Source organism: Conexibacter sp. JCM 18997 (genome assembly GCF_055391915.1).
This window is the reverse complement of record NZ_AP043885.1, coordinates 4,693,663-4,751,053: the sequence shown is the minus strand read 5'-3', so window position 1 is coordinate 4,751,053 and position 57,391 is coordinate 4,693,663. Positions and strand designations below refer to the sequence as shown.

Annotated in this window: 49 protein-coding genes and 3 tRNA genes (2 of these 52 running past the window's edge); 37 read left to right on the top strand and 15 right to left on the bottom strand. The window is 72.6% G+C overall.

The genetic code is table 11. The features are described from left to right. Positions 1-1,718: the 5' portion of a N,N-dimethylformamidase beta subunit family domain-containing protein gene (locus tag ACZ5UI_RS23845; RefSeq protein WP_464191804.1), read on the bottom strand. 478 nt of this gene lie to the left of the window's left edge; the window shows 1,718 of its 2,196 coding nt (coding positions 1-1,718); its start codon is at positions 1,716-1,718; its stop codon lies off the left edge, out of view. Further along, positions 1,715-2,947, bottom strand: coding sequence for a PucR family transcriptional regulator (locus tag ACZ5UI_RS23840; protein ID WP_464191802.1), 1,233 nt, complete (start codon positions 2,945-2,947; stop codon positions 1,715-1,717). The genes ACZ5UI_RS23845 and ACZ5UI_RS23840 overlap by 4 nt, the downstream gene beginning before the upstream one ends. Positions 2,948-3,074: 127 nt before the next feature. Between ACZ5UI_RS23840 and ACZ5UI_RS23835 the strand changes: the two genes are divergently transcribed. From ACZ5UI_RS23835 to ACZ5UI_RS23815, 5 genes are all read left to right on the top strand, one after another. Continuing rightward, positions 3,075-3,662 carry a helix-turn-helix domain-containing protein gene (locus tag ACZ5UI_RS23835; RefSeq protein ID WP_464191800.1) on the top strand — a complete coding sequence of 196 codons (588 nt, stop codon included), beginning with the start codon at positions 3,075-3,077 and terminating at the stop codon, positions 3,660-3,662. An 89-nt stretch (positions 3,663-3,751) separates the two neighbouring features. After that, entirely contained in the window at positions 3,752-5,599 is a 1,848-nt protein-coding gene (locus ACZ5UI_RS23830) for a hydantoinase B/oxoprolinase family protein (RefSeq protein ID WP_464191798.1), read from the top strand. Then, positions 5,596-7,677, top strand: a complete 2,082-nt coding sequence (locus ACZ5UI_RS23825) for a hydantoinase/oxoprolinase family protein (protein ID WP_464191796.1) — start codon at positions 5,596-5,598, stop codon at positions 7,675-7,677. The genes ACZ5UI_RS23830 and ACZ5UI_RS23825 overlap by 4 nt, the downstream gene beginning before the upstream one ends. Next, on the top strand, positions 7,674-8,564 hold the full coding sequence (locus ACZ5UI_RS23820; RefSeq protein WP_464191794.1) for an MBL fold metallo-hydrolase: 891 nt from the start codon (positions 7,674-7,676) through the stop codon (positions 8,562-8,564). The genes ACZ5UI_RS23825 and ACZ5UI_RS23820 overlap by 4 nt, the downstream gene beginning before the upstream one ends. After that, positions 8,557-9,480: a beta-keto acid cleavage family enzyme gene (locus ACZ5UI_RS23815; protein ID WP_464191791.1), complete on the top strand. Its 924-nt coding sequence runs from the start codon at positions 8,557-8,559 to the stop codon at positions 9,478-9,480. Before ACZ5UI_RS23820 ends, ACZ5UI_RS23815 begins: the two co-directional genes overlap by 8 nt. 4 nt (positions 9,481-9,484) lie before the next feature. On the opposite strand, the gene ACZ5UI_RS23810 is transcribed toward ACZ5UI_RS23815, so the two are convergent. After that, positions 9,485-10,159 (bottom strand): uracil-DNA glycosylase, encoded by a 675-nt coding sequence (locus ACZ5UI_RS23810; protein ID WP_464191789.1) that lies wholly within the window; start codon positions 10,157-10,159, stop codon positions 9,485-9,487. 99 nt (positions 10,160-10,258) lie between these two features. On the opposite strand from ACZ5UI_RS23810, the gene ACZ5UI_RS23805 reads away from it, so the two are divergent. From ACZ5UI_RS23805 to ACZ5UI_RS23795, 3 genes are all read left to right on the top strand, one after another. Beyond that, positions 10,259-13,138, top strand: a complete 2,880-nt coding sequence (locus tag ACZ5UI_RS23805; RefSeq protein WP_464191786.1) for an alpha/beta fold hydrolase — start codon at positions 10,259-10,261, stop codon at positions 13,136-13,138. Between the two features lie 81 nt (positions 13,139-13,219). Next, positions 13,220-14,599 carry a hypothetical protein gene (locus ACZ5UI_RS23800; protein WP_464191784.1) on the top strand — a complete coding sequence of 460 codons (1,380 nt, stop codon included), beginning with the start codon at positions 13,220-13,222 and terminating at the stop codon, positions 14,597-14,599. A 30-nt stretch (positions 14,600-14,629) separates the two neighbouring features. Continuing rightward, entirely contained in the window at positions 14,630-15,091 is a 462-nt protein-coding gene (locus ACZ5UI_RS23795) for a hypothetical protein (protein ID WP_464191782.1), read from the top strand. Here the strand turns inward: ACZ5UI_RS23795 and ACZ5UI_RS23790 are convergent, their stop codons facing one another. The 6 genes from ACZ5UI_RS23790 to ACZ5UI_RS23765 all read right to left on the bottom strand — a co-directional run bounded on the left by ACZ5UI_RS23790 (position 15,092) and on the right by ACZ5UI_RS23765 (position 21,139). Then, on the bottom strand, positions 15,092-17,326 hold the full coding sequence (locus ACZ5UI_RS23790; RefSeq protein WP_464191780.1) for a CehA/McbA family metallohydrolase: 2,235 nt from the start codon (positions 17,324-17,326) through the stop codon (positions 15,092-15,094). It abuts the gene before it with no gap. A gap of 51 nt (positions 17,327-17,377) precedes the next feature. Next, positions 17,378-18,313 carry a Gfo/Idh/MocA family protein gene (locus ACZ5UI_RS23785; protein WP_464191778.1) on the bottom strand — a complete coding sequence of 312 codons (936 nt, stop codon included), beginning with the start codon at positions 18,311-18,313 and terminating at the stop codon, positions 17,378-17,380. Positions 18,314-18,354: 41 nt separating this feature from the next. Beyond that, positions 18,355-18,428: transfer RNA gene (locus ACZ5UI_RS23780), tRNA-Arg, on the bottom strand. 40 nt (positions 18,429-18,468) lie between these two features. Next, positions 18,469-19,695 (bottom strand): hypothetical protein, encoded by a 1,227-nt coding sequence (locus ACZ5UI_RS23775; protein ID WP_464191775.1) that lies wholly within the window; start codon positions 19,693-19,695, stop codon positions 18,469-18,471. A gap of 55 nt (positions 19,696-19,750) precedes the next feature. Then, positions 19,751-20,989 carry a hypothetical protein gene (locus ACZ5UI_RS23770; protein ID WP_464191773.1) on the bottom strand — a complete coding sequence of 413 codons (1,239 nt, stop codon included), beginning with the start codon at positions 20,987-20,989 and terminating at the stop codon, positions 19,751-19,753. Between the two features lie 61 nt (positions 20,990-21,050). Continuing rightward, positions 21,051-21,139 (bottom strand) — tRNA-Ser (locus tag ACZ5UI_RS23765). 136 nt (positions 21,140-21,275) lie between these two features. Between ACZ5UI_RS23765 and ACZ5UI_RS23760 the strand changes: the two genes are divergently transcribed. From ACZ5UI_RS23760 to ACZ5UI_RS23735, 6 genes are read left to right on the top strand one after another with little or no spacing between them, the layout of a single operon-like run. Further along, on the top strand, positions 21,276-23,114 hold the full coding sequence (locus tag ACZ5UI_RS23760; RefSeq protein WP_464191771.1) for a PEP-utilizing enzyme: 1,839 nt from the start codon (positions 21,276-21,278) through the stop codon (positions 23,112-23,114). Next, on the top strand, positions 23,114-24,133 hold the full coding sequence (locus ACZ5UI_RS23755) for a PEP/pyruvate-binding domain-containing protein (RefSeq protein WP_464191769.1): 1,020 nt from the start codon (positions 23,114-23,116) through the stop codon (positions 24,131-24,133). The genes ACZ5UI_RS23760 and ACZ5UI_RS23755 overlap by 1 nt, the downstream gene beginning before the upstream one ends. Next, a complete protein-coding gene (accB, locus tag ACZ5UI_RS23750; protein WP_464191767.1) occupies positions 24,133-24,570 on the top strand; it encodes an acetyl-CoA carboxylase biotin carboxyl carrier protein in 438 nt (145 codons plus the stop codon). The genes ACZ5UI_RS23755 and accB overlap by 1 nt, the downstream gene beginning before the upstream one ends. Continuing rightward, positions 24,567-26,027 carry a biotin carboxyl carrier protein gene (locus ACZ5UI_RS23745; protein ID WP_464191765.1) on the top strand — a complete coding sequence of 487 codons (1,461 nt, stop codon included), beginning with the start codon at positions 24,567-24,569 and terminating at the stop codon, positions 26,025-26,027. Before accB ends, ACZ5UI_RS23745 begins: the two co-directional genes overlap by 4 nt. Further along, positions 26,017-26,835, top strand: coding sequence for an HAD-IIA family hydrolase (locus ACZ5UI_RS23740; protein ID WP_464191763.1), 819 nt, complete (start codon positions 26,017-26,019; stop codon positions 26,833-26,835). Before ACZ5UI_RS23745 ends, ACZ5UI_RS23740 begins: the two co-directional genes overlap by 11 nt. An 18-nt stretch (positions 26,836-26,853) precedes the next feature. Continuing rightward, entirely contained in the window at positions 26,854-27,051 is a 198-nt protein-coding gene (locus ACZ5UI_RS23735) for a hypothetical protein (protein ID WP_464191760.1), read from the top strand. A gap of 4 nt (positions 27,052-27,055) precedes the next feature. Here the strand turns inward: ACZ5UI_RS23735 and ACZ5UI_RS23730 are convergent, their stop codons facing one another. After that, positions 27,056-27,397: a hypothetical protein gene (locus ACZ5UI_RS23730; protein WP_464191758.1), complete on the bottom strand. Its 342-nt coding sequence runs from the start codon at positions 27,395-27,397 to the stop codon at positions 27,056-27,058. 56 nt (positions 27,398-27,453) lie between these two features. Further along, the gene (locus ACZ5UI_RS23725; RefSeq protein WP_464191756.1) at positions 27,454-27,798 is read right to left on the bottom strand and encodes a hypothetical protein; all 345 of its coding nucleotides are present in this window, start codon (positions 27,796-27,798) and stop codon (positions 27,454-27,456) included. Positions 27,799-27,914: 116 nt separating this feature from the next. On the opposite strand from ACZ5UI_RS23725, the gene ACZ5UI_RS23720 reads away from it, so the two are divergent. From ACZ5UI_RS23720 to ACZ5UI_RS23695, 6 genes are all read left to right on the top strand, one after another. Next, positions 27,915-28,001 (top strand) — tRNA-Ser (locus tag ACZ5UI_RS23720). A 40-nt stretch (positions 28,002-28,041) separates the two neighbouring features. Continuing rightward, on the top strand, positions 28,042-30,849 hold the full coding sequence (locus tag ACZ5UI_RS23715) for a helix-turn-helix transcriptional regulator (protein WP_464191754.1): 2,808 nt from the start codon (positions 28,042-28,044) through the stop codon (positions 30,847-30,849). 36 nt (positions 30,850-30,885) lie between these two features. Further along, positions 30,886-34,479, top strand: a complete 3,594-nt coding sequence (locus ACZ5UI_RS23710; RefSeq protein WP_464191752.1) for a choice-of-anchor Q domain-containing protein — start codon at positions 30,886-30,888, stop codon at positions 34,477-34,479. Between the two features lie 10 nt (positions 34,480-34,489). Beyond that, positions 34,490-35,098: a hypothetical protein gene (locus ACZ5UI_RS23705; protein WP_464191750.1), complete on the top strand. Its 609-nt coding sequence runs from the start codon at positions 34,490-34,492 to the stop codon at positions 35,096-35,098. A gap of 143 nt (positions 35,099-35,241) precedes the next feature. Then, complete coding sequence (locus ACZ5UI_RS23700; protein ID WP_464191748.1) at positions 35,242-37,404, top strand: transglycosylase domain-containing protein; 2,163 nt, start codon at positions 35,242-35,244, stop codon at positions 37,402-37,404. A gap of 88 nt (positions 37,405-37,492) precedes the next feature. After that, positions 37,493-38,149, top strand: a complete 657-nt coding sequence (locus ACZ5UI_RS23695; protein WP_464191746.1) for a TetR/AcrR family transcriptional regulator — start codon at positions 37,493-37,495, stop codon at positions 38,147-38,149. Here ACZ5UI_RS23695 and ACZ5UI_RS23690 read toward each other — a convergent pair. Then, positions 38,139-39,458 (bottom strand): glycosyltransferase family 4 protein, encoded by a 1,320-nt coding sequence (locus ACZ5UI_RS23690; protein WP_464191744.1) that lies wholly within the window; start codon positions 39,456-39,458, stop codon positions 38,139-38,141. The two genes, ACZ5UI_RS23695 and ACZ5UI_RS23690, sit on opposite strands and share 11 nt — an antisense overlap. 43 nt (positions 39,459-39,501) lie before the next feature. On the opposite strand from ACZ5UI_RS23690, the gene ACZ5UI_RS23685 reads away from it, so the two are divergent. Genes ACZ5UI_RS23685 through ACZ5UI_RS23675 form a run of 3 tightly spaced genes read left to right on the top strand, consistent with a single transcriptional unit; the run spans position 39,502 to position 41,334 of the window. Beyond that, on the top strand, positions 39,502-40,641 hold the full coding sequence (locus ACZ5UI_RS23685) for a glycosyltransferase family 2 protein (protein WP_464191742.1): 1,140 nt from the start codon (positions 39,502-39,504) through the stop codon (positions 40,639-40,641). Between the two features lie 55 nt (positions 40,642-40,696). Continuing rightward, positions 40,697-40,903, top strand: a complete 207-nt coding sequence (locus ACZ5UI_RS23680) for a hypothetical protein (protein WP_464191740.1) — start codon at positions 40,697-40,699, stop codon at positions 40,901-40,903. A gap of 53 nt (positions 40,904-40,956) precedes the next feature. Further along, positions 40,957-41,334 carry an STAS domain-containing protein gene (locus ACZ5UI_RS23675; RefSeq protein ID WP_464191738.1) on the top strand — a complete coding sequence of 126 codons (378 nt, stop codon included), beginning with the start codon at positions 40,957-40,959 and terminating at the stop codon, positions 41,332-41,334. A 1-nt stretch (position 41,335) separates the two neighbouring features. Here ACZ5UI_RS23675 and serS read toward each other — a convergent pair whose 3' ends face one another. Then, complete coding sequence (gene serS, locus ACZ5UI_RS23670) at positions 41,336-42,583, bottom strand: serine--tRNA ligase (RefSeq protein WP_464191736.1); 1,248 nt, start codon at positions 42,581-42,583, stop codon at positions 41,336-41,338. A gap of 14 nt (positions 42,584-42,597) precedes the next feature. Beyond that, entirely contained in the window at positions 42,598-42,996 is a 399-nt protein-coding gene (locus tag ACZ5UI_RS23665) for a c-type cytochrome (RefSeq protein ID WP_464191734.1), read from the bottom strand. A 207-nt stretch (positions 42,997-43,203) separates the two neighbouring features. On the opposite strand from ACZ5UI_RS23665, the gene ACZ5UI_RS23660 reads away from it, so the two are divergent. Beyond that, positions 43,204-43,704 carry a flavin reductase family protein gene (locus tag ACZ5UI_RS23660; RefSeq protein ID WP_464191732.1) on the top strand — a complete coding sequence of 167 codons (501 nt, stop codon included), beginning with the start codon at positions 43,204-43,206 and terminating at the stop codon, positions 43,702-43,704. A 186-nt stretch (positions 43,705-43,890) separates the two neighbouring features. Here the strand turns inward: ACZ5UI_RS23660 and ACZ5UI_RS23655 are convergent, their stop codons facing one another. Next, positions 43,891-44,343, bottom strand: coding sequence for a hypothetical protein (locus ACZ5UI_RS23655; protein WP_464191730.1), 453 nt, complete (start codon positions 44,341-44,343; stop codon positions 43,891-43,893). Positions 44,344-44,404: 61 nt separating this feature from the next. On the opposite strand from ACZ5UI_RS23655, the gene ACZ5UI_RS23650 reads away from it, so the two are divergent. From ACZ5UI_RS23650 to ACZ5UI_RS23590, 13 genes are all read left to right on the top strand, one after another. Next, on the top strand, positions 44,405-44,767 hold the full coding sequence (locus ACZ5UI_RS23650) for an NADH-quinone oxidoreductase subunit A (RefSeq protein ID WP_464191728.1): 363 nt from the start codon (positions 44,405-44,407) through the stop codon (positions 44,765-44,767). Then, entirely contained in the window at positions 44,758-45,414 is a 657-nt protein-coding gene (locus ACZ5UI_RS23645; RefSeq protein ID WP_464191726.1) for an NADH-quinone oxidoreductase subunit B, read from the top strand. Before ACZ5UI_RS23650 ends, ACZ5UI_RS23645 begins: the two co-directional genes overlap by 10 nt. Continuing rightward, positions 45,407-45,955, top strand: coding sequence for an NADH-quinone oxidoreductase subunit C (locus ACZ5UI_RS23640; protein ID WP_464191723.1), 549 nt, complete (start codon positions 45,407-45,409; stop codon positions 45,953-45,955). The genes ACZ5UI_RS23645 and ACZ5UI_RS23640 overlap by 8 nt, the downstream gene beginning before the upstream one ends. After that, positions 45,952-47,220 (top strand): NADH dehydrogenase (quinone) subunit D, encoded by a 1,269-nt coding sequence (nuoD, locus tag ACZ5UI_RS23635; protein WP_464191721.1) that lies wholly within the window; start codon positions 45,952-45,954, stop codon positions 47,218-47,220. Before ACZ5UI_RS23640 ends, nuoD begins: the two co-directional genes overlap by 4 nt. A gap of 6 nt (positions 47,221-47,226) precedes the next feature. Further along, positions 47,227-47,856 carry an NADH-quinone oxidoreductase subunit NuoE family protein gene (locus tag ACZ5UI_RS23630; protein ID WP_464191719.1) on the top strand — a complete coding sequence of 210 codons (630 nt, stop codon included), beginning with the start codon at positions 47,227-47,229 and terminating at the stop codon, positions 47,854-47,856. After that, a complete protein-coding gene (gene nuoF, locus ACZ5UI_RS23625) occupies positions 47,856-49,166 on the top strand; it encodes an NADH-quinone oxidoreductase subunit NuoF (RefSeq protein WP_464191717.1) in 1,311 nt (436 codons plus the stop codon). Before ACZ5UI_RS23630 ends, nuoF begins: the two co-directional genes overlap by 1 nt. A gap of 2 nt (positions 49,167-49,168) precedes the next feature. Further along, a complete protein-coding gene (gene nuoG / locus ACZ5UI_RS23620) occupies positions 49,169-51,595 on the top strand; it encodes an NADH-quinone oxidoreductase subunit NuoG (RefSeq protein WP_464191715.1) in 2,427 nt (808 codons plus the stop codon). Continuing rightward, the gene (nuoH, locus tag ACZ5UI_RS23615; RefSeq protein WP_464191713.1) at positions 51,595-52,623 is read left to right on the top strand and encodes an NADH-quinone oxidoreductase subunit NuoH; all 1,029 of its coding nucleotides are present in this window, start codon (positions 51,595-51,597) and stop codon (positions 52,621-52,623) included. The genes nuoG and nuoH overlap by 1 nt, the downstream gene beginning before the upstream one ends. A 92-nt stretch (positions 52,624-52,715) precedes the next feature. Beyond that, positions 52,716-53,156 (top strand): NADH-quinone oxidoreductase subunit NuoI, encoded by a 441-nt coding sequence (gene nuoI / locus ACZ5UI_RS23610; RefSeq protein WP_464197866.1) that lies wholly within the window; start codon positions 52,716-52,718, stop codon positions 53,154-53,156. A 16-nt stretch (positions 53,157-53,172) separates the two neighbouring features. Continuing rightward, positions 53,173-53,847, top strand: coding sequence for an NADH-quinone oxidoreductase subunit J family protein (locus ACZ5UI_RS23605; protein WP_464191711.1), 675 nt, complete (start codon positions 53,173-53,175; stop codon positions 53,845-53,847). Further along, the gene (gene nuoK, locus ACZ5UI_RS23600) at positions 53,844-54,143 is read left to right on the top strand and encodes an NADH-quinone oxidoreductase subunit NuoK (protein ID WP_464191709.1); all 300 of its coding nucleotides are present in this window, start codon (positions 53,844-53,846) and stop codon (positions 54,141-54,143) included. Before ACZ5UI_RS23605 ends, nuoK begins: the two co-directional genes overlap by 4 nt. Next, the gene (gene nuoL, locus ACZ5UI_RS23595; protein ID WP_464191707.1) at positions 54,140-56,149 is read left to right on the top strand and encodes an NADH-quinone oxidoreductase subunit L; all 2,010 of its coding nucleotides are present in this window, start codon (positions 54,140-54,142) and stop codon (positions 56,147-56,149) included. The genes nuoK and nuoL overlap by 4 nt, the downstream gene beginning before the upstream one ends. A 7-nt stretch (positions 56,150-56,156) precedes the next feature. Further along, on the top strand, positions 56,157-57,391 hold the 5' portion of the coding sequence (locus tag ACZ5UI_RS23590) for a complex I subunit 4 family protein (protein ID WP_464191705.1). Its footprint extends 238 nt past the window's final position; 1,235 of the gene's 1,473 nt are visible here — the first part of the coding sequence; the start codon lies at positions 56,157-56,159; its stop codon lies off the right edge, out of view.

Genomic DNA, 57,391 nt, shown 5'->3' with positions numbered 1-57,391 from the left:
GGCGCCCGGCCGCGGTGGCGCCACAGGCCGCCCGGCTCGCCGGTGCTGCTGTGGTGCACCTCGCCCGGAGCGCTCTCCCAGGTGCGCGTGCCCGCGTGGCCGCGCCGGATCTCGATCACGTGCGGGCGGTCCGGCAGGACCGTCGTCACCCAGTAGAAGCCGTTGCCGCCGAGGTACATGATCCGCCCGCCGTGCTGCGCGTAGTGCTCGTAGGCGTCGAGCATCTGCACGGTCGTGTACTCCGGGTGGGCGCCGGTGAGCACGGCTCGATAACGGCCCAGCAGCGCCGCGCCCTCGGCGTGGACGTCGTCGTCGGTGAGCAGGTCGTAGGAGATCCCGGACGCCTCGAGCCAGTCGATCAGGTACATGTCGCTGCTCAGCGCCCACCCGCCGCCCCGGCTGAGCCAGAAGCCGTGATCGGGCCGGATGTCGAGCATCGGACGCAACCGCGACCCGTAGGCGATGCCGGAGCCGTCGGTGTGTGCGTTGTACATCGAGAAGCCGAGCTCCGGGTGCGACCAGATGTAGGCGTCGACGTCGTCGTAGACGGCCGCGCCGCCGGTCATCCAGTCGGCGTCGGCCGGGTCGTAGAGGAAGTTCGCGTAGGCCATGTAGGTGAACGTCGGCAGCACGACGGCGACGGCGGCGCCGGAGGTTCCGGGCGCCGGGCGGACGGCGAACGGGATCAGGTCCTCGTCGGCGCCGGCGGTCACGCGCAGGGCGTACAGCCCGCTCGGCCAGTCGTCGGCGATCGTCAGCTCACAGGTCGGCTCCCACCCGGCGTCCTCGAGGTCGTCGTCGTGGAAGTGGATCGCGCCGTACTGCTGGGGCGCCAGCCGGTGGTCGAGGAACTCCCCCGTCCAGTCGTGCCCGGTGACGGCGCGCATCGGGGCGTTGACCAGCCGGCCGTGACGGCCGCCGCCCCCGGTGTCGGTGATCGTGGCCAGGCCGAAGTCGCGCGCGAAGTCCCAGGCTGCGACCACCCCGGCTTCGGTCTCGATCACCGGCGCGTCGAGCTTGCCGTTGAAGCAATCGTCCGCGTGGCCGCCGGGCGCAACGCTGCCCGCGGCGATCAGCCACGGCGCGCCGCAGTCCAGGCGGGCGTCGCCGCCGATCGCCGCCGACACCCGCGCCGTCGCCGGGTCGGGCTCCAGGCGCCGGCGCAGCTCCTGGTGGAGGTCGATCGTGCCGGCGTCGAGATCGACGCGGACCCCGACGTGGTGCCAGTGCGCGGACAGCAGGGGCCGGTCCACGCGCGCCTGCACGACCGCGCCGGCGGCGTCGTGATGGCGGAAGGTCAGGTGGCCGTGCCCGTCGACGGCCAACTGCCAGCCGCGGCCGGCGACGCCGTCCCACTTGGCCAGCAGACCCTGGGTGCGACCGTTGGCCACCGCGGTCGGATACACCCAGACCCGTAGGTCCAGGATGCGCGCGGCGGGCAGCGCGGGGTCGTGGGCGACCGCGCCGTAGGAGCCCGGATGCAGCGCCTGCCGGCGCCCGCTGTGCTCACCGTCGACCGCCGACGCCATCACGTCGTAGGCCAGCGCCGACGGCCGGCCCGGCCGGGGACCGCCGCGGCGGAGCCGCACGACCTCGGCCCGGAAGGCCGGCGCCGCGCTGCTGACCATGAAGCGGATCGCCTCGCCGGGCGCCACGCTCCAGCGATCGGCGTAGCCCATCAACGCCACGTCGGGCGCCGCCGGTCCGGTGGCGCTCATGCCGCTTCGCCGAGGGGCGCCTGCGCGACCGAGCTGCCGTCGTACAGGCCGACGAGGCGCGCGATCTTCAGGCCCAGGTGCAACAGCAGGCGGTCTCCCCCGCTGCGCAGGTTGACCCCGGCCAGCTCCTCGATGCGGTGCAGCCGGTAGTACAGGCTGCCGCGCGCGAGGTACAGCCGCGACGCCGTCGCCTGCGCGTCGCCCCCCTCGTCGAGGTAGACCTCGAGCGTCTGGATCAGCATGTCGGAGTTGGGGCTGTCGAACAGCGCCATCAGACCGCCCGGCAGCGCGTCGCGGCCGCCGCGCACGGCGCTCAGCAGCTGGAACACCCCCAGATCGCACCAGCTGGCGACCGGGCCGTACTCGGGCATCTTGGCCGCGACGTTGGCGGCCCAGCAGGCCTGGTCGTAGGAGGCCCGCGCGCCGGTCAGCGCATCGCTGACCGAGCCGATGCCCACCGCGATCGCGACGTCGTCGCCCAGCGCCCGCCCGAGCGCCTCGCGCAGCTCTGCGGCGGCGGCCTGTGCGCGGCGCTCCAGCGCATCGCCTTCGCGGTGGCTGATCAGGCAGATCGCGCGATCGCCCCAGAACCCGCCCAACGCGGCCCGCTGCGTGCGCGCGCCCAGGAAGCTGCGCACGCCCACGTTGGCCAGCACCCGCGAGACCTCGTCCAGCGGCCGGCCGTCCGCGCACTGCGCGGCCACGACGACGACGCGATCGTTGGCGTCCAGCGCGCCGGCGGCCACCAGGTGGGCAGCGGCGTCGTAGGCGCCGATCGGCTCGTCGGTCAGCAGGTCGCGCAGCGCCTGGCGTCGGGCCTTGCGCTCGGCGCCGTCGTGATCCTGCTCGATGACCGTGGCGACGCCACCGGCGAAGGCGAGCAGGCGGTCGCGCTCGCTGTCGGCCAGCTCGCCGTCGGCGATCACCCACACGAACCCCAGCAGCCGGCCGCCTCCGCGGATCGGCGCGCACCAGCGCGGGCTGAGGCCGAGGTCGTGGTCGCCGGGAATGCGCATCGGGCGGTCCGCCTCGGCGACGCCGGCGCTGCGCAGCCGATCGATCACCTCGGGGCGTGCGTGGCGCCCGACGATCGATGCGGTGCGCACCGCATCGAGGTCACGTTCGCCGTGCGCGCTGTACGCGAGCGGCCGAAAGGCTGCATCATCTACGAGCACCGGCTGGTCGAGCGTGATGCTCAGACGGTCCACGAGCTGTTGAAGGGCCGGCATCTGCTTAGTCATAGTAAGCGCAGGCCGCGCTTGCTGGCAAGCCGTGCCGGAAATGCACCCGCTGGGCGCTTTCCACTGCTAAACTCTTTCTCCCGTGCCCGGGCGTGTCAGAGGAGAGCAAGCCAAGATGCCGCGCGACGGCGACCAGAGCCTGGGCTCGGTGCGCGCGCGGATCGGCGCCCGCGTGGCCGAGCTGCGCGAGGCGCGCGGGCTGACCGTGCGCGGGCTGGGCGAGGCGGCCGGGGTGACCGGGGGCTTCGTGTCGCAGCTGGAGAACGGGCACGTGATGCCGTCGGTGGCCACGCTGATCCGGATCGCCTCGGCACTGGGTGCGCAGGTGGGCGACTTCTTCGAGGGTCCCAGCCGCGAGGGCGAGGTCCTCCATCCGGAGAACCGGGTCATCTACGAGTACGCCGAGCACGGCGTCATCGACGAGCTGCTGTCCGACGACCCGACCGGTGAGATCGAGGTGCTGCGCTCGCACATCGAGCCGGGCGGGGGCACCAGCTCCGACCACGAGGTGTTCGTCCACGACACGCGCGTCGAGGTCGTCTACGTGCTCGCGGGCGAGATCGAGATCGGCCTGGACGAGCGGCGCGTGCGCCTGCAGACCGGCGACTCGATGACCTTCCCGGGGACCACCCCACACGGGGCCTGGAACACCGGCGACGAGCCCGCCGTGCTGATCTGGGTCGCCGCGCCCGCTCGGTACTGAGTGTTTCGCACGTTCGTGCGACCGGCCGGTCCGTGTCCGTGACAGACGCGCATAGGGATCGCGGCGATCAGCCCATAGCGTTCGCGCCGATGGCTGACGCACCGGCGACCGACCTCGACCCGATCACGTTCAGCGTGATGCTCGGGCGCTTCGACGCGATCGTCGCGGAGATGACGCGCACGCTCGAGCACAGCGCCTGGACCTCGATCCTGGCGGTCTGCCACGACTTCTCGTGCGCGATCTACGACGCCGACGCCCGGCAGATCTCGATGGTCGACGCGCTGCCCATCCACACCACGTCGCTGCACCTCGTGCTTCAGGAGATCGCCAAGGACTTCGCCGGCGACATCCACGACGGCGACGTCTTCCTGTGCAACGACCCGTACCGCATGAACACCCACGTCGGCGACCTGGTCACCGCCTGCCCGGTGTTCGTCGACGGGCATCACCGGTTCTGGTCGGTGACCAAGGGCCACCAGCTGGACACCGGCGCGTTCGTCCCATCGTCGGTCACCGCCTCGGCGCGCAACGTGTGGCAGGAGGGCATCCAGATCCCGCCGATCAAGCTGCAGGACGCCGGTCGCCTGCGCAACGACGTGCTCGAGCTGTACCTGGCCAACATGCGCTACCGCGACCTGCTGCACGGAGACCTGCTGGCCCAGCTGGCCTCGATCGAGCGCGGCCGCCAGCGGCTGGCCGAGCTGTGCACCGAGTACGGCGCCGACGAGGTCACGCGCTACGTCGACGCGGTCATCGACTACGCCGACCGGCTCATGTCCAAGGAGCTGCGGGCCATGCCCGACGGCGTCTACGAGGCCGATCACTGGATCGACTCCGACGGCGTCGAAGAGCTCGACATCCCGATCCACGTGCAGGTGACCAAGCGCGACGACCAGGTGATCGTCGACTTCCGCGGGAGCGGCCCACAGGCACTGGGCGGCGTCAACGGCTCCTACGCGACCAGCCAGGCCGCGGCCGCGATCCCCTTCCTCTACTACGTCGACCCGAAGATCCCGCACAACCACGGATGCATCCGCCACATCGAGGTCGTGCTCGAGGAGGGGACGATCTGCCTGGCCAAGCATCCGGCGTCGACCTCCTGCGCCACGGCCATCCCGTCGGACTGCATGCACGACGCGATCAACAAGGCGATGGCCGAGGCGGTGCCCGACCGGGTCTGCGCCGGCGGCACCAAGCAGTCCAACCTGCCGCAGTTCTCCGGGATCGACGCGCGCACCGGCGAGGAATGGGCGGTGATGCTGTTCAACGGCACCGGCGGCTCGGGCGCGGCCTACGGCGCCGATGGCTGGCCGCTGTTCGAGTCGATCGGCAGCCAGGGCGCCATCAAGATCCAGTCCGTCGAGCAGGTCGAGCTGCTCTTCCCGCTGCGCATCGAGCAGATGGAGATCGAGCCCGACTCGATGGGCTTGGGCGAGTGGCTCGGTGGCGCGGGCACCCGGCTGATCGTGCGCCCGCTGGCCGGCGAGACCGAGTGCGTCACGTTCGGTGACGGCATCGCCAACCCGCCGCACGGCGTGTTCGGCGCGACACCCGGCCACGGCGGCGGTGCCTACGTCGAGGACGAGGCCACCGGGCGGCGCCGGTACGTGTCGGCCGCGGGCCTCGTGCGCCTGAACGACGGCGAGGTGTGGGTCGGGGTGTCCACCGGGGGTGGCGGCTACGGCCCGCCCACCGCGCGCCCGGCCCAGCGCGTGCTGCGCGACCTGCGCGACGGCTTCATCAGCGCGCGCGCCGCCCGCGACGTGTTCGGCGTGATCGTCACCGACGACGCCGTCGACGAGGCCGCGACCGCGGCTCGGCGCGCCGAGCTGGACGCGCAGCCGCGCGCGCTGGTCGACCCGCCCGGTCCCAGCGCGTCGGACTGGCTCGAGCGCAACATGCGCGAGGGCGACACCTACCTCCTCAATCCGTTGTGAGCCGTCGGATCGGCGTCGACATCGGTGGCACGTTCACCGACTTCACCGTGCTGGAGGACGACGGCTCGGTGCTCCTGTGGAAGGTCGACTCGACGCTCGACGATCCGCTGCGGGCGATCGACCTCGGCCTGACCGCGGTGGCCGAGCAGCTCGACGTCGGCGTGGCCGAGCTGCTGGGCGACACCCGGCTGTTCGTCCACGGGACGACGATCGCCACCAACCTGCTGATCCAGCGCGGCGGCCCGGCCACCGGGCTGCTGTGCACCGAGGGCTTCCGCGACGTCCTCTACTACCGCGACGGCTTCAAGTCCGAGCGCTTCGACATCCACCTGCCCCACCCCGAGCCGCTCGTGCCCCGGCATCTGCGACTCGGCGTCCCCGAGCGGGTCGGAGCCTCCGGCGAGATCCTCACCGCGCTGGACGAGGACGCCGTGCGCGCCGCGGCCGGTGCGCTGCGCGCAGCCGGTGTGACCGCGGTCGCCGTGGCCTTCCTGTGGTCGGTCGTCAACCCCGAGCACGAGCTGCGCGCCGCGCAGATCCTGGCCGAGGAGCTGCCCGCCGCCCACGTCGTCTGCTCGCACGACGTGCTCGGCGAGCTGCGTGAGTGGGAGCGCACCTCGGCGGCGGTGCTGAGCGCGTACATCCGACCCAGCATCGCCGACTACCTCGGCGGCCTCGAGGCGCGCCTGGCCGCCCATGGCCTGCCCAAGCCGCCGCTGGTCATGCAGGTCAACGGCGGCTGCGGCCGCGTGGCCGACATCCTCCAGCGCCCCGTCTCGGTGCTGTCGTCGGGCCCGACGGCCGCGCCGGCGACGGCGGTGCACGAAGGCGAGAAGATCGCCGCCACCGATCTGATCACCGTCGACATCGGCGGCACGAGCTGCGACGTCTGCATCATCCGCGACGGCCGACCCGTGGTCTCGCGCACGCTGCGCGTGGACGAGCAGCCGCTCGGCGTGCCCGGCGTCGAGGTGCACTCGATCGGCGCGGGCGGCGGCTCGATCGGCTGGGTCGACGCCGGCGGCGCGCTGCGCGTCGGCCCCGACAGCGCGGGCGCCGCTCCGGGTCCGGCCTGTTACGGCCGCGGCGGCGAGCACCCGACGGTCGCGGACGCCAACCTGGTGCTCGGCCTGTTCTCCGCCGAGGCCTTCCTCGGCGGCCGTCGCCAGCTGCGCGCCGACCTGGCCGAGGCGGCGGTCCTGCGCCACGTCGGCGAGCCCCTTGGCCTGGCCGCGATCCCGGCCGCGGTGGGCATCCGCCGCGTCGTCGAGTCGCACATGGTCGCCGCGATCCAGACGCTCTCGACCGAGCGCGGCGTCGATCCGCGCGGCTTCGTCCTGGTCATCGGGGGCGGGGCCGGCGGCGTGCACGGCGCCGAGCTGGCCCGCCGGCTGGGCATCGGGCGCGTGCTGGTCCCGGTGGCCGCCGGAACCCTGTGCGCGTTCGGCATGACCGTCACCGACGTGCGCCAGGACCACGCCGCGGCGCTGCACCAGCTGACCGATGCCCTGGATCAGGCCCTGGTGGGGCAGACGATCGCCGGGCTGGAGGCCGAGGCCCGCCGCCGGCTGGCCGAGGACGGCTTCGCCCCCGACGAGATGGACCTCGAACGGTTCGTCGACGCGCGCTACCCCGGCCAGGTGCACGAGCTGACGGTGGCCGTGCCGCCCGACGCCCACGGAGACGACTTCGCCGAAGCGCTGGCACAGACGTTCCACGACGAGCACCGCCGCCTGTTCACCTACGCGCGCGACGACCTCCCCGTCGAGCTCCTGCACTGGCGCATCCGCGCGGTCGGGCGCACGCCGACGCTGGCCGCCACCGCCGCCCCAACGGCGCCCGCCACCCCGCGCGCCGCCGCACCCGTCGGCCACCGCCCGATCTGGTTGACCGCGAGCGGGCCGATCGACGCTGCGGTGTTCGACAGCGCGCTGCTGGAGCCCGGCGACACGATCGAGGGCCCCGCGGTCATCGACGGCGCGACGACGACGATCCTCGTCGGTCCCGGCGACGCCCTGTCGGTGCTTCCCAACCGCAGCATGCTGATCGACGTGGCACCGGCGTCGAAGCATTCGTGATCGTCGACGTGCGGATGCACGGGTTGGCCGGCGTCACGGCGGCCTACTTGGTGCACGGACGCGACGCGACCGCGCTGGTCGACACCGGGCCCGCCGCGTCGCTGCCGGCGACGCTGGCGGCACTGGGCGACGTGGAGCCCGACTGGCTCGTGCTCACCCACGTGCACCTGGACCACGCCGGCGCCGCCGGCCAGCTGGCCGAGCGGTTTCCCCGATCGCGGGTCGCGGTCCACGCCCGGGGCGCCCGGCACGTGGCCGATCCGAGCCGCCTGTGGGCCGGCGCCAGCAGCGTCTACGGCGACCGGACCGAGGCGCTCTGGGGCCGCCCGCTCCCCATCGATGCCGCCCGGGTCCGGGCCGTGGCCGACGGCGAGTCGCTCGACCTCGGCGACCGCGCGCTGCGCGCGCTCGACACGCCGGGCCACGCCAACCACCATCTCGCCTGGCTGGACGAGGCCACGGGCGATGCGTACGTCGGCGACGCGGTCGGGATGCAGCTCGACGGCGATCCGCTGTGGCGGGCGACGACACCGCCCGCGGCGTTCGACCGCGACCGCGCGCTGCAATCGATCGAGCGGCTGCGCGGCGTCGCGCCGACACGGCTGTGGCTCGGCCATTTCGGCGCCGCCGAGGGCGAGCACGCCCTGGACGACGCGCGCGCGGCGCTGATCGACTGGACCGACGCGGTGGCCGCTGCGCGGCGTCGCGGCCAGCGGGACGCCGACCTGGACGAGGCCGCGCGCGCCTGGCTGGGCCGTCGTGAGCACGCGACGTCGCCGGCCGCGCGCGCCCGCTTCGACACCACCAGTCCGCCCGAGCTCGACGTGGCCGGCGTCACCGGCTGGCTGGAGCGAGCCGACCAAGAGGAGAGCCGTCCCCATGCGTGACCGCTACGAGCCCGCGGCGTTGACCGCGGCGATCACGGGCGGCGACGTGCTGCCCAGCCAGAGCCCGGCGATCCCCTGCGGCGCCCAGGCGATCGTCGCCGAGGCGCTGGCGGCGGCCGCGGCCGGAGCGACGTGCGTGCACCTGCACGGGCGCGAGGACGACGGCCGCCCGTCCGGACGGCCCGAGCTGCTGGCCGAGATCGCCGACGGGATCCGCGCCCAGAGCGACGTGGTCATCAACTTCTCCACCGGCGGCTCGCCGGGCATGAGCGAGGCGGACCGGCTCGCCGCGCTGGCCGCGGCCCGCCCGGACATCGCCACGTTCAACCTCGGGACGATGAACTACGAGCTGTTCCCCACGCCCGGGCGCGCGCCCGAGGTGCAGCACGACTGGGAGCGCCGGGTCGTGGAGGCCAGCGGCGACGGGGTGTTCACCAACACCCTGGGGACGCAGCGTCGGTTCGCGGCGGCGTTTCGCGAGCTCGGCGTCACGCCCGAGCTGGAGGCCTACGACGCCGGCCACCTGGCCATGGCCCGCTTCCTGCTGGACGAGGGCACGCTGCAGGGGCCCGTCCGCCTGCAGCTGGTGATCGGCGTCTTCGGCGGGATCGGCAACGCGATCGAGGACATGGTGGCGATGGTCGCCGCGGCTCAGCGGATCCTCGGCCCCGACCTGGCCGCGCTGGGCGTCGCCGCGGCCGGCTACCCGATGGAGCTGCGCTGCGCCGCGCTGGCGCTGTCGTGGGGCATGGACTGCCGCGTCGGTCTGGAGGACAACCTGCGCGTCCGCCGCGGGCAGATGGCGACGGGCAACGCGGAGCTGGTCGACCTGGCCGTGCGCCTGGCCGAGCTGGTCGGCCGCCCGATCGCCACGCCGGAGCAGCTGCGGGCCGAGCTGGGCCCGTGGCGCACGTGAGCCGTTAGGGCAGACGCCAGTCGACCGGATCGGCGCCCTGGGCCTCCAGCGCGGCGTTGGCGCGGCTGAACGGGCGCGAGCCGAAGAAGCCGTTGTGGGCCGACAGCGGGCTCGGGTGCGCCGACTCCAGGCAGGGCACGCCGGCCAGCAGTGGCTTGAGGTTGCGCGCGTTGCGGCCCCACAGGATGGCCACGAGCGGGCCGCCGCGCGCGGCCAGCGCCCGGATCGCCTGCTCGGTGACCTGCTCCCAGCCGCGCCCGTGGTGGGAGTTGGGCTGACCGGTCTGCACGGTCAGCGCGCGGTTGAGCAGTAGCACGCCGTGGTCGGCCCAGGGCGACAGGTCGCCCGTCGACGGCGGCGGATAGCCGAGGTCCTCGCCGTACTCGCGGAAGATGTTGACCAGGCTCTTGGGCAGCGGGCGCACGTCGGGCGCGACGGAGAAGCTCAGGCCGACCGCGTGCCCGGGCGTCGGGTACGGGTCCTGCCCGACGATCAGCACGCGCACCGCGCTGAGCGGGCGCTCGAAGGCGCGCAGCACGCGATCGCCGGACGGCTGGAATCGGCGACCCGCGGCCGCCTCCGCGCGCAGGAACTCGCCGAGCGTGGCGATCTGGTCGGCCACCGGGTCCAGCGCGCCGGCCCAGCCCGGGTCGATGATCTCGCTCAGCGGGCGGGCCACGGCGGCAAGCTTGCCAGGCGGGACGGCCGAACCTCAGGGTCGCGGGGCCAAAGTCTCGGGTGGGCGCGGCGCCGGCGCGCGAGTACGTTCGCGAGCGCTATGGGGAGCGCACGGCGAATCTTCCTGCTGGTGGCCGCGTTGCTGGGCGGCGCGACCGGCACGGCCCAGGCGGGCGTGGTGTCGGCGCCGGGCGACGCGGGGACGCTGCTGATCGGCGTCGGCGGCTACGGCGAGTTCGATCCCGACACGGGCAGCGCGGCGATCAACTCCTCGCTGTCGCACGCGCTGGACCCGACCTACGGCCCCGACGGACGCACTATCGCCTTCGTCGACGACCGCAACGACCAGCTGACCGTGCGCCGGAGCAGCGGCCGGTCGGCGGTCCTGGCCGACGAGGGCAGCCACCGGGCCGGGTTCGTCCCCCATTACGCCTACATCGGCGACGTCAGCTTCTCCCCCGACGGCCAGCGCCTGGCCGTGCTGGCCGGCGAGACCTTCGACGACGCGGGCATCGTGATATTCGACATCGGCGAGCTGAGCGACTTCGCCGCCGATCCGCTCAGCGTGCCCAACCCGGACCCACCGCGGACGCTGCTGAACATCCCGGCATCGAGCTCGCACCTGCCGCGCGAGATCCTGTGGGATCACGCCAGCGGCGACCTCGTGACGCTGTGGGCGTCGGACGACAGCCAGTCCGACCAGATCCGGGCGATCGACCCCGACACCGCCGCGACCCGCACGTTGACCACCGGGAGATCGCTGGCGTCGCTCTCGATCGGCCCCGACGGCACGATCTACTACGCCTCCGAGCCGGTCAGCTTCACCGTGGAGAGCGGCACCGTCGTCACGCGCCACGACCTCAACTGGCTGTCGCTCCCCGGCGGCGTGATCGTCGACAACCCCGAGCGCGTCACCCGCGGCAACTGCGACGCCGACGACAGCTGCCCGGAGGCGACCTGGACCAGCGGCATCACCCCGGGGCCCGACGGGCGCTTCCTGGTCGTGTACGCCAACTTCACCAACGAGGGCCCGCACGGCCGGGTGACCCGCACCTTCGACCTCCAGACGTCGCCGACCGGTGGGCGCCAGCGCACGATCTTCGGGCCGACCGACATCTTCCCGATCGTCTTCGGCTGGGCCCAGGCACCCCCGCCGGTCATCTACCTGCCCGGGTTCCTCGGTTCGCGCATGACCTGTGACGGCACCCTGGACGGCGACGAGCTGTGGCCGCGCATCCCGCTGCCGCCGCGCACGGCGGCGCTGACGCTGGCCGCCGACGGGCGCACGAACGCGGGCCTGGACGGCTGCCCGGGGACGGCGCCCGCGGGGATCGTCGAGAGCGTCGCGGGGAAGGACATCTACGGCGGCGCCGCGGCCGCGATGCAACGGCTGGCCGGAGCCGACGGGAGCATCTACGCGTGGGACTGGCGCAAGCCGCCGTCGGCCGCCGTCGCCGAGCTGGACGCCTACATCGACGACGTGCTGCTGACCTCCCAGGCCCACCACGTCGTGCTCGTCGGCCACAGCATGGGCGGGCTGCTGGCCCGCGAGTACGTCTCGGACCCGGCCCGGCGCGCGAAGGTCGCCCGCGTGGCCACGCTGGGCACGCCCTACTGGGGCTCGCCCAAGTCGTTCTTCCCGCTGCTGGCCGGGATCGAGTCGCCGGCGGGCGTCCTCGGGATGGACTCGTTCTTCGACAACGACGGCCTGCAGGCGATGGCGCGCACCCTGTCGGGGCTGTACACGCTGTACCCGTCGGCGCGCTTCGGCACCTGGCTGTCGCGCCCGGGCGGCGCCCTGGACGCCGCGGGGATCGACGCGAAGGTCGCCGACCTGGGCGGCGTGCCCGCGCTGCTGGACCAGGCGCAGGCCGACCACGCATCGACGTTCGACGGCTTCGGCGGGATCGGCGAGCTGCCCTGGGAGGTCTTCGCCGGCGACGGGCTGCCCACGGTGCGCCACATCACCATGCGCGAGAGCGAGGCGCGCGTCGAGCTGCTCGTCGGCGCGGGCGACGAGACCGTGCCCTCGCGCTCGGCGATGCTGGGCACCGACGACGACGGCACGACCCCGGACGCGGCCCGGCCGGTGCACCGCGTGTGCGGCGTCTCGCACGTCCCGCTCGGCGCGGACCCGGGCACGTTGCGGCGCCTGTTCCCGTACCTGCTCACCGGCGCGCCGGTCGACGTGGGCGATGACGTCGCCAGCTGCCCCGACGAGGGGTGGCTGATCGAGGTCCGCGACATCGACCCGTTCTTCGCGGCGCGCCGGGCCGGCGACGCGCGCCGCGCCCCCGGCGACCCGCTGACGCTCGACGAGGCCGAGCTGGAGAACGGCCTCACCGTCCTGCAGTTCGACGGCAGCGCCTTCGTGCTCGTGCCCGGCGACCGCTCGCTGTCCCTGCGGCTCGACGACCCGGACGCCCGGGTCACGATCACCGAGCTCGTCGGCGAGCAGACCGGGACCGTGACCCGGTTCGGGCCGTTGGGCCAGTCGCGCACGCTCACGCTCGCCCCCGGCGCCGACCCCGTGATCGCGGGACTGCAGCCCGCGACCGGCGGTGACCCGACGCCCGGCGGCGGCCCGACGGCAGGCGGCGGTGGCGGCGGCGGTGGCGGAGGCGGGTCGACCCCGTCGACCGCGCCCGCGACGCCCGCCCCGCCGGCCACCGAGTCGCCGTCCGGCTCGCCTACCCCGGCGGGCGGACCGACCGCGCCGACGCCCGGCGCGACCGCCGCCGATCGCACCGCCCCGCGCACCCGGGTGGTCGTCCAGCGCCTGCGCCACGGCCGCGTGCGGGTCACGCTGCGGGCCCGCGACGCGGGCAGCGGCGTGCGGTCGATCTCCTATCGCCTCGGTGCGCGCGGTCCGGCGCGGCGCTACCGCGGCGCGTTCGTCCTGACCCGCGGCCAGCTGCGCACGCTGCGGGTGTCGGCGACCGACCGGGCCGGCAACGTCGAACGCCTGCACCCGCGCTGACGCAGGTTCGATGCATGCCGCGACGCGGCGGCGGGAATGGCGTCGACCATGTCACGGTGGGCAGTGGGTCTGGGTGCGGTGTTGGCCTTGGTGCTGGCCGGATGTGGCGGTGGTGGCGGCGGCGGGCCGACCTCCCCGACGTCGACCGGCGGCCCCGCGACGACCGCGGGGGCCAGCGCCGCGCAGGCGCGCAGCGCGGTCGAGGACTACGCCTCCGCGCTGGATGCGTTCGCCCACCAGCTCGACCGGGCCGGCGACAACGACCGGCGCCTGGCGACGGCCGCCGCCGAGCCGCCACAGCTGCGCGCGCTGGACAGCGACGACCCGGCCTACGTCAAGGCCAAGGCGACCGCCGCCGCGGTCACCACCACCGCCGCCGAGCTGCGCCTGGTCGCGCACGAGCCGAGCAAGCGCGCCGCGCGCCTCAGCTTCGCGCAGTACGACCTCGGCGCTGACCACTGGCAGGAGGCGTTCGACCGCAGCAACAGCCGCTACGACAAGCTGTCGGAGATCCTCTACGCCGACGACGGCGGGTTCGCCCACACCAGCCACCGCGACGATCTGAAGGTGCAGCGCATCTGGCGCCAGGGCTCCCTCCAGGAGGCCGCCTCGTTCAAGCGCCTGAGGGCCAAGATGGACAAGCTGAAGACGCGCAACGCGTTGGAGCGCTCCTTCGTGGAATACGCGCTGGACGAGTACGACCGCTCGATCGCGGTCCTGAAGGAGTTCCACACGCAGATGCTCCAGCCGCCCGACCGCGACCAGATCGGCTGGTACACGACCGTCGCGACGAGCCAGACGGGCTATCACGACGTGGCCAACGCGGCCGTCCGCCACCGCGAGGGTCTCGAGCGGGGCTTCGTGCGCACGATCCGCCGCCTGGCCGGCGGTCAGGACGCCGCCCCCGGCGACGCCTACCGCACGGCGATCCTGGCCGGGTTCATCTCGCCGCTGCAGAAGGACAAGAAGAAGACGCGGGCGGGCAAGGTCGACGAGCGGGCGTGGATGCTGTTCCGCATCAGCCAGCTCGAGAAGACCGCGCCCGAGGCCTACGACGACGCGCGCCTGACCCTGCAGCTGGAGAACATCGACGACGCGCGCAACGCCTACACCTCCGCGCTGAAGGTCTTCGATCTGCAGGACCTGGCCACCGATCCCGACCGCAAGAACGAGCGCCTCCCGCTGATGCCGGCCTACCAGAAGTGGGCCCACCGCAAGCTCGCGGAACCCTTCCCGACGCTGCTGCAGCCGATGGTCCGCCGGCTCGACGCGCTGACCGCGCAGTACCCCGCCACGACGAACTGGGACAAGATCATCCGGCTGGGCAAGAAGTCCGAGCAGGCGATGCGCCAGGGCGCCAAGGCGGCCGACGATCCCAAGCAGCTCAAGGCCGCCCTCCAGGACGCGCTGGAGGCGACCCGCCCGTCCGCGGACCCGTCGGCCGCGTCAGCCGAGACCTGATCCGCCCCGCGCCGGTACGGTCGGCTCGACATGGCCACCGCCTGGCGTCATCGGCTCTTCCGCATCGGCCGCATGCCACCCGCGCTGCGGGCGGTCGCCGCGCAGCCCGCGACGCTCGTCGCCCAGGACGGCATCTCGATCAAGGCCCGGGCGCGCTCGATCAGCATCCCGGGGACGCGCGGCAAGCGTTCCACGGTGCTGCTCGTGGGCTCGCTCGTGCTGCACAGCGACCGCGTCCTGCTCGCGGTCAACCGCTGGCCGATCCTCGACACGCCGTTCGGCGCCCCCGGCATCGACGGGCAGTCGCTGACGATCGACGCGGACGGCGTGCACGTGCACGTCGAGGCGGGCAGCATCTGGCCGGGCGGTCGCGGCACGCTGGATCTGCACTACCGCCACACGCTCGCGCCCACCGTCCTGGCCCAACTGCCCTCAGGGTCGCCCATCGCGTTCGCGGCCGACGCAACGCCGATCCTGCGGCGCTGCATGTAGTCAACGCTGGGGTGTGGCCTTGCCGATCCAGATCGGCGAGGTGAGCGCGGCGATCAGCAGGTCGGTCGCGCACGGCACCTTGGACTCGTCGACGCCCGGCACGCCGGTGCAGTCCAGCGTGTCGGCCACCGCGCCGGGCACGAGGCGCAGCTCGGCGCGCACCCAGCCCGCCGCGGGGACGGCGGGGACGTCGACGGTGCCGCCGGGCGCGATCGTCGCGTCCTCGACGATCGTCTGACCGTTGGCCCGGACGCGCACGAGGCCGCCGGTCAGCCCGCCGTCGAGGCGCACGCGCAGGCGGGCGCCGACCGGCACCGTCGAGCCGATCGACGACTCGTAGGTGCCGTCGCCGTCGCGGTCGGCCTCCAGCAGCAGCCGCCCGCCGCCGGCGCCGGGGGCCAGGCGGGAGATCGTCGTGCGGCCCTGACGCAGACCGGTGAGCACGCCGCGGGTCGAGCGCTCTCCCGACAGGACCCAGGTCGTCGGGTTGCCCGCGCCCATGACCGCGGTCAGCGCCCCCCAGTGCGTGTCGCTGCCGGCGGTCGCCGGGATCCGGTAGCCGCGCTGCAGCCAGCAGCGCTCCCAGTAGTCGATCGAGCCCGTCAGCGTGGCCGTGCTGGCGTTCCACACCTCGAGCGTGTCGGGCACGACGGCGTTGCCGTAGCTCCAGTCCAGGTCGGCGCCGCAGCTGTCGGTCGCCACCAGCTGGTTGTTCAGCGGGTGGTTGACCTGGAAGACGCCACGGTCGGCGCGCAGCTGCGTGGCCGCCGCGTTGACCGCGGTGGCGCTGTGGTCGCCCGCGTCGTAGACCCGCGTGGCGCCGAGCATCTGCGCGTGGCCGTCGAGCGAGCTCTCATAGGCGGGGATGCCGATCACGCCGCCGGTGCCGAAGCCTGGGTCGCCGGCGGAGCGCAGGTCGTTGTGGTCGGTGATGGCCAGGAAGTCGAGCCGGCGCGCGGCCGCCTCGGCAAAGCGCTCGCTGACGGTCAGGCCCGCGGTGTAGAACTCGTCGGGACCGGTGTTGTCGTCCTCGCCCGGGCACCAGCTGTCGTGCGAGAAGCAGGTGTGGACGTGTAGATCGCCGGCCAGCCACGTCGGCTGCGTGGTCGCGGGCGGCTGGGCCTGGATCCAGATCGGCGAGGAGTAGGCGACGGGCCGGTCCCCCTCCAGGGCGCGCACGTAGTACCAGCGCTCCTCGGCGGTCACGGTCCGCGTCGCGGCGAGGGTGTTCGTGCCCGTGGCGACGACGCGGCCGCCGCTGGTCACCAGCTCCAGGCGCGGCTGGGTGGCGCCCTGCACGGCGGCCCGAATCGGCAGGTCGCGGCCGGTCGCCCGATCCAGGCGCGTGCCCATCGGTGCGCTGCCGATCGACAGCGACAGCCGCAGGCCGGGACGGCGGACGGCGTAGAAGTGGCGGGCCAGGAGCGCGGCCTTCAGCGCGGCGGCGCTGCGATCGGGCGCGTCGATGACGGTCTTCGCCCAACCGGGGCCGCCCCAGTCATCGCTGCGCCGGTGCCCGAGGTCCTCGGCGCCCACCGCGCCCACGTGCCAGCCCTGGTCGAGCGCGCGGGCGTACCAGGCGCCGTAGTCGTCGGCGTCGTTGAACACCTCGATGCCGACGACCTTCCCGTCGACGCCGGGGACGTAGGCGAAGTCGTTCCAGTTGCGTCCGGGGTCGGCGTCGGACAGCTGCTTGGCGTCGGGGTGGTTGAACACGGCGAGGCCGTCAGCGCCGCCGCCCAGGGCCGGTCGCGTGGCCAGCCACTGCCAGAAGCCCTCCATCCCGACCCAGCCGTCGACCTTCGCGTTGGCGTAGTTGGTGGAGAAGAAGACGTTGATGTGGCCAAAGCGATCGCTCGTCCATTCGAAGCCGCGGAACGCGGTGAAGCGCGCGTCCGTGGCCGCGTCGGCGTACTCCTGCGTCGCGTCCCACTTGCGCAGCGCGTTGACGGGCGTGCCCGGGTCAGGCGCCAGGCACCCGAGCAGGTTGTCGGTGCACAGCTCGCTGGTGACGATCGGCAGGGCCAGGAAGTCGGAGTGGTCGCTGCCGCCCATGAAGTCCAGGCCGAACCGCTTCCCCGAGGCGTAGTAGGTGGCGGGCGTCGAGCCCGGCCACCCGTCGGAGTAGCCGCTGTGCTCGTGCAGCGAGCCGACGTACTCGGTCGCGTTGGCCGCGCTCGGCGTGAGCATCAGCGCCGCCAGCGCCCCGATCAGGATCCGTCCCGTGACTCGCACGGGCGGGTCGTACCCGCCCGCGGCCCATCCGCGTCGCCGTTCCCCGGACGTTCACCCGACGCGGATCGCCGCCTCCAGCGTCTCCTGCACGCGCACCGCGCCGGCCAGCCCGTCGCGCGGGAAGCGACGGCTGCGCAACGCGGCGGCGAACGCCCGCACCGCCTCGCCGGCATCGGGCGGCGCGCCGACCCAGCGCTCGGGCCGGCCGGCTTCGCGGATCAGCTCGAGCGTCCCGCCGCGGACGGTCGCGGTGGCGGTGCCCGCGCTGAGCTCGATCTCCAATCCGCCCGGCCGCTCGGCCCAGCTGGCGTGCACGGTCAGCGGCACGCCGGCCCAGGTGCCCAACGCGGTGCCGCCGACGTCGGACGACCCGTCGCGATCGAGCGTGACCGCGGCCAGGCGCGACGGCTCGTCGGCCGGGAGCGTGGTCAGCAGGTCGACGAGGTTGAAGGCCAGGTCGCCGAAGCCGCCGACGCCGGCCCGCTCGGGCTCGCGCATCCAGGCCACCGGCCCGTCGAACCAGCCGTCCAACGCGCCCGGGTGGCTCTGGCTCAGGCGCACCGACGACAGCCGCCCCAGGAGGCCTTCGCGCACGACCGCGGCCAGCCGGGCGATCGCCGGAACCTGCCGCAGGTGCAGCGCGACGACGGCGGGCGTACGGCTGCGCTGCACCTCGCGGGCCACACCGCGCGCCTCGGCCGCGGTGCGGGCGATCGGCTTCTCGACCAGCAGCGGGCGGCCGGCCCGCGCCGCCTGCGCGCACAGCGCGGGCCGCTGATCGGTCGGCGCGCAGATGATCACCGCGTCGGCGCGGCGGATCGCCGTCTCGGCCCGACCGACGGCGGCGCCGGCGATCGCCCCCGGGATCGCGGAGGGATCCGCGTCCCAGGCGGCGACCAGGCGCACGTCGGGCTCGGCGGCCATCACGCCGAGCACGTCAGGGACGTGCGGATGGGCACAGCCCAGGAGGGCGAAGTCGATCGGCATCAGAACGACAAAACCCCCGCACCGGTGCAGGGGTTTCGTAGCGCGCCCGAGAGGATTCGAACCTCTGACCTTCGGTTCCGTAGACCGACGCTCTATCCAGCTGAGCTACGGGCGCTCGGGTGAGCCAGTGTAGCCACCGGCTCAGGGTGGCCAGATCAGCGACCTACCCGAATGTAGCGGCTGCTGCTGGCGCCGGGCAGGTGGCCGCCGTCGGCCGGCTGCACCATCGCGCGGTAGCTGCCGGTGCTGCGGATGCGGACCTTGGTGCTGAAGGCCGACCCGCCGCTGCGCGCGCGGCCGACGGTGACCCAGCGCCGCCCGCGCTGCGCCTGGATCAGCACCTGCGCGCCCGACTGGCTCGGCGCGATCTGGCCGAAGAAGCGCACGCGATCGCCCTTGGAGACGCGCTGGGCGCTCACGTTGACCGTCACCTGCAGCGGCACGCTGACGGTGACGTTCTGGCTGATCACCTGAGGGTTCGTGTCGGCCACGGCCCGGAACATCGTGTTGCCCAGCAGCGGCGTCACGGTGATCTTGAACGCGCCGGTGCCGTCGGTCTGCCCGGCGGCCACCTCGGCCCAGCTGCCGCCGAACGGCCAGGTGTCGGCCTGGATGTGGATCGCCTTGCCGGCGTTCTCCGAGCCGACCAGCACGCCGGACAGGTCGACGCTGCCGCTGTAGGCGGCGAACGGCGCCGACGCCTGCAGAAGCACGCCGTTGGGGATCTTCGTGGTCTGGAACGTCCGGTCACCACCGCGCTGGGTGGTGCCGTTGACCTGCTGGACGACGCGGTAGTGGTAGGTCGTGTCGGCGGTCAGGCCGGTCACGGCGCCGCTGACGTTCTGGTCGGTCAGGGCCGGGCCGACCGGCGTGGCCGGCGTGCTCGCGCCGTAGGCCGTGGTCGGGCCGTACTCGAAGGACACCGACGAGGCCGCGTTGCTGTTGTTGACCGTCGCGGTCAACGTGGCGCCGGTCTGGGTGATGGCTCCGGCGTCCTTCGTGGTCGCCGTGGCCGGCGCGACCGGCGTGACGAACGTCTTGCCGGCGCCCTGGGTGGTCCCGTCCGCGTTCTGGGCGACGACGCGGTACACCCACGTCTTGCCGGGGTTCAGGTTGGTGAGGATCACCTGGACGTCCGTGGGATCCGAGAAGCCCTGCAGCGAGAACTTGGCCGAGCGCTGGCCGAAGCCGGACACCCCGAACTCCACCCAGTACTGCGTGGGCTCGCCGTTGGGGTCGACGGTTCCGTGGATCAGCGCCGCCGTCTTGTTGACGTCGGCGTTGCCGGTCACGACGGTCGGTGCGACGCCGCCCTGACCGAAGGCGGGGGTGGCGACAAGCGTCGCGAGACACAGCGTCAGGAGCAGCAGTTTGCGGATCACGGCGGCGACTCTCGCAGAAATCGCCGCGATCCGTACAGCGATCGGTTTTGGCGACCTACCGCGCGCGGATTAACCGGCTCGAGCTGTTGCCCATCACGTGACCGCCGTCGACCGGTCGCGCGACGGCGCGATACGAACCGCTGCTGGTGATGCGCACACGCCGGTTGAAGCCGGAGCCGTCGCCCGTCCGGGTGCGGGCGACCGTGACCCAACGGCCGTCGCGCTTCTTCTGGATCGAGATCGGCGCGCCGGCCTGATCGGGCCGGACGCTGCCGCTGAAGCGCACGTGCCCGCCGCGCTTGACGCGCGTCGTGCTGACCCGCAGCGAGGTGGTCAGGCGCACGCCGACGACCAGCGACTGGCTGGTCACCGCGGGCGTGGTGCCGGCGACGGTGCGGAACATCGTGTTGGTCAGCATCGGGCTGACGCCGATCCGGTAGGCGCCGGTGGCGTCGGTGCGCCCCGAGGCCACGTTGGTCCAGTTGCCGTCGTAGGGGAACGTGTCGGCCTGCACGGTGATCGTCTTGGCCGCGTTGGCCGAGCCGGCCAGGACGCCGAACAGGTCGACGCTGGCGCCGTAGCCGACCGGGTTGCCGCTGGCCTGGATCAGCAGGCCGTTGGGCACGCGGTCGGTGCGGAAGCTGCGGTCGCTGCCGCGCGTGGCCGTCGAGCCGATCACCAGGACGACGCGGAAGTGGTAGGTCGTGTCGGCGGTCAGCCCGGGCAGCGGGGCGGTCACGTCCTGCGTCGTCGCGGCGCTGGGCAGCGGCGTCGAGGCGGTGTTCTGGCCGTACTGCGTCGTCGTGCCCCACTCGAAGTAGTAGGTCGCGTCCTGTGAGCGGTTGTTCAGCGACCCGGCCAGCGTGGCCGACGTCTGGGTGATGTCGCGGGCCGCGGCGGTCGTGGCCACGGGACGCGCGGGCGGGGCGGCATCGGTGCGGAACGTGCGCACGGCGCCTTCGGTGGTGCCGGTCGCGTTTCGGGCCACGACGCGGTAGCGGTAGGTCGTACCGGCGCGCAACGAGCCGATCTGCGCGTCGACGTTGATCGTGTCGTCACCGTTGCCCGCGTCGTTGGTCGCCGTGCGCGAGCCCAGCGTCGCGGTCGTCCCGTACTCGAACCAGTACTGGGTCGGCAGCGAACGCGGGTTGATCGTGCCGTGCAGGGTGGCGGCATCGCGACCGACGGCGGTGGTCGTTCCCGTGACGGCGCTCGGCGCCAAGGCCTGCCCGAGGGCGGGCGCGGCGATCAGCAGGGCGAACATCGCGGTGAGGAGCGGAATTCGGCGGAACACGGCGCGGCTCATACCCGCTCCAACACACGAAGATGCGCGATGGAGCGGGACGCACCAACAGCGGAGAGGGCGGGATTCGAACCCGCGATGGAGAATAACCCCCATACTCGCTTAGCAGGCGAGTGCCTTCAGCCACTCGGCCACCTCTCCGGGAGAAGCCAGGCAGTCTAGAGCCTCGACATCCGTGCACGGTTCCCCGCCTGCGGAGGTCGGCTTCGGTATAAGGGTTCCTGAGAGAGGACGGCGTCCCGCACAGACGCCACCGACTGAGGAGAGAGCACCACCGATGGCCGCGACCGCCACACCTGCCGCCGCGTTCCCGAGCCCGTTCTCGATCGAGACGCCGCCGGGTTGCGAGGGCTGGGAGGAGATGTACCCGTACTACGCGCTGTTCGCGCCGGCTCGCCAGGAGCTCGACGAGGCGCGGCTGTGGTTCTGGAACTCCCAGCACTTCCCCGTGCCGATGCCGGCCTTCGACGTGTGCGACATCGACGGGCCCTACCAGGCCGTCGGTGCCTGGCAGAACCGCGTGTTCGCCGTGCCGCCCGCGATGGGCGTCGACTACCGGATCGTCAACGGCTACGTCTACATCTCGGGCAACGTCGTCACCGATCCGGCCAAGATGGGCGAGCGGGCGGCGTACTTCGAGAAGCGCGCGGGCCACTACTTCACCAACTGGGACGAGCTGTACGCCCAGTGGCGCACGAAGATGGAGGCGCTGCTGGCCGAGATCACCGATCTCGAGGTGCCCACGCTGCCCGAGTACGAGCCCGACGCGGTCGCCTTCGAGGGCCAGCAGGTCAGCCACGTGCGCCTGCTCACCGCCTATGACCGCACGCTGCGCTGCGCCGACGAGATGTGGGAGCACCACTTCGAGTTCCTGCTGCTCGGCTACGGCGCCTACGCGACGTTCGCCGACTTCTGCAAGGCGCAGCTGCCCGACATCCCCGACCAGCACATCGCGCAGATGGTCGCCGGGGTCGACGTGATCCTGTTCCGGGCCGACACCGAGCTGCGCCGCCTGGCCCGGCTGGCCCGCTCCCAGGGCGTCGACGGCGCGTTCGTCGAAGGGCGCACGCCAGCCGAGATCGACGCCGAGCTGGAGCAGACCGAGGCCGGGCGGACGTGGCTGGCCGAGCTGGAGGCGATCAAGGACCCGTGGTTCAACATGGGCACCGGCGACGGCCTCTACCACTACTACGGCACCTGGTTCGACGACCCGTCGATCCCCTACGCGTCGCTCACCGGCCACATCGCCGCGCTGGCCGAGGGCCGGGAGATCGACCGGCCGACCGCCCAGATCGAGGCCGAGCGCGAGCGCCTGGCCACGGAGTACGCGTCGCTGATGGACGCGGGGGCCCAGCAGACCTTCAACGAGCTGCTCGCCCTCTCGCGCACGGTGTTCCCCTACGTGGAGGAGCACAAGTTCTGGTGCGACTACTGGTTCCAGGGGCGCTTCTTCAACAAGATGCGCGAGTTCGGCGCGCTGCTGGCCGAGCACGGCTTCCTGGAGGACGGCGAGGACGTCTTCCAGCTGTCCCGGCACGAGGTGGGCACGGCGCTGGACGAGCTGAGCCTGAGCTGGGCCACCGGCGGCGCACCGCTGGGGCCCGCCCACTGGCCGCCGATCGTCACCAGGCGCAAGCAGCTGCTCGAGCGGCTGGCGCAGTGGACGCCGCCGCCCGCGCTGGGCACGATGCCCGAGTCGGTCAGCGACCCGATGACGCTGATGCTGTGGGGCGTGACCCCCGCGCGGCTGCAGGAGTGGGCGCGCGCCGGCGAGCAGGGCGCCGACCTGCGCGAGCTGCGCGGCGCGGCCGCCTCGCCGGGCACCGTCGAGGGCATCGCCCGCGTCGTGCGCACGGTCAACGGCATCTCCGACATCCGGGCCGACGAGATCCTCGTCTGCACCATCACGTCGCCGGCCTGGTCGCCGATCTTCTCCAAGATCCGCGCCTGCGTGACCGACATCGGCGGGATCATGTCCCACGCCGCGATCGTCTGCCGCGAGTACGGGATGCCCGCGGTCGTGGGCACCGGGCGCGCGACGTCGACCATCAAGGATGGACAGCGCATCCGGGTCGACGGGACCAACGGCGTGGTGACGATCCTGGAGGACGCGTAGTGGCTCACACCCGCCAGCTGCACGAGCTGCGGGCCGGTGACGCCGATGCGTTCGGGGGCAAGTCGGCCTCGCTGGGCGAGCTGCTCGCCGGCGGGATCCCCGTGCCGGGCGGGTTCGCGCTCGGGGCCAGCGCGTTCGAGGCGTTCGTCGCCGGCGAGCTGGCCGAGGCGATCGCCGCGGCGCTGGACGGGCTGGACCTCGACGACACGGCGTCCGTGCACGCGGCCGCCGACGCGTGCGCCGCGCTGATCGTGGGGGCCGAGCTGCCCGACGACGTCCGTGCGGAGATCGAGGCCCGCTACGGCGCCGGCGACGCGCCGGTCGCGGTGCGCTCCAGCGCGCGCGGCGAGGACGGCGCGGACGCGACGTTCGCCGGCCAGCAGGAGACCTACCTGTGGGTGCGCGGCGCCGCCGCGGTGTGCGGCGCGGTGCGCGACTGCTGGGCCTCGCTGTACAGCGCGCCGGCGATCACCTACCGGGCCAAGCTGGGCGACGCCACGGCCGCGCCGGCGATGGGCGTGACGATCCAGACGATGGTCGATGCCGAGGTCTCGGGCGTGCTGTTCACCTGCAACCCGGTCAGCGGCGACCCGTCGGTGGTGGCCGTCAACGCGAGCTGGGGCCTGGGGCTGGCCGTCGTCGGCGGCGAGGTCACACCCGACGACTTCCTCGTCTCCAAGGTCACCGGTGAGGTGGTGCGCTCGACCATCAACGACAAGCACATCGAGCACGTGCCGGACCCCGCGGGCGGCGGCACGATCGAGCGCGAGGTCGACGACGCGCGCCGGTCGGCGACCACGCTGGACGCGGAGCGCCTGGCCGAGCTGGCCGAGCTGGCCAAGACGGTCCAGCGGCACTTCGGCTCCCACCAGGACGTCGAGTGGGCGCTGGATCGCGCGGGCGCGCTGCACGTGCTGCAGGCGCGGCCGGTGACGACGTTGCCCGACCCTCCGGCCACACCGCCGACGTCGGCGATGTCGTTGCTGATGGGCACGTTCGGCGCGGGCGCCCGGTCCTGATGGCCCTCAGCGACGAGGACGTCCGCGAGATCCTGCGGCTGATCGACGAGTCCGGGCTGGACGAGCTGCGCCTGGAGAGCGAGGGGCTGTCGCTGCACGTGCGGCGCGGGGGTGGCCCGCCGCTCGTCGAGGACGAGCCGGTCCGCGCGGCCGCCCCGGCGCCGTCGACGGCGCCGCCCGCCGCGCCCCCCACCAACGGCGCGCTGGACATCACCGCCCCGATGCTCGGCACCTTCTATCGGGCCGAGGCGCCTGGGAAGGCGCCGTTCGTCGAGGTCGGGGCGACGGTGGAGGCCGGCACCGTGGTCTGCGTGATCGAGGTCATGAAGATGATGAACTCGATCGAGGCGGGCGTGAGCGGCACGATCGTCGAGATCTGCGCCGGCAACGCCGAGCTGGTCGAGTACGGCCAGCCGCTGTTCCGCGTGGCCGCGTGATCGAGTTCGTCGACACCACCACGCGCGACGGCAACCAGTCGCTGTGGGGCGCGACCGGCCTGACCACGCCCGACGTGCTGGCCATCGCGCCGGTGATCGAGCGGGTCGGCTTCCGCGCGCTGGACTTCACCACCTCGACGCACATGGCGATCTCGGTGCGCTACCACCGCGAGGACCCGTGGGAGCGCCTGCGCGCGGTCAGCGCGGCGATGCCCACGACGATGCTGAACTTCCTGACCACCGGGATGCGCTTCATCTCGTGGGAGCCGGCCGAGGAGGACGTGATCCGCCTGGCCTTCCGGCTGGTCGTCCGCAACGGGATCCGACGCGTGCAGATCGCCGACCCGACGAACGACCCCGACGCGCTGAAGCTCGTCGCGCAGATCGCCAAGGAGGAGGGCGCCGAGGAGGTGGTCGTCGGGCTGACCTACTCGCGCTCGCCCGCGCACGACGACGAGCACTATCGCGTGCGGGCGCTGGCGGTGGCCGAGTCCCCGCACGTCGATCGCCTGTACCTGAAGGACCCAGGCGGCCTGGTCGACGTCGACCGCCTGCGCCAGCTGGCGCCGGTGTTCCTGGAGCCGTTCGCCGGCCGACCGGTCGAGCTGCACAGCCACGGCACGATCGGGCACGCGTCGCGCACGTACATCGAGGGCGCGCGGCTGGGGTTCTCGACGCTGCACACGGCCTGCGCGCCGGTGGCCAACGGGACCTCGCAGCCGTCGACCGAGTCCACCGTGCGCAACCTCGAGGCGCTCGGCTTCAGCCACGACCTCGACCTCGGCGCGCTGGAGGAGATGTCCGCGCACTTCCGGGCGCTGGCTGCGGCCAAGGGGCTGCCGCTCGGTCAGCCGGCCGAGTACGACGCGACGTACGAGACCCACCAGCTCCCCGGCGGCGTGGTCACGACCATGCGCCGGCAGCTGCAGGAGATCCGCCGGGGCGACCTGTTCGACGCGGCGCTGGACGAGGTCGCCCGCGTGCGGGCCGAGTTCGGCTATCCGATCGTGGTGACGCCGTATGCGCAGTTCCTGGTCACGCAGGCGTCGATGAACGTGATGGGTCCCGAGCGCTACGCGCAGGTGCCCGACGAGGTGATCCGCTACTTCCTGGGCCACTTCGGCGCCCCGCCGGCGCCGGTCGATCCCGAGGTGGCCGACAAGGTGCTGTCGCGGCCGCGCGCGAAGGAGCTGGCCGCGGTGACACCGCTGTCGCTGGAGGGCGCGCGCGAGCGCTTCGGCCCGCGGATGAGCGAGGAGGAGCTGCTGCTGCGCCTGACCATGCCGGCCGAGCAGGTCGACGCGATCCGCCGCGACGGCTCCGCGCCGCTGGCCGCCGCGCGGCCCGGGCGCTCGCCGCTGGTCACGCTGCTGGCCGAGCTGGCCCGGCGGCCGGACATCACCTACGCGCGGGTGGGCAAGGGCGACGACGTGGTGGTGTGGCGCCGTGCCGCTTGAGCTCGGGGATGCCGAGGGGTTCGTCTTCGACGTCGACGGGACGCTCGTCCAGCGCGGGCGCGACCACCGGCTGCACGTGGTGCCGGGCGCGGTCGAGGTGCTGTCGGCGCTGCGCGACGCCGGGCGGCCGTTCGCGGTGTTCACCAACGGCACGCACATCCAGCCGCGCGAGCTCGCGCACGAGCTGCGCGCGGTCGGGCTGCCGGTGGCCGACGACGCGGCGCTGACCCCGGTCGACTCGTTCATCGACTACGCCCAGCGCCGCCATCTGGGCGCCCGCGTCCTGTTGCTGGCCACCGACCCGGCGGCCGACCGCATCGAGGCTTCCGGCGTGACGCTCGTGGCCGAGGGCGAGGAGGACACCGCCGACGTCGTCTTCGTGGCCCACGTGCAGGACGTCACGCTGCCCCAGCTGGAGGCCGCGGCCCGCGCGGTGGTGGCCGGCGCCCCGCTGCTGACCGCCTCCTACGTGTCGGCCTACTCCGGCGCCGACGGCCCGATCTTCAGCCGCGGCGCGATGACCACCGCGGCGATCGCCAAGGCCTCCGCGCGCCGCCCGACGATCGTCGGCAAGCCCTCCCGCGCCGCGGTCCGGACCGTCGTCGACCGCCTGGGTATCCCCTCCGACCGCCTGGTCGTCGTCGGCGACGACGTGCGCATGGACATCGGCCTCGGCCACACCGGCGGCTCGCGCACCGTCCTGGTCCGCACCGGCATCAGCGGCGGATCCGACCTGACGCGCGTGCCCGAGGCGCGCCGCCCGCACGCGGTCGTCGACTCGATCGCCGAGCTACTCGGTCGGCTCTGAGTTGGGTATTCACCGACCATGAGCCCCTCCTTTTGGCGCGTCACTCGGATGGAAGCCGTCGGCCTGGTGATCCTGCTGGCCGGGCTCGTGGGCTGGGCGGTCACCGGCAACGCCCGCGTTGCCGTCGTCGGCGAAGGGGTCGGGGCCGTCTTCCTGCTCGCGCTGACGATCTGGCCGCACAGCCGCCCGGCGAAGAACCCCGATCGCCCGCGCTGACGCCTCAGGCCAGCAAGCCGAGCATCGACCACAGCCAGGCGGCGGAGGCGACCATGCCGGCGACGACGGTCGAGCCGGCCCAGCGGGCGGGCCGGGCGGGGTCGCGCAGCGCGGCGAGGCCGAGCGAGACGGACCACAGGTAGAGCCCGAGGACGGGCGCGCCGCTGATCGCGTACTTGACGTACTGCGAGGCGTCGGCGGGCACGAAGCCGGGCGGGGCGACGTGCGACAGCAGGCCGAGCACGAGCGTGGCCTGGATCAGCGACAGCGCGAGCGCGACGCACACGACGGTGCCGCGCGCAGCGATCTGCCAGGCGGGAAGTGGGTCGGCCTCGTGCCTCGTCACATCCCCGTTGACGGCCGTGCGCCCGGGTTTCTTCCGTGTGCTCAACGGGTGTCGTATCAGCCGCTGACCAGGCCGATCATCGACCACAGCCAGCCCAGCGAGGCGACCACGCCGGCCGCCAGCAGCGCCGCGGTCCAGCGCGCGGGGCGCGTCAGGTCGCGCAGGCCGCCGATGGCCAGCCACGCGCCACCCACGTACAGGCCGAGCGCGGGCAACCCGGTCAGGCCGTAGCGCACGTACTGGTCCTCGTCGTCGGGCACGAACCCGGGCGGCGGGTCGTAGCTGAGCAGGTCGACCACCGCCACCGCCTGCAGCACCAGCAGCACGATGGCGAGCAGCAGCAGCGCGCTGCGCAGGAGCAGCGGCCAGGTCGCGTTCGCATGGGCGCCATCGGGGCTCATACCCCTGAGACGACCGCGCGCCCACGGTTCTTCCGCGTTGCTTGTCGGATCTCTCGGCCTGAGCCCGAGGGATCCGACAAGCAACGCACCGGACGGCGGCTAGCCTGCGCCTTCCCGGAGGGGTGGCAGAGCGGTTGAATGCACCGGTCTTGAAAACCGGAGACGGCGCAAGTCGTTCGCGGGTTCGAATCCCGCCCCCTCCGCTGTCGGTCGCGCGTCTCGCGCGAGCCATATGTTTCCCAGATGCTGGCGACCGGCGACCTGCTCGAGCGCGATGGCGAGCGCTTGGAGATCCGCGGGGCGCTGACCGCCGCGAGCGCCGGCGCCGGCCGGCTCGTGCTGGTCGAGGGCGCCGCCGGCAGCGGCAAGAGCGCCCTGCTGGCCGACGCGCGCGACGCGGCCGCCGAGCAGGGGCTGCAGGTCCTCAGCGCCACCGGCGGCGAGCTCGAGCGCGACTTCCCGTTCGGCTGCGTGCGCCAGCTGTTCGAGCCGCTCCTGCGCGCCGCCCCCGACACCGAGCGCGCCGCGCTGCTCAGCGGCGCCGCCGCGCCCGCCGGGTGGATCGCCGACCAGGGCCGCGTCGCGCCGCCCACCGACCCGTTCGGGGCGCTCAACGCGCTCTACTGGCTGGCCGCCAACACGGCGGATCGCGGGCCGCTTGCGCTGGTCGTGGACGACGCGCACTGGGCCGACGACGGCTCGATCCGCGCGCTCGGCCACCTCGCCCGACGCCTGGGCGACCTGCCCGTCGCGCTGATCGTCGGCCTGCGCCCGGACGAGCCCGGCGCACCCGAGGCGCTGATCGACGATCTGCGCACCGTGGCCGGCGCCACCCGCCTGACCACACGCCCGCTCAGCGAGGTCGCCGTCGCCGCGCTCGTGCGCACCGCCGACCCGACCGCCGACGACGCCACCTGCCGCGCCTGTCACGCCACCAGCGCCGGCAACCCCCTGTACCTGCGCGAGCTGCTGCGGACCGCCGGCGAGGACGGCCTCGGCGGGCCCGAGCGCGTGACCGCCGCGACGGTGCCGACGCTCGCGGCGCGCGTGGCCCGCCGGGTGGCCAAGGTCTCGCCCGACGCGCCGGCGCTGGCGGTGGCGATGGCCGTGCTCGGCGACGGCGGCGCGCTGGACGCCGCCGCGGACCTGGCCGGGATCGACCAGGCGGACGCCGCGCGCATCGCTCGCCGGCTGCGCCAGATCGAGGTGCTCGCCACCGACGACCCGTTCGCGTTCGTCCATCCGCTCGTTCGCCGCTCGATCTACGACGGGCTGTCGGTGGCCGAGCGCGACGCCGCGCACGCCGCTGCCGCCGCACAGCTGCTCGACGCCCCGGAGGCCAGGGCCGCGCACCTGGCCGCGCTGCGGCCCACGGGCTCCGAGCTGGTGATCGACGGGCTGCTGGCCGCCGCGCGCTCCGCCGCCGCCCGCGCCGCGCCCGAGGCCGCCGTGCGCCTGCTGCGCCGCGCGCTGGAGGAAGGCGCCACCGGGCCGGCCCGCGCGGCGCTGCTGTTCGAGCTCGGCCGCGCCGAGCTGGCGGTCCGCGACCCCTCCGCGCTGGAACACCTGTCGCTGGCCATCGCCGAGACCAACGACATCCGGCTGCGCGTGGCCGCGACGCTGACCTTGGCCGACGGCCTGGTCGCGGCCGGCCGCTGGGCCGAGGTGCGATCGCTGGACCTGGCGGGGTTGGCCGCACAGACCGAGGACGTCGGGCTGGTCACCGACATCGAGCTGATCCGCACCGGGATCGCCGTCAACGACCCGCACATGGTCGGCGAGTTCGTCCGCGACCGCGCGCGCATCGAGCAGCTGGCCGAGGGCCCGGGCTGGTCGGCCCACGCGCTGCGGGCGCTCCTGGCCGCCCAGGTCGCCCTCCGGGGCGAGGACGCCGACGCCGCCGAGGTGCTGGTCGATCAGGCCCTGCGCGACGACGTCCTGCTCGGCGACGGGTCGGGCGGCGGCTGGCTGGGCGCGCAACCGGTGATGGCGCTGGTCAGCGTCGAGCGCTACGACCGCGCGCTGGAGGTCATCGACGAGCTCGAGCGCCACGGCCGCACGGTCGGATCCCTGCTCACGCAGTTCGGCCCGCCCACCTTCCGGGCCTGGGTCGCCGATCGGCGTGGGGATCTGCCCACGGCCGCGGCCGAGGCGCGCCCCGGGTTCGACGTCGCCGTGGCGACCGGGATGGCCATGTGGGTGACGAGCGTCGTCTACACGGTCGTCGACACGCTCCTGGAGCGCCCCGACCTCGGGGACATCGCCGCGCTGGTCGAGACGATCGAGCTGGAGCCCGCCTACCTCGGCACTGTCGGCGGCGCGCTGCTGCTGCACACCCGCGGCCGGCTGCGACACGCGCACGGCGACCGGCGTCGCGCGTTCGAGGACCTGCGCGCGTCGGCCGAGACCTTCTCCGCCCTCGGCATCGGTCCCGGCCACGTGGGCTGGCGGTCGGCGCTCGCGCTGGCCCTCTCCCCGGCCGACCACGACGCGGCGGTCGCGTTGGCCGAGGAGGAGGCCGCGCTGGCCCGCCGTACGGGGCTGCCGCGGGCGCTCGGGGTCGCCCTGCGGGCCAGCGGGCTGCTGGGCGGCAACGGCGCGGGGATCGCCACGCTGCGCGAGTCGGTCGACGTCCTGCAGCGCTCGCCGGCGCGGCTGGAGCACGCCCGCTCGCTCGTCGCGCTCGGCTCCGCGCTCCGCCGCGGCGGGCAGCGCGTCGAGGCGCGCACGCACCTCACGGCCGGGCTCGAGCTGGCCTGGCGCTGCGGCGCCGACGCGCTGGTGGCCAGCGCGCAGGAGGAGCTGCGCGCCGCCGGCGGGCGACCGCGCCGCATCGTGCGCAGCGGCGTCGAGGCGCTGACCGCCTCGGAGCTGCGGATCGCCCGGCTGGCCGCCGCCGGCCGCTCGAACGTCGAGATCGCCCAGCAGCTGTTCGTGACCGTCAAGACCGTCGAGACGCACCTGTCCCACGCCTACGCCAAGCTCGGCCTCGGCGGTCAGGGCGCCCGCGCGCGAGTGGCGGAGACGCTGAAGTTCGGGGTAGCACCCTGATGCGAAGGCCGCAGAGCCCGCAATAGCGTCGCGGCGATGCGGGGCACCAAGCGCGCGGGGGCGCTCACGGTGGCGATGCTGTGGGCTCTGGCCACCACGGCCCACGCCGCCAGCTTCACCGTCTCCAACACAAACGACAGCGGCGCCGGCAGCCTGCGGGCGGCGATCCAGGCGGCCAACGCCACGCCGGCCGCCGACACGATCGCCGTGCCGGCCGGGACCTACACGCGCACGATCGGCGGCGCCGAGGGCGCCGACCCGGCGGCCACCGGCGACCTCGACGTCACCCACGACCTGACCATCACCGGGGCGGGGCGCGGCGCGACGGTCGTCGACGCCGCCGGGCTCGGGCGCGTGTTCGAGGTCAGCGGGGGCGCACACGTGACGCTGGCCGCGCTGACCGTCTCCGGCGGGGCCAGCTTCGCCGACGCCAGCCCGGAGTCGTGCGGGCTGCGCGACTGCGACGGCGGCGGCATCGAGGTGGACGGCTCGGCGCTCACGCTCAGCGACGTGGCGGTCACCGGCAACACGGCCCGCAGCGCCGGCGGCGGCATCCACGCCGACGGCGCCAGCACGCTGACCATCAACGGCTCGCGCATCGCCGGCAACACGGCGCAGACCTACTTCGGGGGCGGGCTCGCCGCCTTCGGCACCAGCACGTCGACGCTGACCGACTCCGTCGTCACCGGCAACCACGCGCCGCAGGACGGCGGCGGCGGCCTGTCGTCGTTCGGCACCGCGCTGACGCTCACGCGCACGCAGGTCACCGCCAACGACGCGGTGGCCGGCGGCGGCATCAGCGCCGGCGCCACGCTGAACCAGATCACCGACTCGCTGATCGCCGACAACACCGCAACCTCGCCGGGCGGCGGCATCCACGTCGAAGCCGGCCGCGAGCTGCGGCTGGTGGGCTCCACCGTGGCCCGCAACACGGCGGCCTCGGGCGGCGGGCTGTACCGGTCCGGCGGCACGCTGACCCTGACCAACTCGACGATCACCGCCAACGCCGCGCGCTTCGTCCCCGGCGACCCGACCCTGGGCGGCTACGGCGGCGGCGTGGCGTCCTTCAACGGCCCGCTGACGGCCACGAACGTGACCTTCGCGCTCAACGTCGCCGACCGCACGGGACCCGACGTGTGGAACTGCGGCCCGGCCGACACGCTGCTGAACTGCCCGACGTCCGGGACGGTCACGCTGACCAACACGATCCTGGCCGACGGCTGCGGCGGCCCGATCACCTCGGGCGGGCACAACCTCGACGCCGGCAACTCGTGCGCGCTGGCCGCCGCGGGCGACCTGACGATGACCGACCCCCTGCTCGGCCCGCTGGCCGACAACGGCGGCCCGACGCCGACGCAGGCGCCGGCGAGCACCAGCCCGGCGATCGGCGCGGGCGACCCGGCCGCCTGCCCGGCGACCGACCAACGCGGCGTGCTGCGCCCGTCGGGGTCCTGCGACATCGGCGCCTACCAGGGCCAGGCGGCGATCGACACGCGCATCACCAGCGGCCCCAGCGGGCCGACCGCGCAGGCCACCCCGACGTTCGCGTTCGTCGCCGACCCCGCCGCGGGCGCGACGTTCGCCTGCTGGATCGACGCGGCGGCGCCGAGCGCCTGCACGTCGCCCCTGACCACCGCGGCGCTGGCCGACGGCGCGCACGTGTTCCACGTGCAGGCCAGCAGCGGCGGCGACAGCGACGCCACACCGGCCACGCGCGCCTTCTTCGTCGACACGGCCGCGCCCGAGGCGTCCGTGTTCGTCGGTGCCGAGCCCGGGTTCGGCACCGCCTACGCCCAGGGCATCGCCGGAGTCGCGCGCATCGAGGTCTCGGCCACCGACCCGACGCCGACGTCGGGCGTCAGCGCGGTCCGCTGCGCCATCGACCCGGCGGCGGTGCCCGCGAGCTTCGCCGCGCTCCCGGCCGGCCCGTGCCCGACGACCTACGCGACCGTCGGCGTGCACACGATCTACGTCGCGGCCGCCGACGGCGCCGGCACCAGCAGCGCCGTCGTGTCGACCAGCTTCACGATCCTCGGCGCGCCCGACACGACGATCACCGGCGGCCCCGATGGCCCGACCAACGTGGTGCCGGTCTACACGTTCACCTCCAGCCCGGTGGGCGCGGCGTTCGAGTGCGCGCTGGACGGTCACGCCTTCGAGCCCTGTCGCCCACCGCACACGATCGACCCGGCGCCCAGCGAGGGCCAGCACGTCTTCCGCGTCCGCGCGATCGTCGACGGCGTGCGCGACCCGGTCTCGGCGTCGGCCACGTTCCTCTACGACGTGACCACGCCGACCGCCGGCCTCGACGCGCGCCCCGCCGCGGGCACCACGACCCGCGACGGCACCCGCTTCACCGGTCCGGTCGACGTCGTCGTCAACAGCGACGACGCCGAGCCCGGCTCGGGCGTCCTGGACGTGCGCTGCGCGGTGGACCCGGCGGTGGCGCCGGCGACGTATGCGGACCTGCCGGCCGGCGCGTGCCCACGGACGCTCACCGGGGTCGGCGCCCACGTGGTCTACGCGGCCGCCGCCGACCGCGCCGGCAACCGCAGCCCGGTGGTCTCCCGCGCCTTCACGATCCTGCCCGCGCCCGAGACGACGATCACCAGCGGGCCGACCGGTGCCTCGTGGCTGAAGACACCGGCCTTCGGGTTCACGTCGAGCATGCCCGGGTCGACGTTCCGCTGCCGGCTGGACGGCGGCGGGTGGACGGCCTGCGCCACCGGGTTCACCGCCCCCGAACTGGGCAGCGGCGACCACCTCTTCGAGGTCGCCGCGACCAGCCCCGAAGGCGCCGAGGACGCCACGCCCGCCCGGCGGACGTTCACCATCAACGCGCCGGTGACGCGCACGCTGCACTGCCAGCGCAACCCGCTGCCCGTCGAGCGCGACCCCAACGGGGACAGCGCCACCTGCACGATCAACGACCCCGGGGCGAAATGCCCCGTGGGCGCGCGCTGCACGTACACCGTGCAGGCCGGCTGGAACGACGACGACCAGGCGATCTGGCTGGTCTGGGCCACGGCCGGGACCCCGGACTCGATCTACCGCTACGGCGGCGACGGGTGCTACACCAACACCGTTGCGGACGGCTCCCACGCCTGTCGCAGCCGCTGGACCGGCACGATCCTGGGCGACGGGACGACGCCGTTCTTCCTGTGCGGCGGGATCCACACGGGCGCCATGGGACGGCACCAGCTGCTGGCCGATCACGACTACAACTCCGACGACGTGCGTCGTGTCTCCTGCGACGTGACGGTGCGGATCGAGCCCGCGACCGAGCTGTCGGCCACCGGGCGCCCCGCCGGGGCGACCGTCTTCGCACCTGGGCCGGGAACGCTCACCGTGGCCCCGGTCGGCGCCGGGGGCCGCGCCCGCGCCGCGGGCGCCACCGCCGCGGCGACCCGTTCGGGCCTGTTCCGCACGGTGCGCAAGCGGGTGACCAAGGCCGGTCCGGTGACGATCCGGCTCGCGCTGACGCCGAAGGCCAAGCGCGCGCTGCGCCAGCGCAAGCACCTGTCGGTGCGCCTGCGGACGACCTTCACGCCGAGGGGCGGCGCGCCGCGGTCGCGGACCACGACGATCACGCTGACGCACCCCTCGCGCGGTCCCCGCCTGCCGGGATAGCATCGGCACCGTGCGCGGGCCACGGTGGGGGCGGATCGTCGCGGGGATCCTGCTGATCGTGCTGATCGGCGTCCCGAGCCTGGTCGGGGCGATCGTCGCGCTGGCCGGCAGCACGTACTTCCAGCGCAAGGACGCCGTGGCCGAGGGCCGCGCGCCGGGGACGCTGACCTTCGAGGCCGAGAACCAGCGCTACACGGTCGCGCTCAGCGCCAAGCCCGACGGCGTGCTGTTCGACGGGCTCAGCCGCACCGAGCGCCGGGCCAAGTACCGCGTGCGCGAGGGCGAGGCGACCGAGGCGCGCTGCGTCGTGGCCCACCCCGACGGCTCGACCACCCGGTTGCGCGGCGATCGCCAGACGGTGGGCGAGACCGTCGCCACCTCCTACGTGAGCGTCGGCCGCTTCGACGGGCAGGCCGGCCGCACCTCGGTGGAGTGCCACTTCGACCCCGCCGAGGACCTGATCGGCACCCCGACCGAGACGCCGCTGATGGTCCACGCCACGGGCTCGACGCTGCGCACGGTGGGCTACGTGCTGTTCGCGCTGACCTTCGTCGTCGCCGGCGGCGGGACGCTGCTGATCCTGTGGGGGACCGTCTGGCGCGGCCCGCGCCCGGCCTGAACGGTTCCTGTCAGCGGCGCCGACCCAACAGGAGTCGGACATCCGACCCGGTATTCCTAGGCTGATGGATTCGATGTTCGGCTCGGGAGCCCCAGATGGCGCGTCGGCGGCGTAAGCGCAACGCCCGCAACAACGGGCGTCCCGTGCTGCGCATTTTCGCCCTGACGCTCGGCGTGGCGGCGATCGCGGCGCTGACCGCGGCGACCGTGGGCGCCCTGTGGGTGGTCAAGGTCGTCAAGGACACCCCGGACATCAGCGAGCTCAAGCCCAAGCCGCAGGGCGCCATCTCGACGGTCTACGCGGCCGACGGCACGCGGTTGGGCTTCATCTCCTCCGACGTGCTGCGCCGTGAGGTGCCCAGCGCGGCGATCGCCGAGGAGGTCAAGCAGGCGACCATCGACATCGAGGACAAGCGCTTCTACGACCACGGCGGCGTCGACTACATGGGCGTCGCCCGCGCGGCGGTCAAGAACGTGACCAGCGACAGCTCCGAGCAGGGTGGCTCGACGCTGACCATGCAGCTGGTGCGCAACCTCTACACGCCGGACGTGCGCTTCACCAAGACGCTCAAGCGCAAGATCCGCGAGGCCAAGCTGGCCGACGAGCTCGAGCAGGCCCACAGCAAGAAGTGGATCCTCGACCAGTACCTCAACAACGTGCCCTACGGCACGGTCGGCGGCCAGACCGCCGTGGGGATCGAGGCCGCGTCGCGCGTCTTCTTCGACAAGCGCGCCTCCCAGCTGGACCTGCCCGAGGCCGCGCTGCTGGCCGGCCTCCCCCAGGCGCCGTCGGCCGACAACCCGTTCGACAACCCCCGCGGCGCGACGTCCCGCCGCAACGAGGTCCTCAACGCGATGCTCGAGCAGGGCGACATCACGCCGGCCGAGGCGCGCAAGGCGATGAAGGCGCCGCTGGGCGTGGTCACCAACACGTACTACCAGCAGCGCCGCGAGCAGTTCTTCTTCGACTACGTCAAGCAGCAGCTGATCGACCGCTACGGCATCGACGTCGTCCGCAGGGGCGGGTTGGAGGTCTACACGACCATCGACCTGAAGCTGCAGGAGCTGGCCCGCAAGGCGATCGCCGACCACCTCAACCAGCCCGACCAGCCGTCGGCCGCGCTGGTCACGATCGACCCCAGCAACGGCCACATCCTGGCCATGGCCTCCTCGGCCGAGTACGGGTCGACCGTGTTCAACTACGCCACGCAGGCGCGCCGCCAGCCGGGCTCGACGTTCAAGGCGATCGACCTGATGGGGGCGGTGCGCATGGGCATCGACCCCAAGACGACCTACTACAACTCGCACGAGCTGATGCCGGGCTGGAACGACACCGACCCGACCTGGCACGTCCAGACCGACGACCACTCCTACTCGGGCAGCATCAGCCTCCAGGAGGCGATGGCCGCCTCCGACAACACCGTCTACGCGCAGCTGGGCGCCGACATCACGCCCGAGGAGGTGCGCAAGGCGGCCTACGACATGGGCGTCACCTCGCACCTGGACGCCTACCCGGCCGAGTCGATCGGCGGGCTCAGCCGGGGCGTCTCCACGCTGGAGATGGCCAACGCGTACGCGACGATCGCCGACGGCGGCGTGCGCAACACGGCCACGGCGATCGAGAAGGTCGTCCTGCCCGACGGCACCGTCGAGCACCCCGGCAGCCACCGCAAGAAGGAGTTCACCGACGGCCAGACCGCCGCGGTCACCGAAGCGCTGAAGGGCGTGCTCGACCACGGCACCGCCGCCGGCCTGGGCATCGGCTGCCCCGCCGCGGGCAAGACCGGCACGACGAGCTCGTTCACCGACGCCTGGTTCGTCGGCTACACGCCGCACCTGTCGACCGCGGTGTGGGTCGGCTACCCGAAGGAGACCACGTCGATGACCGCCGTCCCGGGCTACGGCGAGGTGTTCGGCGCGACGATCCCGGCGCCGATCTGGCAGGAGTTCATGCTGGCCGCCAAGGGCGACGAGTGCGACGACTTCCCGACCCCGAAGGAGCCGTTCGTCAGCGAGCCCTTCAAGGGCCACTACCAGACGACCGAGGTCCCGACGACGGACCCCACCGAGGACGGGACGACGACAGATCCCGCAACCGGCGGGGCCACGGCCGACGGCACCGACACGACGGGCACCGATACCGCCACGGGCACGGGCGGCGACACGACCACGACGACGCCGCCCGCGGCGACGACGCCGGCCACACCGACGCCGACGCCGACCCCCACGCCGGTGACCCCGCCCGCGACGGACACGCCGCCGTCGCCCGACGGGTACACCAGCGGCGGCGGGGCCGCGACCCCGTAGCGCAGATCCCGGCCTCCGGCCGCCGGGAGAGGCCTGAGACAAGCGCCCCCGTGGCGCCGAGATACCGAGCGTTGTACGGTGGATACCCGTGCCTCGCCTTGCCCAGGATCGTGACACCCACCTGACGCCCGAGGAGATCGCCGCCGAGGCGCTCCGGCAGTTCGACGAGGGCGGTTCCCCGAGCATCCGCAGCCTGGCCGCTGCGCTCAAGGTCGCGCCCACCGCGATCTACTACCACTACCCGTCGCGCGGCGCGATCATCGACGCCGCGGTCGAGCTCGTGTGGCTCGAGGCCTTCCAGATCGGGCTCGAACTGGTGCCCGACGTGCGCGTCGCCGATCCGGGCGAGCTGCTCGTCAACGCCGGGCTGGCCACCCGCCGCGCGTTCGTCCGCCACGGCCTGCTGGCCCAGCACCTGGCGGCCACGCCCGAGGTCGGCAACCGGATGGTCGACAACCTGGCGCTCCTGTCGGGCACGTTCGAGCGCCTCGGGCTGTACGGCGAGGACGCGGCGGTGGCCTTCCACACCTACGCCTCCTACGTGATCGGCACGACCCTGTTCGTCACGACGCGCATCGCCAGCGGGGCGCCGGCGCCGGTGCAGGAGCCCGATCCGTCCGCGCCCAACGCGGACACCCGTTCGGCGCTTCAGCGCATGATGCGCATCTCGGCGCTCGATCCGCAGCGCGACGAGGACCTCTTCGTCGACGGCCTGCGCATCATCGTCGCCGCGATCAGGCCGTAGATCTGGCCGCGGCGAGCTCGTCGAGCAGCGCGGCCCAGCGGGCGGCGATCGCGTCGCCGTCGTAGTCGCGGGCCCGCTCCAGCGCGGCCGCGGCCATCGCGGTCCGCTGCGCCGGGTTCTCGATCAGCTGCTCGATCGCCGCCCCCAGGGCCGCGACGTCCTGCTCGGGCACCAGCAGCCCGTCGCGCCCCGGCGTGATGATGTCCGCCGGCCCGCGCGGGCAGTCGAAGCTGACGATCGGCAGGCCCCGGCTCATCGCCTCGACGATCACCAGCCCGAAGCCCTCCCAGCGCGAGCTGAGCACGAAGATGCTGCCCGCCGCCAGCGCGGGACCGAGGTCGCGCGTGGAGCCCATCAGCTCGATCTGGTCGCCCAGGCCGCGCTGCGCGATGCGCTCCTGGAGCATCGCCTTCTGGGGGCCGCCCCCGTAGATGCGCAGGCGCCACTGCGGGTGGCGCTCGGCGACCGGGCCGAACGCGTCGATCAGCAGGTCAAAGCCCTTCTGCGCGACCAGTCGCCCGGCCGCGACGATCAGCGGCGCATCCAGCGTCGAGGTGCCGCCGCCCAGGTCGGGCACGGCGTTGGGCAGGCGCACGACGCGCGCGCGCCCGCTGCGCACCAGCGCGCCGTAGTCGGCCTCGTCGTCGGCGCTGAGCACCGCGATCGCGTCCAGCCGCGGGTACTGCTTGCGCACGTCGGCGGCCAGCGCCGGCCGGTGGGCGTGGAAGTGCATGTGCTCCTGGTCGACGACGATCGTGTCGTCGGGCGTGGCGGCCAGGGCCAGCAGCGCCCAGGCCGGCCGCGTGGCGATCACGGTCTCCCCGCCCATGCCCCGCAGACGGCGCAGGAGCCGGATGTCGGTCCAGAGGGAGGCCGATGGGTAGCCGAAGTCCTCGGGGTGCACGAGAACGCTCGGCAGCGCGGTCAGCAGCCGCTCGGGCAGCGACCGACGCTCCTGCGGCCGGTCGTCCAGCGACGTGACGGTCACGCCGGCGGGGAAGTCGAAGAACGCCCGAGCGGTGTGGCGCTTGAGCGCGACGACCTCGACCTCGCGGTCGCGGGCCAGCCGGCCGGCGAGGTTGAAGGTCGTGCGGATCGTGCCGCCCATCCCGTAGGCGTTGGCCAGGATGATGCGCACCGGTCGCGGGGCGGCGCCGACCGCGGCGGCCGACGCGCGCGGCGCGGGCAGCCGGCGCACGAGCGCCAGGGCCAGGCGGTGCAGGGCGATCGCGGGCGCCCCCAGCAGCCGTCGCCGGCGCGACACGCGAGCTTCCTGGGGCGCGCGCGGGACGGAGGGATCGGCGGCCATGAGCGCGTCGGACGCTAGTGGACGTCGCCGTAGGATCCGGCCGGTGCCGCGCATCTCCGTCGTCGTCCCGATCTACGACGTCGAGGCCTACCTCGACGAGTGCCTGCGGTCGCTGCAGGCCCAGACGGTGACCGATCTCGAGGTGGTGATGGTCGACGACGGCTCGCACGACCAAAGCGCAGCGATCGCCGCGCGTTACGCGGACGCGGACCCGCGGTTCCGCCTGATCCAGCAGGCCAACGGCGGCCTGGGCCAGGCGCGCAACGTCGGGGTGGCGGCGGCCACCGGCGAGCTGCTGGCCTTCCTGGACAGCGACGACCGGCTGCCGCCCGACGGCTACGCGCGCCTGCTGGGCGCGCTGGAACGCTCGGGGTCGGACTTCGCGACCGGCAACATCCACCGCTTCGACTCGACCCGGGAGTGGCCCGCCCGGTTCCTGGCCCGGGCGTTCTGGCGCAGCCGCCAGGCCACGCACGTGACCCGCTTCCCGCTGCTGCTCAGCGACCGCATGGCCCAGAACAAGCTGTGGCGCCGCGCGTTCTGGGACGCCAACGACCTGCGCTTCCCCGAGGGCGTCTTCCACGAGGACATCCCCGTGGTGCTCCCGGCGCACTTCCTGGCCCGCGCCGTCGACGTGGTCCGCGAGCCGGTCTACCTGTACCGCCAGCGCGAGGGCGGGGAGGCGTCGATCACGCAGCGGCGCACCGATCTGCGGGTGCTCGACGACCGCGTCGACGCCGTCGAGCAGGTGCTGGCCTTCCTCGATGCCCGCGGCCTGGCCGGCGCGCGGCTGCTGTACGCCGAACGCGTCCTGGCCGAGGACCTGCTCTACCACCTGGACGTCTTCGACTCCGGCGCCGCCGCCTACCGCGCGCGCTTCCTGCAGCGCGCCCAGCAGGTGCTGGAGCGCATCGATGCGCGCGCGGTGGCCCGGCAGCCCGCGATCGGACGCCTGAAGTGGCATCTGGTCGCCGCGGGCGACGCCGACGGGCTGGACGAGGTGCTGCGCTTCCAGCGCGAGCGGCTGCCGGCCAACCCGCGCCGCTGGATCGGCGGACGCGCCTACGGCGACTATCCGTTCCTGGACGACCCGAGCCACGCGATCCCGCGCTCCGTCTACCGGCTGGACACCACGCGCCGGCGGGCCCGGCACCTGGCCAGCATGCTCGGGGTCTCCCGCTGACACGCGGGCCGACGCGGAGGTTTCACCACCGAGCGGCGCGGGGATCTGCCGAGCAGTGGGTCCATTCCGATGCACCACCTGTGGTGCCCCCAGCGACCACGCCACCACGTGCGCCTCGTGCGGCGCGCGGACCTTCGTCCTGGCCCGTGATGCCCGGGGCATCCGTGCGCTCGGCGAGGAGCCACGCGGCCAGCTCGTCTCGATCGCGGACGCGCCGTCGCTGCGCGACGGGCGCCCGCCGCGCCGCCGACGAGCCCGCTGACAGCCGCTTTTTTGCGCTGCGCCCGCCGGACCGGATAGCGTTCGGCGCGGGTCATGACTGAGTTCCCGAAGCCGAAGTTCACCGTCGTCGCCGAGGACGTCGACGACGCCACCCGCGTGCTCGTGGCCACCGGCGAGGTGCACGTCTCCACGGCGCCCGAGCTCGCCGATCAGCTCAACGTGGCGCTCGAGGCGGGCTTCACCCGCATCGTCCTGGACTTCAGCGGCGTCGAGTTCATCGACTCGACCGGCCTCAGCGTCCTGCTCAACGCCCTGCGCCGCCTGTCACGGGTCGACGGCGCGCTGTCGCTGGTGTGCACCAACCCCACCGTGCTGCGGCTGTTCGAGATCACGCGGCTGGACTCGACGTTCGACATCGCCGCCACCCGTGACGAGGCCCTGCGCCGCGTCGGCGGGCCGGTCGCCGGCTGAGCTATCCGGCGTTCAGCGTCGCGGGCGCCCCGTAGGGCACCAGCACCGCCGGCAGCTCGACCGTGCCGTCGTCGCGCTGCCCGTTCTCCAGCAGCGCGATGATCGTCCGCCCGACCGCGACCGCGGTGCCGTTCAGCGTGTGGGCGACGACGGGCCGCCCGCCCTCGGGCGAGCGCATGCGGATCTCCAGGCGACGGGCCTGGAAGTCGGTCGTGTTCGAGCACGAGGTCAGCTCGCGGTAGGCGCCCTGGCCGGGCAGCCACGCCTCCAGGTCGAACTTGCGCACGGCGGGGGCGCCGAGGTCGTCGACGGCGATGTCGACCACGCGGTAGGGGATCTGCAGCTCTTGGAGGATCTCCTCCTCGATGGCCAGCAGGCGCGCGTGCTCGGCGTCGCTCTGGTCGGGCTCGACGAACGCGAACATCTCGACCTTGTCGAACTGGTGCACGCGGAAGATGCCGCGCGTGTCGCGTCCGGCTGCGCCCGCTTCGCGCCGGAAGCAGGGCGAGAAGCCGGCGTAGCGGATCGGCAGGTCGGCGGCGTCGAGGATCTCCCCGGCGTGCAGCGAGGCCAGCGGCACCTCGCTCGTGCCGGCCAGATACAGCGGGTCGTCGGCCAGGCGGTAGATCTGCTGCTCGGTGTCGGGCAGCATGCCCGTGCCGAAGAGCGCCTCCTCGCGCACCAGGACCGGCGGGATCACCGGTTCGTGACCGTGGCCGCGCAGCTTCTCCAGCGCCCAGCGCACCAGCGCCAGCTCGAGCATCACCAGGTCGCCCTTGAGGTAGGCGAAGCGGGAGCCCGCGACGCGCGCGCCGGCCTCCATGTCGATCAGGTCGCCGGCCAGCTCGAGGTGGTCCTTGCCGGTCCGACCGGCCTCCCCGACCTCCTTGATGACGGTGTCTTCCAGCGGCGCGTCGGCCTGCGGCGGGTTGGGCAGCCCGGCCATCGCGACGCGCAGGCGCTCGTCGACGTCGGCCAGCTCGCCGTTGAGCTGCTTCTCGCGGGCGCCGACGGCGCGCATCGCCGCGATCGCCTCGCCGGCGTCCTCGCCCGCCTTCTTGGCGGAGGCGATCGCCTCGGAGGCGGCGTTCTTGCTGGCCCGCAGCTGCTCGAGCTCGGGCAGGACGTCCCGCCGGCGCTCGTCGAGCTCCAGCACCTCTCCGACGCGCATGTCCGAGCCGTCGCCACGGCGGGCCAGTGCGGCCCGGATGGCGTCGGGCTCAGCGCGCAGTCGACGCAGGTCGAGCATGCGCCGCCAGCCGCCTATCCGCCGGAGGAGCTTCCGCCGCCGGAGTACTTGGCGACGAAGTCGGCGACCGCCTGGGCGTCATCGCCCACGACGATGTTCTCCGGCATGATCGCGCCGGAGAATCCGCCGTTGCGGATCGCGTAGAGGACCTGATCGGCCGTCTCCTTGCGCTGATCGAAGTTCGGTCCGTCGGTCTTCTCGCGCTGGTGGACGTTGGTGGCGGAGCCTTCCGCGGCGGCGGCGCTGAGCGTGTGGCAGCCCGAGCAGCGTTCGTGGAAGAGCTGGGCGCCCCGGTTGACGTTGGCGGAGTTGTCCGCGCTGTCCTCGACGTGCGCCTCACCGCACGCCGAAACGAGCCCGGCGATGGCGAGCACCCCGGTGACGGCGGCGATCCTGAGGGTCTTGGCGGTCATGCGGGGCCGGATCATACGGAAGCGAGGTAGGAGGGCGGCCGCTCGTGGCGAACTCCACCACGTCCCCGGTGTCGGCCGACCCCGGGTCGCTCGACGACTGACCTGCGCGACCCCAGGGAACGGCGGCAACCGCGGCCGGCACCGGGACTCCCCCATCTGTGGGGTGTAGGGATGCGCCGGCCGTGCGTGTGCGTCAGACTCTCGGCGATGCCGACCGTCACCGACCTGAAGCGCGACTACCGGTCCGCCATCGGCCACTTCGCCAGCGGCGTCACGGTAGTCACGGCCACCGGACCCTCCGGCCACGCGGGCATGACGACCAACGCGGTGTCCTCGCTCTCGCTGGATCCGGTGCTGCTGATCGTCTGCTTCGACAACACCAGCCGCACCCTCCCGATCGTCCGCGACCACGGCCGTTTCGCGGTGAACATCCTGCGGGCCGGCGACGAGCACCTGTCGCGGATCTTCGCCTCCAAGATGGTGCCCGAGGAGAAGTTCGCCGCGGTCACCCACAACGTGGACCACGGCGTCCCCGTCCTCGACGACGCGCTCGCCTGGTTCGTCTGCGACGTCCACGAGCTCATCGAAGGCGGCGACCACACGATCGGCGTCGGCCGCGTCAGCGCCTTCCACTACGACGAAGACGGCGACCCGCTCCTGTTCTTCCGCGGCGGCTACGCCCGCCTCGAGCAGCCCGACCGCGACTGACGTTCCGCGGGCGCCGCCGGCCGGGCGAGACATCGGCGACGTGGTCGCTGTTACACGTGCACAGGACGTGTAACAGCGACCACGTCCGCCCTGTCGCTCACGAAGTTCGAGCCAGATGCAACTTCTTCGATGCCCGTCGTAACCAACCGCACCGGCGCCAACGCCGGACCCGGCGGAGCGGACGCCCTAGAACCCCGCGGCGGTCATCGCCGCGCGGGCGAGCATGAACGCGTTGGCCAGCGCGGCCAGGGCCATGATGCCCGTCTCGCGCCGGATGATCAGCTCGCGGATCAGCTCCTGCTCGGCGACGGGCAGCCGGCGCATCGCCTTCGCGTCGGCCAGGTCGCGCTGGTCGAGCACCGTGCGCGCGCTCAGCACGCGGAACTGCTCGGCGGAGAAGGAGATGCCCAAGGGCACCAGGACGTAGACCCAGAAGAGGTTGTCGTCCGGGGTGTCGCCGGTCAGGGCGATGACACCCGAGAGCGCGGCGAACAGGACGATCGCCGTCTGTCCGGCGCGGGTCAGGACCCAGAACGGGCGGCTGGCCAGGAAGCGCTGCCAGCAGACGGCGCCCCACAGCGCGGCGGCAGCGTTGATCGCCGCGGCGATCCAGGCCGCGCCTATGACGACTCCGTTCATCTCGTGTCTCCTGGCACTAAGTGACAACCTCGCACAAGGCGGTGCTATAACCCGGGGCGCTGTGCTCCGCTCCTATCTCCCCGCGCTCGTCTTCCTGGTCCTCGGCGGCGCCATCGGCACGTTGTTCGCGTTCGCGAACTCGCTGCTCGGGCCCAAGCCGCGCACGACCATCAAGGCGACCGCGGAGCCCTACGAGTCGGGCATGCCCTCCGAAGTCAAGCGGACGTTCCGCTTCGGGATCAGCTTCTACATGATCGCGATGCTGTTCATCCTGTTCGACATCGAGGTGATCTTCCTCTTCCCCATCGCCGTGCAGCTGCGCGCGTTCGGGACGTTCGCGCTGTTCGAGACGATCACGTTCGTCGTGCTGCTGGCGATCGCGTACGTCTACGTGTGGCGACGAGGTGCGCTGTCATGGAGATAGTCCGCGGCATTCCGACGGACCCAGCCGACTTCCGCGCTCGCGGGATCCGGGCCCGCGACGCGCTCAAGGGCGACCTCGAAGGGGCCGCGCTGGAGCAGTACGTCGAGGAGCGCGTGCTCACCACGACGCTCGACAAGGCGCTCAACTGGGCCCGCGGCAACGCGATCTTCCCGGCCACCTTCGGCCTGGCCTGCTGCGCGATCGAGATGATGACCCTGGTCGCCGGCCACATGGACATCGCACGCTTCGGCGCCGAGGCGTTCCGCGGCTCGCCGCGCCAGTCGGACCTGATGATCATCTCGGGCCGCATCAGCATCAAGATGGCCCCGATCGTCCGGCGCATCTACGACCAGATGCTCGAGCCCAAGTGGGCGATCGCGATGGGCGCCTGCTCGTCGTCGATGGGCGTCTTCAACAACTACGCGATCGTCCCGGCCGACAAGTTCATGCCGGTCGACGTGCACGTCCCCGGCTGCCCCCCGCGGCCCGAGGCGGTCATGCACGGGATCCTCAAGCTGCGCTCGATGATCCAGGACGACCCGGCCATGGGCTGGCGCGACCGCTACGACGCCCGGGGCACCGAAGAGCTGGTCGACGAGGTATCCGCGGTCGACGTGCTCACCTCCAAGGACCCCGCCGGTGCCTGACGCAACCGGGCTCGAGCTGCTCGCCGGCGAGCTCCGCGAGGCCGACCCAGAGGCCGTCCTCGACACCACCTTCTTCCGCGAGAAGGGCCGCATCGCCGTGCACCCCGCGCGCATCCGGCCCACGCTGCAGTTCCTCAAGGGCAAGGGCTTCACGTTCCTGGCCTCCGTGCACGGCCTCGACTACTACCCCGAGGAGCCGCGTCTCGGGGTCCAGTACGAGCTGCTGAACATGCACGACGTCGACCGCCTGACGGTCACGTTGCGCGTGCCGCTGGACACGCCCGAGGTGGAGTCCGTCACGCCCGACTGGCCGACGGCCGACCATCAGGAGCGCGAGATCTACGACATGTTCGGCGTGGTCTTCACCGGCCACCCCGACCTGCGGCGGATCCTCATGCCCGAGGACTACGAGGGCCACCCGCAGCGCCGCGACTTCCCGGTCGGCGGCGAGCCCGTCCTCTTCACCCAGCAGCAGGCGCACGGCACCGATTACACGCTCGGTGTCGATCGCCCGCACGAGGGAAGTGACACACCCGAATGACCGACAGCACGACGGTCACCGACTACCGCCGCGACGAGCAGGGCATCGACCTGGCCGACGGCCCCATCTCCACGCAGGAGCACCAGGAGTGGGGCGGCGACCAGGAGCTGCTGACGCTCAACCTCGGCCCGCACCACCCGGCCACCCACGGCGTGCTGCGCCTGCTGACCACGCTCGAGGGCGAGGTCGTGCGCGACATCAAGCCGATCATCGGCTACGTCCACACCGGCATCGAGAAGACGGCCGAGCAGAAGAGCTACTGGAAGGTCATCCCCGTCGTCGAGCGGATGGACTACCTCTCCTACTACTTCAACGCGCTGGCCTACTGCGGCGCGGTCGAGACGCTGATCGACCTCGAGGTGCCCAAGCGCGCGCAGTACCTGCGCGTCATCCACCTCGAGCTCAACCGGATCATGAGCCACATGGTGTGGCTGGGCACCAGCGCGCTGGACCTCGGCGCCATGTCGCTGCTCTTCTACTGCTTCCGCGAGCGCGACAACATCCTCGACATCTTCGAGATGAGCTCCGGCCAGCGCATGCACACGCGCTACTTCCAGGTCGGCGGCGTGATCGAGGACATCCCGGTGGGCTTCGAGGAGAAGGTCCGCGCCTTCTGCAAGCGGATGCCCAAGGCGGCCGACGACTTCAACGCGCTGCTGTCGCGCAACGAGATCTTCCTCAACCGCATGCGCAACGTCACGCCGCTGGACGCCGAGACGCTGCTCAGCCTGGGCGTGACCGGCCCGCTGCTGCGGGCCGCCGGCAACCCGTGGGACCTGCGCAAGGCGCAGCCCTACTCCAGCTACGAGGACTTCGACTTCAAGATCCCCGTCGGCACCACCGGCGACAACTGGGATCGCTACGCGGTGCGCTGGGCCGAGATCTACGAGTCGGTGAAGATCATCGAGCAGGCGCTCGACGGGCTCCCCGAGGGGCCGCACATCGCCGACGACCGCAAGCACGTGCTGCCGCCGCGCCACGAGCTGGCCACGTCGATGGAAGCGCTCATCCACCACTTCAAGCTGGTCACCGAGGGCTTCCGCGTCCCGCCGGGCGAGGCCTACTACCCGATCGAGTCGCCCCGCGGCGAGCTCGGCTGCTTCGTGCGCTCCGACGGCTCCTCCAAGCCCGCCCGCGTGCACATGCGCGACCCCTCCTTCGTGAACCTGCAGGCCACGGCGCCGATGGTGCGCGACTCCTACCTGGCCGACCTGATCGCCACGCTGGCCATGCTCGACCCGATCCTCGGCGGGATCGACCGCTGACGCGCGATGTCCTACGACGTTCGCCGATACGACCACGGCTCGCGCGTGCCCGGGTGGGACCGCTCGGTCGACCTGAGCAAGGACCCGGCCCTGACCCCGGATCCGGCCACCACCCCGGTGCCCGCCGAGCTGCGCGCGGAGATCGAGGCGGCGATGGCCAAGTACCCCGACTTCCGCTCGGCGACGTTGCCGGCGCTGGCCGCCGCGCAGCGCTTCCACGGCTGGCTCTCGCCTGAGGCGCTCAGCCAGGTGGCCTGCGTGATGCGCCTGACGCCGGCCAACATGGCCGCGGTCGCCTCGTTCTACGACATGTTCGACCTCGAGCCGACCGGCCGTCACCGCGTCTACGTGTGCACGAACATCTCGTGCTCGCTGCGCGGGGCCGACGAGCTCTGCCACGCCATCGAGCAGGCCACGGAGGGCGACGCCGACATCCAGGTGCGTCACTTCGAGTGCCTGGGCGCCTGCGACATCGCGCCGATGGCCTCGGTCGACGGCGTCTACGTCGGCCCGATCGAGCTGAGCGAGGTCGACGAGCTGGTCGACGACATCCGCAACGAGCGCCCGCCGCTGCCGCGCAAGCAGCTCGCGTTGCGCCCGAGCGCCGACACGCTGCCCTTGGAGGGTGGTTCCTGATGGAAAAGCTCCTCTTCAAGGACATCGACGAGCCCGGCCTGAACACGATCGACGTCTACCGTCGGCGCGGCGGCTACGACTCGCTGCGCAAGGCGCTGGCCATGCCGCGCGAGGCCGTCCTCAACGAGCTGCTGGCCTCCGAGCTGCGCGGCCGCGGCGGCGCGGGCTTCGCCATGGGCAAGAAGGTCAGCTTCCTGCCCAAGGGCGTCGCCGACATCTACCTGTGCTGCAACGCCGACGAGTCCGAACCGGGCACGTTCAAGGACCGCGAGCTCATGCAGAAGACGCCGCACACGCTGATCGAGGGCATCATCATCGCGGCGTACGCGGCGGGCGCGAACAAGGCGTTCATCTACATCCGCGGCGAGTACGTGCTGCAGGCCGACAAGCTCGACGCCGCGCTGGTGGAGGCGCGCGAGGCGGGCTTCCTGGGCGACGACATCCTCGGCTCCGGGCACAACCTGACGCTCGTGGTGCACCGCGGCGCGGGCGCGTACGAGTGCGGCGAGGAGACGGCGCTGCTGGACTCGCTGGAGGGCAAGCGCGGCAACCCGCGCCTGAAGCCGCCGTTCCCGGCCAACCAGGGCCTCTACCAGGGCCCGACGCTGATCAACAACGTCGAGACGCTCTCGACGGTGCCCACGATCATCCGGCTGGGCGGCGCGGAGTACGCCAAGCGCGGCGTCTCCAACTCGACCGGCACGAAGCTCGTGTCCGTCTCCGGCCACGTGCGCCGGCCGGGCAACTACGAGATCGAGCTGGGCATGCCCTCGCGCGAGATCATCTACGGGCTGGCCGGCGGGCTGGAGCCCGGGCGCGAGGTCAAGCTGTGGTTCCCCGGCGGCTCGTCGTCGCCGGTGCTGACCAAGGACGACCTCGACCTTCCCTACGACTTCGACTCGATGGCCAAGGCCGGCTCGATGCTCGGCTCGGGCGCGATCATCGTGGTCGACGACCAGACCTCGGTCGTCGACGTGGCCTACAAGACGGCCTACTTCTACCGCCACGAGTCCTGCGGCAAGTGCACGCCGTGCCGCGAGGGCACGAACTGGACGACGAAGATGATCGAGCGGATGAAGACCGGCGAGGCCACGCCGATGGACCTCGACATCATCGCCAGCGTCTGCGACAACATCATCGGGAACTGCCTGTGCGTGCTGGGCGACGCGATGGCCATGCCGATCGCCTCGATGGTCGTGAAGTTCCGCGCCGAGTTCGAGGAGTACATCGAGGCGCGCCGCCAGGAGTCCTACCTGGGCACCGTCGAGCCCTCGCCCGAGCTGCCGCTCATCCAGGGGGCCCTGGTCTAAGCATGCCCCGCCCCGAGGTGAAGACCATCACCTTCTCGATCGACGGTCGAGAGGTGCAGGCGCCCGAGAACATGATGCTCGTCGACGCCGCCAAGCACGGCGACGTCGAGATCCCCGTCTTCTGCTACGAGCCCAAGCTCGGCGCGCCCGTCGGCGCCTGCCGCATGTGCCTGGTCGAGATCGAGGGCATCCCCAAGCTCCAGACCGGCTGCTCCACGCCGGTCAAGGACGGCATGGTCGTGCACACGCAGACCACGCGCGTGCACGAGGCCCAGCAGGCCGTCGTCGAGTTCCTGCTCATCAACCACCCCCTCGACTGCCCGGTCTGCGACAAGGGCGGCGAGTGCCCGCTGCAGGACATCTCCTTCGGCTGGGGCGGTGGCCGCTCGCGCTACATCGAGCCCAAGCGCCACTTCCAGAAGCCGCTGGAGCTGAGCCCGCTGATCGCCATCGATCGCGAGCGCTGCATCCTCTGCTACCGCTGCGTGCGCTACTCCCAAGAGGTCGCCGAGGACTACCAGCTGGTCCTCCAGGAGCGCGGCGCCGCCTCCTACGTGGCCACCTTCGACGGGCATCCGTACGTCGCCCCGTTCAGCGGCAACATCATCGAGCTGTGCCCGGTGGGCGCGCTCACCTCGCGCCCCTACCGCTTCCGCGCCCGCCCGTGGGACATCGAGGGCTCGGGCTCGATCTGCACGATGTGCCCCGGCCAGTGCAACGTCACCTTCACCGTCCGCGACGACCGCGTCCTGCGCGTGCTGGCCCGCGACAACCACGAGGTCGACGACGGCTGGCTGTGCGACCGCGGCCGCTTCGCCTACCAGGCCATCCACGTCGACGAGCGCATCACCTCGCCGATGGTCCGCGACGGTGGCGAGCTGCGCGCCGTCAGCTGGGAGCGCGCGCTGGAGGAGGCGTCCAAGTCGCTCAAGCGGGCCAAGGGGTCCGTCGGCGCGCTGGTCGGCTCGGGCGCGACCAACGAAGAGGGCTTCCTGCTGCAGCGCATCATGCGCGAGGCGCTCGGCTCCGGCCACCTGGACTCCCAGCGCGCGCCGGTCTCGCGGGACGCGCTGCTGGCCATCGGCGATCCGGCCCTGCAGGCCACCGTGCCCGACATCGAGTTCGCCAGCGCCGTCCTCGTGCTCGACACCGAGCCCGTCGACGACATGGCGATCGTCGACCTGCGCATCCGCAAGGGCGTGCGCCGCAACCGCGTGCAGCTGGCGATCGCCTCCGCGCGCCCGTCATCGCTGGACCCCAACGCCGCGCTGACGGTGCGCTTCGCCCCCGGCGGCGGCCCCGCCTTCGCCGCCGAGCTGGCCGCCGCCGCCCGCGGCGAGCGCGACCGCACCGACGGCGACGCGCGCGGCCTGTTCGAGGTCCTCGACGTCCTCCAGAACGCCGGCCCGGACATCGTCATCGTCGCCTCCGAGCGCGTCGGCGCGCCGCTGGTCGCCCTGGCCGACGCCCTGGGCCTGCGCGACCGCGCGGGCGCGGGCCTGTTCGTCGTGCCCTCGTCGGCCAACGGCCGCGGCCTGCGCGAGGTCGGCGTGCTGCCCGACGCGGGCCCGGGCCTGTCGCCCGTGGCCACGCCCGGCATGCACGCCGCCGAGATGGCCGAGGCGGGCGCGCGCGGGCAGCTGACCGCGCTGTGGCTGATGGGCGTCGATCCGCTGCGCGACATGCCCTACCGGGCGCGCTGGGAGCAGGCGCTGGACCGCGCCTCGACCGTGATCGCCCACGCCTCGTTCCTGACCGAGGGCATCCGCGAGCACGCCAACGTCGTCTTCCCCTTCGAGGCCTACGCCGAGAAGGACGGGACGCTGACGCACCCCGACGGGCGCCTGCAGCGCGTGCGCCCGGCGATCGGCCACTCCGGCCAGGGTCGCTACGGCTACCAGGTCCTCAACGACCTGGGCCGGCTCGTCGGACTCGACCTGCGCGTGCTGACCAGCGGCATGGCGCTGGCCCAGCTGACCGAGGCCGTCCCCTTCTACGCCGGGCTGACGCTGGACGAGATCGGCGGGCGCGGCATCCGCTGGCAGACCCGCGACGCGGCCGCCGCCTACCCGCGCGCCGACGTTTCGGGCCCGATCAGCGTCCCCACGCCGGCCCCCGACAACGACGGCGGCGGGCTGCGCCTGGGCACGTTCCGCTCGATCTGGGCCTCGCCCGAGGTCGAGCACTCGCCCGCCCTGCAGTTCCTGCGCGCCCGCCAGCGCGCGGAGATGGCGCCCGACGACGCCGACCGCCTCGGCCTGTCCGACGGCGCGGCCGTGATCGTCTCCAACAACGGCTCGGCCGTCGACGCGACGGTCGCCCTGCGTCACGCGGTGCCCGCCGGCACGGTCTTCCTGCAGGACGGCCTCGACGGTCCTGACTCGGCCAACGCGCTGACCGGTTCGATCGTGCAGGTGCGCAGAGCCTGATGACCTCGCTGTTCGCCGACGTCTTCTACTACGAGCCCTGGTGGATGCAGATCGCCAAGGCGCTGGTGATCTTCCTGATCGTCTTCAACTTCGTGCCCGTCACCCTGCTGGTCGAGCGCAAGCTGCTGGGCCGCTTCCAGGGTCGCTACGGCCCCAACCGCGTCGGCCCGTTCGGCTCGCTGCAGGCGCTGGCCGACATCGGCAAGCTCCTGGGCAAGCAGCAGTTCACGCCGCGCCACGCGCAGAAGTTCCTGTACATCCTCGCGCCGGTGCTGTCGGTGATCGCCGCGGCCGGCACGGTCGCGCTGATCCCCTTCGGTCCGGTCGTGGACATCTTCGGCGTGGAGACCGGCCTGTACGGCATCGACGTCTCCGTGGGCATCCTCGTGCTCTTCGCGCTGGGCGCGATCAGCTTCTACGGCCTGATGCTCGGCGGCTGGGCGTCGACGAACAAGTACTCGTTCCTGGGCGCGATGCGCTCGGCCGCGCAGCTGATCTCCTACGAGGCCGCACAGGGCATGGCGCTGGTCGGCGTCGTCATCAGCGCGCAGTCGATGTCGCTGGTGGACATCGTCCAGGGCCAGGCCGGGATGTGGTACTTCATCCCGCAGTTCGTCGGCTTCCTGATCTTCATGATCGCCGGCTTCGCCGAGGCCAACCGCCCGCCGTTCGCCCTGCCCGAAGGTGAGGCCGAGATCATCGGCGGCTACGGCACCGAGTACGGCGGCGGCCGCTTCGCCAACTACTACATGGCGGAGTACCTCGAGCTCGTCGTGATCTCGTTCCTGACCGTGACGATCTTCTTCGGCGGCTGGTGGCTGCCGTTCGGGATCCACCCGCCGGAATGGGTGTATCCGTTCGTCGTCATCGTCAAGGCCGTCTTCTTCATCTACTTCTTCATCTGGATCCGCGCGACGCTTCCGGCGCTGCGCTACGACCAGCTCATGAGCTTCGGCTGGAAGGTCCTGCTGCCGCTGGCCACGCTCAACACCCTCGTGACCGCAATTCTGGTGGTGACCGTCTTTTGACCCCTCCCTACGATCCCGGCGACGTCGTCGAGGTCCTCCGCGCGCCCGCTCCGGGCGGCGCCGGCGGCGCCTACCGCGCCTTCGGCGAGACGCTGCGAGGCCTCAAGACGACGCTGCGCCGCAGCTTCGAGAAGCCGATCACGGTCGAGTACCCGGAGGAGAAGTACCCGGTGTACCCGCGCTTCCGTGGGCGTCACAAGCTGCACAAGTTCGTCGACACCGGGCTGGAGAAGTGCGTCGGCTGCTCGCTGTGCGCCGCGGCCTGCCCGTCGGACTGCATCCGCGTGGTGGCCGCCGAGAACACGCCCGACCATCGCGTGTCGGCCGGCGAGCGCTACGCCGCGGTCTACGAGATCAACATGTCGCGCTGCATCTTCTGCGGCTACTGCGAGGTCGCGTGCCCGTTCGACGCGATCACGATGGGTCACGACTACGAGCTGTCGGACTACGACCGCTCGGACCTGATCTTCACCAAGGAGATGCTGCTCGCCGAGCCGATCGAGCGGACGCCGCTGCGGCGGGAAGGCGAGTAGGTTCCCGGACCGCCTCATGTCGCAGTTCTTCTTCTTTCTGTGCGGGATCTTCGCCATCGCCGGGGCGATCGGCGTGGTGTCCCTGCGCAACCCGTTCTACGCCGTGCTCTCGCTGGTCGTGCACCTGTTCTCGCTGGCCGGGCTCTTCCTGCTCCTGCGGGCCGAGTTCGTCGCCTTCGCGCAGATCGTGGTCTACGCCGGCGCGGTGATGGTGCTCTACGTGTTCGTCGTCGGCTACATCGGCGGCGATGACGAGTCGGTGCACCCGTGGAGCGGGCCGTCGCAGAAGGGCGTCGCGCTGGTCTTCGCCGGGCTGCTGTTCGTCGAGATCACGCTGGCCATCGCTGGCACCGGCCTGAAGGCCGTCGGCGAGAAGGGCGCGCCCTACGAGGCGGGCTTCGGCTCCCCGGCCGACATCGGCGAGCTGCTGCTGACCAAGTTCCTGTTCGCCTTCGAGGCCGCCTCGGTGCTGCTGCTGATCGCCGCCGTCGGCGCGGTCGTGCTGGCCCGCCGTCGGGGTGGCCTGACCGAGGCCGAGGCCGGCCGCATGAGCGTCACCGAGTTCATGCGCCCGATCGGCACCGGCACCACCGCCGAGGGCGTCGGCACGCGCGACGCGGGCATCAACCTGCCCGCGCAGCCCCCGCGGGACCGGGTCCCGTTGAACCGCGGCGAGGAGGAGCGCTCGTGAGCATCGAGTGGTACCTGGCCGTCTCGGCCTTCATCTTCGCCACCGGCGCCGCCGGCGTGCTCACCCGCCGCAGCCCGCTGGTCACGCTGCTGTGCCTCGAGCTGATGCTCAACGCGGGCAACCTCGCGCTGATCGCCTTCAGCCGCATGTGGGGCAACTCCGAGGGCCAGGTGTTCGCGATCATCGTCATGGTCGTCGCCGCCTGTGAGGTCTGCGTCGGACTGGGCGTGATCGTGGCGATGTACCGCCGGCGCCTGCCGATCGACGTCGACGACATGAGGGAGCTGCACGGGTGACGACCGCCGCATGGCTCGTCCTGGCGCTTCCTCTCGCCGGGACGATCACGATCGGGCTGGGCTACCGCGTGTGGCCCGGGCGGGTGGCCGGCTGGATCGGCACGCTGGCGATCTTCGCCGCGTTCGTCCTGACCGTCATCACGTTCCTGAACCTGCAGGACCGCGCCGCCGACGACCGCCAGGTCACCTCGACGCTGTGGGACTACGCCAACACGGTCGGGGTCGACGCGAAGCTGACGATCCTGATCGACCCGCTGTCGGTGCTGATGATGCTCGTGGTGACCGGCGTCTCGACGCTGATCCACCTGTACTCGGTCACCTACATGGCCAGCGACAAGGGCATCGCCCGGTACTTCGCCTACCTGAACTTCTTCGTCTTCTCGATGCTCGTGCTGGTGATGGCGGGCAACTTCGTCCCGCTGATCGTCGGCTGGGCCTTCGTGGGCGCGGCGTCCTACCTGCTGATCTCCTTCTGGTACCGCCGCAAGACGGCCACGCGCGCGGGCGTCAAGGCGTTCGTGATCAACGTCATCGGCGACATCGGCCTGACGCTGGGCGCGTTCTTCATCTTCAAGGAGTTCGCCACGCTGGACTTCCTCGGCGTCTTCCACGCCGTCGAGGAGCACCCGCCGGGGGTCAACACCGGCAACCTCGTGGCCGGGATGATCCTGCTGCTGATCGGCGCGTTCGCCAAGTCCGCGCAGATCCCGTTCCACACCTGGCTCGCGGACGCCATGGAGGGCCCGACGCCGGTCTCCTCCCTGATCCACGCGGCCACGATGGTCACCGCGGGCGTCTACCTGATCGCGCGCATGTGGCCGCTGTTCGAGGTCACCCCCGCGGCCGCCAACGTCGCCGCGATCGTCGGCTGCGTGACGCTGTTCGTCGCCGCCACCATCGCCCTGACGCAGACCGACATCAAACGCGTGATCGCGTACTCGACGATGTCGCAGATCGGCTACATGATCATGGCCGTCGGCTCCGGCGCCTACGCCGCGGGCATGTTCCACTTCCTCACGCACGCGTTCTTCAAGGCGCTGCTGTTCATGGGCGCGGGCTCGGTCATCGGCGCGATGGCCGGCGCGCAGGACATGGACAAGATGGGCGGCTTCCGCAAGGTGCTGCCGTTCACGTTCGCGACGATGCTCGTGGGCTCGCTGGCGCTGTCGGGCATCCCGCCGTTCTCGGGCTTCTTCTCCAAGGACGAGATCCTGGCCGACGTCGCCCAGCGCGGCAGCTGGCACTGGATCCTGTTCGTCGTCGGCTACATCGCCGCGCTGCTGACCGCGATCTACACCTTCCGCATGATGTTCCGCGTCTTCGGCGGGAAGATGGTGCCCGAGGCCGAGGAGCTCGCACACGGGCACCTGGCCCACGCCGAGGTGCACACCAACCCGACCGACGGCGAGGTCGAGGACACCGACATCGGCTTCCCCGGCCCGGAGCACTACATCGCCGAGCGCGCCTTCCCGATGAAGGTGGCCATGGGCACGCTGGCCGTGCTGGCCACGATCGCCGGCGCGCTGCAGATCCCGACGGTCACCGAGGCGATCCACAACTTCCTCGAGCCGACCTTCGAGGGCTCCAAGTACTACGACTCGCTGGAGCCCAGTAACACGTTCACGTTCACGTTCATGGCCGTCGGCGCCGCGGTCGGCCTGCTGGGCATCTTCATCGCCTGGATGATCTGGTCCAAGCACCCGGGCAGCGCCGCCCGCATGCGCGTCCGGTTCAAGCCGCTGTACGAGCTGTCCTTCCACAAGTGGTGGTTCGACGAGCTGATCGACTACGCGTTCGTCAAGCCCGCCGCGTGGATCGGCCGCTTCGCCCAGAACACCTTCGAGCGCGTCGTCGTCGACGGCGCCCTGGTGGGCGGCGGCACGCTCATCGTCCGCGCCGGATCGGCCGCCGTGCGCGCGGCCCAGTCCGGCCTGCTGCGCTCCTACGCCGCCCTGCTGATCCTCGGCGTCGCCGGCGTGACCCTCTACTTCCTGCTGCAGAGCTGACCCCCTGATGATCCTGACCATCCTCATCGCGCTGCCCGCCGCCGTCGGCCTGCTCGGCGCGTTCCTGCCCCGCGGGATCGCCCCGAAGCTCGCCGCGCTCGGCTCGCTGGGCGCGCTGGGTCTGGCCATCTACCTGATCGCCGACTACCAGGCCGGCAGTGGGATGCAGCACGTCACCGACGAGATGTGGATCTCGCAGCTGGGCATCCACTACAAGATCGGGCTCGACGGGCTGAACCTGTTCCTCGTCGCGCTGACCACGCTCGGGTTCGCGGCGGCGATCATCGCCTCCAACTTCCGCGACTGGGGCGAGAAGGGCAGCCTCTACTACTTCCACCTGCTGCTGGCCGAGACGTTCGTGCTGGGCGCGTTCCTGGCCCAGGACCTGGCGCTGTTCGTCGTCTTCTTCGACCTGATGCTGATCCCGTTCTACTTCATCGGCGTCACCTGGGGCCTGGGCGAGAACCGCCAGCGCGCCGTGCTGAAGATGGTCATCTACACGTTCGTCGGGTCCCTGCTGATGCTGGCCGCGGTGATCGCCACCGGCGTGCTGGCCACGCCCGAGGGCCAGTCGATCTCCTTCGCGCTCAGCGACCTGCGCGAGCGCACGCTGGGCACGGGCACCCAGGAGTGGATCTTCCTGCTGATGGCCTTCGCCTTCCTGGTGAAGATGCCCTCGTTCCCGTTCCACGGCTGGATGCCCGACGGCTATCGGGTGCTGCCCGTCGAGGCGCTGGCCGTGTTCTCGGCCGTGCTGTCCAAGGTCGCCGCCTACGGGTTCCTGCGCATCGCGCTGCCGATCTACCCGGACGCCGCCGCCCACTTCCAGGACCTGCTGCTGATCGTCGCCCTGGCCTCGATCCTGTACGGGTCGGTCATGGCCTTCACCCAGGACAACGCCCGCCTGGTCGCCGGTTACTCGTCGGTCGCGCAGCTGGGCTTCATCACGCTGGGGATCTTCGCGCTCAACGAGCAGGGCGCCCAGGGCGCGGTGCTGCAGATGGTCAACCACGGCATCGTGGTGATCCCGCTGATCCTGATCGTCGGCCTCCTGGCCCGCCGCGCCGGCGGATCGGAGAGCCTGCGCAACATGGGCGGCATCGCGCTGCGCGCCCCGATCCTGGCCACCATCTTCCTGATCGTCGCGCTGGCCACGCTGGCCATGCCGGGCTCGTCGAACTTCATCGGCGAGTTCCTGATCCTGCTCGGCGTCTTCGAGTCCAAGCTGGTGATCGCCTGCAT

Bases quoted from the DNA above. Each gene is read 5' to 3' on its own strand.
- ACZ5UI_RS23840 (WP_464191802.1), bottom strand. From the start codon at position 2,947: ATGCCGGCCCTTCAACAGCTCGTGGACCGTCTGAGCATCACGCTCGAC.
- ACZ5UI_RS23835 (WP_464191800.1), top strand. From the start codon at position 3,075: ATGCCGCGCGACGGCGACCAGAGCCTGGGCTCGGTGCGCGCGCGGATC.
- ACZ5UI_RS23830 (WP_464191798.1), top strand. From the start codon at position 3,752: ATGGCTGACGCACCGGCGACCGACCTCGACCCGATCACGTTCAGCGTG.
- ACZ5UI_RS23815 (WP_464191791.1), top strand. From the start codon at position 8,557: ATGCGTGACCGCTACGAGCCCGCGGCGTTGACCGCGGCGATCACGGGC.
- ACZ5UI_RS23805 (WP_464191786.1), top strand. From the start codon at position 10,259: ATGGGGAGCGCACGGCGAATCTTCCTGCTGGTGGCCGCGTTGCTGGGC.
- ACZ5UI_RS23795 (WP_464191782.1), top strand. From the start codon at position 14,630: ATGGCCACCGCCTGGCGTCATCGGCTCTTCCGCATCGGCCGCATGCCA.
- ACZ5UI_RS23785 (WP_464191778.1), bottom strand. From the start codon at position 18,313: ATGCCGATCGACTTCGCCCTCCTGGGCTGTGCCCATCCGCACGTCCCT.
- ACZ5UI_RS23760 (WP_464191771.1), top strand. From the start codon at position 21,276: ATGGCCGCGACCGCCACACCTGCCGCCGCGTTCCCGAGCCCGTTCTCG.
- accB (WP_464191767.1), top strand. From the start codon at position 24,133: ATGGCCCTCAGCGACGAGGACGTCCGCGAGATCCTGCGGCTGATCGAC.
- ACZ5UI_RS23735 (WP_464191760.1), top strand. From the start codon at position 26,854: ATGAGCCCCTCCTTTTGGCGCGTCACTCGGATGGAAGCCGTCGGCCTG.
- ACZ5UI_RS23725 (WP_464191756.1), bottom strand. From the start codon at position 27,798: ATGAGCCCCGATGGCGCCCATGCGAACGCGACCTGGCCGCTGCTCCTG.
- ACZ5UI_RS23715 (WP_464191754.1), top strand. From the start codon at position 28,042: ATGCTGGCGACCGGCGACCTGCTCGAGCGCGATGGCGAGCGCTTGGAG.
- ACZ5UI_RS23710 (WP_464191752.1), top strand. From the start codon at position 30,886: ATGCGGGGCACCAAGCGCGCGGGGGCGCTCACGGTGGCGATGCTGTGG.
- ACZ5UI_RS23690 (WP_464191744.1), bottom strand. From the start codon at position 39,458: ATGGCCGCCGATCCCTCCGTCCCGCGCGCGCCCCAGGAAGCTCGCGTG.
- ACZ5UI_RS23675 (WP_464191738.1), top strand. From the start codon at position 40,957: ATGACTGAGTTCCCGAAGCCGAAGTTCACCGTCGTCGCCGAGGACGTC.
- serS (WP_464191736.1), bottom strand. From the start codon at position 42,583: ATGCTCGACCTGCGTCGACTGCGCGCTGAGCCCGACGCCATCCGGGCC.
- ACZ5UI_RS23665 (WP_464191734.1), bottom strand. From the start codon at position 42,996: ATGACCGCCAAGACCCTCAGGATCGCCGCCGTCACCGGGGTGCTCGCC.
- ACZ5UI_RS23660 (WP_464191732.1), top strand. From the start codon at position 43,204: ATGCCGACCGTCACCGACCTGAAGCGCGACTACCGGTCCGCCATCGGC.
- ACZ5UI_RS23655 (WP_464191730.1), bottom strand. From the start codon at position 44,343: ATGAACGGAGTCGTCATAGGCGCGGCCTGGATCGCCGCGGCGATCAAC.
- ACZ5UI_RS23645 (WP_464191726.1), top strand. From the start codon at position 44,758: ATGGAGATAGTCCGCGGCATTCCGACGGACCCAGCCGACTTCCGCGCT.
- nuoD (WP_464191721.1), top strand. From the start codon at position 45,952: ATGACCGACAGCACGACGGTCACCGACTACCGCCGCGACGAGCAGGGC.
- ACZ5UI_RS23630 (WP_464191719.1), top strand. From the start codon at position 47,227: ATGTCCTACGACGTTCGCCGATACGACCACGGCTCGCGCGTGCCCGGG.
- nuoF (WP_464191717.1), top strand. From the start codon at position 47,856: ATGGAAAAGCTCCTCTTCAAGGACATCGACGAGCCCGGCCTGAACACG.
- nuoG (WP_464191715.1), top strand. From the start codon at position 49,169: ATGCCCCGCCCCGAGGTGAAGACCATCACCTTCTCGATCGACGGTCGA.
- nuoH (WP_464191713.1), top strand. From the start codon at position 51,595: ATGACCTCGCTGTTCGCCGACGTCTTCTACTACGAGCCCTGGTGGATG.
- ACZ5UI_RS23605 (WP_464191711.1), top strand. From the start codon at position 53,173: ATGTCGCAGTTCTTCTTCTTTCTGTGCGGGATCTTCGCCATCGCCGGG.